The organism is Amycolatopsis silviterrae, from assembly GCF_042684085.1.
GTDB lineage: Bacteria > Actinomycetota > Actinomycetes > Mycobacteriales > Pseudonocardiaceae > Amycolatopsis > Amycolatopsis silviterrae.
Genome location: NZ_JBHUKS010000042.1, coordinates 1 through 56,113 on the forward strand (window position 1 = coordinate 1; position 56,113 = coordinate 56,113).

Here is a 56,113-nt window from a genome sequence, read left to right on the forward strand (position 1 = left end):
CGGTCGGTGGCATTCCGAGTCAGACCGGCCCGGTGACCCCGCCCCCACATCCTCACAGTGGCGTTCGGTGCGTGGGTGCCCGGTCCGCCCCAATGTGGCATTGGGTGCGTCAGATGCACCCAATGTGGCGTTCGGTGCGTCACATGCACCCAATGCCACATTGGGGTCTCTTCCGTAGCGGGTGCAGTGTCGGCGGGCGTGCGGGGGTCCGCTCACTGGCCAAGGGTCGGGACGAACGTCCGTGAAGGGCACCTTGAGGGAATCTGATTCCCTCAAGGTGCCCTTCACGGACTTCCGCCGGAGCAGGGCCGGAGGTCACGCGTCCAGCAGGGCGGCCAGCTTCTTCGGTGCCACGTGCCGATAAGCCTCGCGCACGATCTGATCCACCTCGGTCCAGTCAACATCCACGTCAAGCCGCACCCCGAGCCACCCGTGCACCCCGACGTAGGGCGGCCGGAAGAACCGTTCCGGTTCGGTGCGCACCAGTTCCTCCTGCACGCCGGGCGGCGCGGGGCACCAGAACGCGAGCTTGTCGTCGTGGTGGCGGTCGGCGAACATCACGAACGTCTTGCGCCCGCGGACGAACCAGGTCGGTTCGCCGTGGCTGAGCCGTTCGGTCGCTTCAGGCAGGGCGAGACAGAGGGCGCGCAGCTTGTCGAGCGGAGCCATCGGCTCAGTATCCGCGAGTCAGAACACCGTGGCCAGCACGCCGATCCAGGCCAGCACCAGCCCGCCGCCCGCGCCGTACACCGCCCAGCGCAGGATCGGCACCTTCCGGCCCAGCCACAGCGACGGCGCGACACCGCCGGTGACCACCAGCGACGCGATCAGTGCCAGCAACGTACTCGTCTCGCGGGCGAGCGTCCCGGCCAGCGCGAGCATCGCCACGACCACCACCGCAGCCGCGAAGGCCGACACCGTCAGCCCGGTGAGCCAGGGCGTCGGCTCCTCCGGAGTCCGGGTCCGCGCGGGCTGATCGGGCCGCGGCGGTGGCTCGACCACCGTCTCCACTCCGGTCACCGGGTCGATGAAGCGCACCTCCGTGCCCATCACGGTGGCCAGCCGCGCGGCGAGCTGACGGCCGCGCTGCGACACGACTGAACCGGCGACGTCCGCGTCCGAGTCGGACCGCGCCACCGCCGACGCCACGCGCGCCCATTCGTGCAGGGCCTGCGCCAGGTCGGCACCGATCGCGAGCCGGCGCGGGTCGACCTCTCGCGCGTGCTCGCCGCCCGGACCGGCGAGCACCGCCTGCTCGCCGCGGATCCGCAGCTCCATGGTGCCCCTCCCCGCAAGAAACGTGCCGGGGGTCACTCTAGTGGGGCGGCCCCCGCCGAGACTTCGTGGAACGCGATCGCCGCGGCCGTGGCGACGTTCAGCGAGTCGACCCCGGACACCATCTCCACGCGGACCGCGACGTCCGCGGTCTCGATCGCCTCGTCGGTCAGCCCGGGGCCCTCCGCGCCGAGCAGCAACGCGATCGGGCCCGGCACCTTGTCGCGCAATCCGCGCAGCGGCACGGAATCCTCGCGCGGCGTGAGCGCGGCCACGGTGAAACCCCGCGCCCGCAGCACATCCAGGCCGCCAGGCCAGCTGTCGAAGGTCGCGAACGGGACGCGCAGCACGTGTCCCATCGAAACGCGCACACTGCGCCGGTAAAGCGGATCCGAACACCCCGGACCGAGCAATACCCCGCCGACGCCGAGCGCGGCCGCGTTGCGGAACAGCGCGCCGAGGTTTTCATGATCGCCGACGCCTTCGAGCACCGCCAAAACCTGTGCGCTGTCCACGATTTGAGAGACCGTCGGCGGTTCCGGGCGGTCCGCGACCGCGAGCACGCCGCGGTTGAGATGGAACCCGACGACGTCGGCCATTGTTTCCGCCGACGTCACGTACGCGGGCACGTCGACGCTTGCGAGTTCGTCTTCCAATTCCCGCAGCCGTCGCTCCACGCCGAGCAGCGCTCGCACTGGATAGCGCGAAGCAAGCAGCCGTCCGACCACGACAGTTCCTTCCGCGATCACGAGCCCGCGCCCGCCGGGGCGGTCCGGGCGACGGTCCGCTGTGGACAGATCGCGGAAATCGTCGAGACCCGGATGCGCCCGGTCCTCGGTGAAGATCAGTTGAGCCACATCGGACAGTCTCGCACCCGCCCGAACCCGTGCCGATTAGACCGAACGCCGAGCGCCATTTACTGCAAACGGCGTAGTTACGCGCAGGGTCAACCCTCGGTGACGGAGAGCACCAGTTTGGCCGCTAGCCCATGGCACCGCGCTGTGCGACGGTGGTCTGCCTGGCACCTAGCCGCCAAGACCACTGCGGACAGCAGCCAAGGAGCGCGTCGAACAATGGGAACGGATCTCTCGGCTCACCCCGGCCGGCTCGATCGCGGACGGTACCGCCGAAAGGTTCAGCGGTGCCTGGACACGCTGGCACGAATGCTCACCGACGGGAGTTTTTCCTTTCCCCGCAAGAACATCGGCCTCGAAGTCGAGCTGAATCTGGTGGACGGGCAGCTGCGCCCGTCGATGACCAACTCGGTCGTGCTCGAGGCGATCGACGACTCCTCGTTCACCACCGAACTCGGCCAGCACAACCTGGAACTCAACGTTCCGCCGCGCCCGCTCGCCGGGAATTCCGCGCTGCAGCTGGAAGAAGATCTCAACTCCTACCTCGCGAAAGCCGAGGCGAGCGCGCTCGACACCGGCTCGTCGGTGGCGATGATCGGCATTCTGCCGACGCTGGGCTCGGAGCACTTCGACCAGAAGTGGCTTTCCCACAAAACGCGGTATTCGTCGCTGAACGACGAGATCTTCGCCGCGCGCGGCGAGCGGATCGCGCTCGCCATGGACGGCCCGGCATTGCCCGGAGCCCAGCCGGAACGGCTGCGGCACTACGCGGAGTCCATTCTCCCGGAGGCCGCTTGTACTTCGGTCCAATTACATCTGCAGGTGGCCCCCGAGGAATTCGCCGCGCACTGGAATGCCGCGCAGTGCCTGGCCGGCGTGCAGATCGCGCTCGCCGCGAACTCGCCTTTCCTGCTGGGCAAGGCGCTGTGGCACGAAACCCGGATCCCGTTGTTCCAGCAGGCCACCGACACCCGGCCGGAGGAGCTGAAAAACCAGGGCGTCCGGCCGAGGGTGTGGTTCGGCGAACGATGGATCACGTCGATCTTCGACCTCTTCGAGGAAAACGTCCGCTATTTCCCCGGCCTCCTGCCGGAAACCGATCTTGAAGACCCGATCGAGGCGCTCGAATCCGGGCAGGCGCCAAAACTTTCCGAACTGCGGCTGCACAACGGAACAATTTGGCGATGGAACCGTCCGGTGTACGACGTCGTGGACGGCCTGCCGCACCTGCGGGTGGAAAACCGCGTGCTGCCCGCCGGTCCGACGGTCGCCGACATCGTGGCCAACGCGGCGTTTTTCTACGGCGCGCAACGGGCACTGGCCGAGCAGGAGCGGCCGGTCTGGTCGCAGATGTCGTTCCAGGCCGCGGAAGAAAATCTGTACGAGGGTGCGCGCAAGGGCTTCGACGCGCAGCTGTACTGGCCCGGCATCGGCTGGATCCCGCCGGACGAGCTGGCGTTGCGCGTGCTGCTGCCGCTGGCGCACGAAGGCCTGCGCCGCTCGGACGTGTCCGATGAAGCCCGGGTGCGTTACCTCGGCATCATCGAACGCCGGTGCCTGGCCCGCCGCAGCGGCGCAGCGTGGCAGCGGGACTACGTGCTGCGCGCGCACGAACGCGGTGCCGACCGCGAAACAGCGCTCAACTGGATGCTGCGGCGGTACCTGGAGCTGTCGGCGGCGGGCGAGCCGGTGCACACCTGGTCGCTCGACGACTGAACCGCTGCGCGCGCGGTCCCCTACAGTGTTTCGCACGGGAAGGGGGTGGCGCGCGTGCCCAAGGTGCTGGGCGGTTCGCTCGAAGCTCACCGCCGCGAGGTGCGTTCACGAGTGTTCGAGGTCGTCCGCGCGCAGCTGTACGAGCGCGGGTTCGACGCGATCACGCTCGCCGGTGTCGCCGCGGAGGCCGGGCTCGGCCGCACCGCGATGTACAACCACTTCCCGGACAAGGAAAGCCTGCTGGTCGCGTTCGTGGAGGACGAGGCCGCGCGCTACGTAGAGCGGCTGTGCGCGGCGGTCGACGCCGAACCGGACCCCATCGCCCAGCTGGCCACCTTCGTCCGGCTGCAGTTGCGCGTGCTGGCCGAACACCACCTCCCGCCGGGCACCGCGCTGGAGTCCGCGCTCGCGCCCGCGGCGTATCAGCGGATCAGCGCACACGCCGACCCGATCATCGAACAGCTCCGCGCGGTCCTGCTCGCCGGAGTCGACGCGGGCAGCTGGCCTGCCCAGGACCTCGATGTGGTGGTCCCGATGATCACCGCCGCGCTCGGCAGCCGGCAGGTCATCGACGTGCCCGCTGACCAGCTGGAAGACGCGATCGAAGCCGCCGTGCGCTTCGTCCGGCGGGCGGTCGGTTCGAGGGAAAACCGCTGATTTTAGGGTAGCCTAAGTCGCATTCGTGGCCTACAGTCTTTCTGACAGCTTGTCAGATAGACGATGTCGGGAGGCCTCTGATGACGGTGACCGCGGACCTCGAAGCCAGCCCGTTCTCCGGACAACTGCGCGCGTCCACCAGGACGGTGCACGAGAAGGCCAACCACTCCACGTACATGAACGCGCTGCTCGGCGGCGAGCTGACGCTGGACGGCTACACCGCGCTGGCGACCCAGTACTACTTCATCTACCAGGCGATCGAGCGGGCAGGCGACGCGATGGCCGACGACCCGGTAGGCGGCCAGTTCGTGTTCGAGGAACTGCGCCGGTTGCCGGCACTGGAACGCGACCTCGCCCGTCTGGTCGGGCCCGGCTGGCGCACCGAGATCGCCCCGCTCGCCGCCACCGAGGCCTACACCGCGCGGATCGCCGAGGCGGCGCGCTGGTCCGGCGGGTTCGTGGCGCACCACTACACGCGCTACCTCGGCGACATCGCCGGCGGCCAGATCATCCGGCGGCTGCTGGAGAAGAAGTTCGACCTCGCCGAGGCGGGCACGCTCTTCTACCGCTTCGACGAGATCGGCAGCGCCCCCGCGTTCCGGGACCGCTACCGCGCGAAGCTGGACGAGGCGCCGTGGAGCGAGGACGACCGCGCCCGGGTGATCGACGAATCGGTGGTCGCCTTCGAGCACAACGTGGCGGTGTTCGACGAACTGGCCCGCGACCTCGCGCGGTACCGCGATCCGGCGGCGTGAGCCGGGTCACGACGGGGTTGACCTCCACCTAGGTTGAAGTACGAGGCTCGGTTTCAGAAGGCTCCCGCACGGGAAGCCGCAAGCGAAACCGCGCGTCGACCAGAAGGAGGGCCCCATGGCCCGGTACGAGCTGCCCGAACTCGATTACGACTACGGTGCTCTCGCGCCGTCCATTTCGGGTGAGATCAACGAGCTGCACCACAGCAAGCACCACGCGGCGTACGTGAAGGGCGCGAACGACACGCTGGACAAGATCGCCGCCGCGCGCGAGGCGGGCGATTTCGGCTCGATCGTGGGCCTGGAGACGACGCTGGCGTTCAACCTGGCGGGGCATGCCAACCACGTGGTGTGGTGGAAGATCCTGTCGCCGGAGGGCGGGGACAAGCCGACCGGGGAGCTGGCGGCGGCGATCGACGAGGCGTTCGGGTCGTTCGACAAGTTCAAGGCCCAGTTCACCGCGGTGTCGACGACGATCCAGGGCAACGGGTGGGGCGCGCTGTCGTGGGACCCGATCGGCAAGACGCTGATCACCCAGCAGCTGCGCGACCACCACAACAACCTGATCCTGCCGACCACGCCGATCCTGCTGGTCGACGTGTGGGAGCACGCGTTCTACCTGGACTACAAGAACGTGAAGCCGGACTACGTCAACGCCCTGTGGAACATCTTCAACTGGGCCGAGATCAGCAAGCGCTTCGACAACGCCGTCGCCGGCGGCAACGGCCTCCTGCTCGGCTGAGGCCCCCGGCAACTCTTCCCGGGGCCCGGCCAGGCGACGGCCGGGCCCCGTTTTTTCGCTTGACCTGGAGTGCACTGGAGGTGTGAGAGTGGAACCCATGGACGTCGACGCCTACCTCGCTCGCCTGGACCTGCCGGTGCCCCCGGCGGCCGACCTGGCCGCGCTGCGCCTGCTGCAGGAGCGGCACCTGATGCACGTCCCGTTCGAGAACCTGAGCGTGCACCTCGGGGAACCCATCGAACTCACCGAAGAAGCACTCTTCGACAAGATCGTGCGCCGCCGTCGCGGCGGCTTCTGCTACGAACTGAACGGCCTTTTCGCCGCCCTGCTGCGAGAGCTGGGCTTCGCCGCGACGCTGCACCCGGCGCGGGTCTTCAACGACGACGGCGTGCCCGGCCCGCCGCTGGACCACGCCGCCGTCCTCGTCCGGATCGGCGACGAGCAATACCTGTCCGACGTCGGCTTCGGCAGGTTCAGCCAGCAACCGCTGGCACTGTCCGCGGTCGAGCCCCAGCGCGACCCAGACGGCGAGTACCTCCTCCTGGACGCCCCGTACGGCGATGTGGACGTCTTGCGCGACGGCAAGCCCGAGTACCGCTTGGAGCGCCGCCCACGGCAACTGTCGGACTTCGCGCCGATGGCGTGGTGGCAGTCGACGTCGCCGCGCTCGCACTTCACGCAGAGCCTGACCTGCTCGCGCCCGACCGCGCAGGGCCGAGTGACGCTGTCCGGCGACCGGCTGATCGAAACGGTCGACGGCGTGCGCCACGAGGTGCTGCTGCCGAACGACGAGGCCGTGCGGATGGCGTATCACGTGTACTTCGGCATCCGGCTGCGTCGCCTGCCGGTGCGTCCGGGCGAGCATCCCCTCGGAGCCGCTGGGGGTGCGTTGACGACCTCGTGAGTGTTTATGCCGGTTAGAACCGGCGTTGCCACTCACGACCCACCAGCTGAACCCCCTTGCTCTATCCGGGCCCGCCCCTGACCATGAACAGAGCCCCGCATCCCGGGGTTCCCAGGTTGCGGGGCTCTGTCCGTTCCCGAACTGACTGCCGCTCCCACCACGAAGCGGACATGTATGAGGTTAGCCTAACCTCACCAGCGGAAGCAAGACCGTCCCAGCGGAGACCTCAGTCTCACCCGCTCGAGTGACAACTTTGGGCGGTCGCCGTCCTGCCTGACTGACATTTTCGCAGGTCAGACCCGTTCCCGGGGCAGGATCCGCAGCCCGTTGCCGAGCCGCCGGGGCAGTCGCACGCCCCCGCGCCGGATCAGCACGACCGCGCACACCACCGCCGCGATCGCCGAAATCGCGCCGCCGATGTAGAACGGCGACCGGCCGCCGAACGCGTCGGCCATCCAGCCGGTCATCGGCCCGCCGATCGGGTTGCCGCCGATCAGCACCAGCACGTAGATGCCCATCACGCGGCCGCGCATCTCCGGCGACACCGACGTCTGCACCAGCGCGTTCGCCGTGTTCAGGAAGGTGATCGTGGCGAACCCGAGCGGGATCAGCCCGATCCCGAACGCCAGGTACGTCGGCATGAACGCGGTGATGAACTCGAACGCCCCGAGCAGCGCCGCCGACACCAGCATCAGCCGCACTCGCGGACGGCTCTTCACTCCGCGCCGAGCCGAAGCGAGCGCACCGGTGAAGGTGCCGACCGCGACGAGCGTCGACAGCAGCCCGTACCCGTCGGCCTGGGTGTGGAAGACGTTCGCGGCGACGATCGGCAGCGACGTGAAGTAGGTGATGCCGAACGTGCTGACGAAGAACATCAGCACCATGACGGTCACCAGGTCCGGCCGCCCGCGCACGTAGCGCAGGCCTTCCATCAGCTGGCCCTTCGCGCGCGGGATCGCCGGCCCGCGGAACAGCTTCGCCGGGTTCATCAGCGCGACCCCGGTGATCACCGCGATCGTGCTCGCCGCGTTCGCGATGAACAGCCAGCCGGTGCCGACCCAGGTGATCGCAAACCCGGCGATGGCCGGTCCGACGATGCGGGCCATGTTGAAGATCGAGGAGTTCAGCGCGACCGCGTTCGCCACCTGGTCGCGGCCGACCATCTCGGCGACGAACGACTGCCGCGTCGGCACCTCGATCGCCGAGGTCGTCCCGAGCATCACGCACAGCAGGTACACGTGCCACAGCTGGGCGACGCCGGTCAGGTCGAGCACGCCGAGGAGCACGGCCTGCAGACAGTTCGCCGCCTGGATGAGCATCAGCAGCTTGCGCTTGTCGACGCGGTCGGCGAGCACGCCCGCCCACAGCGACAGCAGCACCGTCGGGATGAACTGCAGCGCGACCGCGACGCCGAGCGCCACCGGGTCGTTGCCGGACAGCGTGAACACCAGCCAGTCCTGTGCGATGCGCTGCATCCAGGTGCCGATGTTCGAGATCACCTGGCCGCTGAAGAACAGCCGGTAGTTCCGCACGCGCAACGACGAGAACATCGTGCGGCGAGGCTTGGAATCAGTGGTATCGCTGGCTTCTTCGTCAGAAGACGTTTTCCCGGCGGTCTCGGAAGCGGGGCCGGGTGGAGCGGAACTGGACGGCGGCGGTGCCGTGTCCCGGGTAGCAGTGGATTGGGCCGGACATCCTGTTTCGCTACCCGTGGTGGTCACCTGTGCTAGTTCCCCGCCATCCTGTCGATGATCTCCGCGGCTCGGGAGAGCACTTCCAGCTCTTCCTCGCCGAGTTCGGCCAGTTGCCGGTCCAGCCACGCCTCCCGCACCGAGATGGCCTTGCGCACGAACGTGAGCCCGTCGTCGGACAGCTCGACGATGGCCTGGCGGCCGTCGGTCGGGTGCGGCCTGCGCTCGACGAACCCCATCTCCTCGAGCGCGGCGATGACCCTCGTCATCGAGGGCGGCTGGACGCCTTCCTTCGCGGCGAGCTGACCGGGGGTCAGCGGACCGCACTTGTGCAGGGTGGACAACGCCGCGATCTGCGTGAGCGACACGTCGTCCGCCACCCGCTGTGCCCGGAGCCTGCGGTTGAGCCGCACCACCGCGAGACGCAAGCGGCTCGCCAGTGATCGCTCGTGCGGGTCGCCGGACATATAGTTAGCATACCTCACGACCTGCGCTCGATGTTTACGCCGGTCAGGCGAGCGCGGCTTCGATCGGCCCGACCGCGAAGTACGCGATGAACGCCACCGCGATCGCCCACATCAGCGGGTGCACCTTCCTGGCCTTGCCGGTGACCGCCTGGATCACGACGTAGCTCACGAACCCGGCGCCGATGCCGTTGGCGATCGAGTAGGTGAACGGCATGACCACGATGGTCAGGAACGCCGGCAGCGCGATCTTGAAGTCGGTGAAGTCGATGTCGCGGACCTGCGCCATCATCAGCGCGCCGACCACGACCAGCGCCGGCGCGGCGGCCTCGACCGGAACCACCTGGTACAGCGGGGTCAGGAACATCGCGGCGATGAACAGCAGGCCGGTCACGACGTTCGCCAGCCCGGTCCGCGCGCCCTCCGCGATCCCGGACGCGGACTCCACGAACACCGTGTTCGAGCTGGCCGAGCCGAACCCGCCCGCGGCGCCCGCGAGGCCCTCGACGAACAGCGCCTTGCCGACGTTCGGCAGCTGGCCGTCCTTGTCCACCAGCCCGGCTTCCTTGCCGAGCCCGGTCATCGTGCCCATGGCGTCGAAGAAGTCCGCGAGCACGAGGGTGAAGACGAGCAGCACCACGGTGATGATCGGCAGCCGGGTCCACGCGCCGAAGGACACGTCGCCGACCAGCGACAGATCGGGGATGCCGACGATCTTCTCCGGCAGCGCCGGGTAGCCGAGGTTCCAGCCCTTCGGGTCGGTGCCGTTCGACTGTCCGGCCTTCACGATCGCCTCGACCACGATCGCGAGCACGGTCGAACCGAGCACCCCGATCAGGATCGCGCCCTTGACGCGCTTGGCCACGAGAACCGCGGTGAGCAGCAGCCCGGCGACGAACACCGCGGTCGGCCACGAGGCGATGGAGCCGCCAATGCCGAGCCCGACCGGCACCGTCGTGTGCGCGTCGTCCGGCAGCCGGCGCACGAATCCGGCGTCGACCAGGCCGATCAGGCAGATGAACAGCCCGATGCCGACCGCGATCGCCGATTTCAGCGCGGGCGGCACGGCGCGGAACACCGCGGTGCGGAACCCGGTGAGCACGAGCAGGACGATGATCACGCCCTCGATGACCACCAGCCCCATCGCCTCCGGCCAGCTCATCTGCGGCGCGATGGTGACTGCGAGCAGGCTGTTGATGCCGAGCCCGGTGGCGATGCCGAACGGGTAGTTCGCGACGAGGCCCATCAGGATCGTCAGCACGCCGGCGACCAGCGCGGTCACCGCCGCGACCTGCGGGACCGGGAGGATGTGGCCGAGCACGTCCTTGTGCGCGGACGGGGTGTCGGCCGCGAAACTGCCGATGATCAGCGGGTTCAGGACCACGATGTAGGCCATCGTCACGAACGTGACCACGCCGCCGCGGATCTCCCGCCCGGTGCTCGACCCGCGTTCGCTGATCCGGAAGAAGCGGTCGAGAACCGATCCCGCCCGTGCGCGCTGCTCCGCCATTTCCCCGCCTGTCTCGCTGTTCGCCCGGGGTAAGCTCTGCGTCGTGGAAGAACCGACCAGCGCCCCGGCTGCCTTGCGGCACACGCCGGATCTGCCGAAGCGGCTCACCGACCTGACGCCGGTGGTGATCGTAGGTACTGCGCTCTGGCTTGTCGCGCTCGTGGTGCTGTTCTTCACGAGCGGGGGCGTGTGGGTGCAGACGTGTCTCGCCGGGATTGTGCTCGGGGGGATCGGGTTCGGGATTATTTTTTGGCAGCGGGCGGCGGCTCGGCGCGGGTCGAAGTCGGCGCAGCGGCTCTAGGGGGTCGTGAGTGCTAATCACGGTTCTAACCGGGATCAGCACTCACGAGGTCAGTTCAGCAGGGTGCGCGGCGCGGGGTCTTCCAGCAACGCGGTGATGCGGTAGCGCTCGCCCCAGTGGTCGCTCGCCCACGCGAAGGCGCGAGCCAGCCCTTCGGACGTGTCCGCCGCGTGCAGCCGATCGTCGGACCACCACGGCACCTCGGCCGTCTCGCCGTCGACCGTCACGGTGAGCGGGTCGTGCAGCAGCACCCCGCCGTCCGGCAGTGCGATGCCGAGCTGATCCGCCGCGAGCGCGAGGGCGGGCAGGTCGGCCCACGCGACGTACTCGCCGGTGCTGTCGACCTCGGCGGTGAGGCTGCTGGCGAGCGGGACGTCGAGGAGTTCCGCCAGCCGCTCCGGTTCGGCCGGGGCGACCAGGATTTTCGCCGGGTGCAGCGCTGCCGCGACCCACGGCACGTCCAGCACCACGGCTTCCTCGACCACGGAACCGTCCGCCGCACGGACGCGCGCGGGCGCGTCGACGTCCGCGATCGTGATGGGCGCGGCCACCAGCGCCGTGTGTGCACGGGCCACCAGCCCGGGCGTCGGAGTCCGTTGTGGATCGCCGAGCCGTTCGAGCAGATCGGTGACGTCCTCCGCGGTCTCCAGGTCCAGCCCGGTCCGCACGCCGGCCGCGCGAAGCAGATCGTCGGTCAGGTCGAGGTCGGGCACCGGGTCGTACAGCCCCGCCAGCGCGGTCGCCGAAGCAAGCCGCCACGAGCCGGGAGCTTCCCCGGCCAGCAACGCGTACCGCGCGAGCCACCAGCCAGCGTGGCCGTCCGGGCTGTGCAACGCCTGCCACGTTTCCGGACGCGCCGCGATCAGCCGGAGCGCGTCCGGCCAAGCGTCGTCGGCGACGAGGTCAAGGTCCCGGATGGACACCACCGTCGTCGGCGGCTGCTCGAACGAATCCCACCACTGCTCTTCATCCGGCAGATGGTGATCGGGTTCGTGCGGTTCCTCGTCCAGCACGACCGCGAACGAGTCGAGCACCTTCGCCGCGACCAGGGTCCCGGTCGACCAGTCCTCCGCGAATTCCTCGTCCAGCACGGAAAGCGCGCCGCCGGGCTCGAACACCTCGGGGTCGATCACTTCCAGCAACGGCGACGTCGGCAGCACCAGCTCGTCCGCGCGCCGCCAGCCGTCCTCCGCGGGCAGCGCCAGCGCGCCAATCCACTCCGGAGCCTGGTCGCCGCAATCCGCGACCAGCCGGAGCACCGCACCCGCGAGGTTCATTCCGTCCAAACCGGACTGAACGTCGGCGACGCTGTGCTCCACCGCGTACTGCACCTGCTCCGCTTCGAGCAGCTGCCGCGCGTCCGCGTGCTTGGCCCCCAGCAGTTCCAGCAATTCGTGCGCCGCGGCCGGGTGCACCAGCCGGAGCCCCGGAACGTCCACATCGGACAGCAGCTCCCGGAGTTCGCTGCTGCCGTCGACGAGCAGCGCGCCCTTGACGCCCGGCAACGTCCGCCCGTCCGACAGCGGGACCGGCAGCCCGTCCAGCTGGTTCACGCTGAGCGCATGGCTTTCGACCGCGATCGCGAGCGCCGCGTACAGCTTCCGCCACCAGTCGGGCTCACGGTCAATGCCAGTCAGGACTTCAAGAACGTCACCGATGCCGAGAATATGCGCCGACACCGGTTTGAGCAGTCGCGGATTAGCCTGCACCAGCCCCGGAATGACGTCGGTGAGCAACGGAGCCAGCCCGTCGATGTCGAGCACCCGGGCTTGCTGTCCCGAGACTTCCTGACCGTCCACAGTGGCCAACCACGGTTCGTGCGCGAGCGCGGCGTACACCAGCTCTTTCAGCTGAGAATCCACAGTAGACAGCGGGAATCCGGCTGCGGGCACCAGCGACGCCCGATGCTCTGCCGCCACCGCGCGCACCAGGCCGACGTACTCACTCGCCGCCCCCTCCAGCGCACGGGTGAGTTCCGGCCCGGGAAGCACCCTTCGGCGAGACGGCTCCAGCGGCACCTCCGCGATCAACCTCGCCGGCAGTGAAAGCCCCTCGTCGGTCGGCGTCGGCGCGTGCAGCAGGTCGTCCTCAAGCGGCTGCGGAACACCTTCCGTGTCAACCGGAACCGCCCAGACCCCGTGCTTCAGCCAGCGCCGTTGTCCATCGGGCGAAGTGATCTCGACGATCTCGTCGCCGGACCGAGTCCACTTGCGACCGTCCACTTCGGCCTCGGCCAGCCAGGGCAGAGCCAGCAAGAGATCCTCGATCTCGTTCGCCAGCCCGTCGAGCAGCCCGTCCTCGGCTTCCCGAAGCGGCAACCGTACTTCGGTAGCGAACCCGTCGGCAGGCTGCTCCGCAATGGGAAACGGCAGGCGCAGCACGGGAACGTCCCCGTCCCGCCCGGATTCCTCCCGTGTGCGCTGCGCGGAGAACGCGACCCCACCGGAAGTGGAAACCACACGCGGCTCGTCGGTAACCGTGAGGACAGCCGCGAACCCGACTCCGAACCGGCCGACCGTCCCCTCCTTGGCCGACGCCCGCAACGACGCCAGCGATTCGACACCTCGGGTGTCTAACGGCGCGCCAGTGTTCGCGAACCGCAGCTCACCGTCCACAACGGACACCCGGATCCGCCCCGGCTCGCCCGCGATCTGCGCGGCGTCGGCGGCGTTCTGCGCGAGTTCGACGAACAGCCGATCGCGATACGCGCCGACGCGAAGGTCGCGCTCAGAGTTGGTGTCCTCAGTGAAGCGGGTGGGTGAATCGCGCCAGGCGCTCAGCACCGCTGCCCGCAGCCGGACTGTCCCGAAAGGATCAGCCGCTCCCCCAGCGACCTCGTTCACCGGAGGACATCGCTCCCGTCGGAGTCACCAGACGCGGTTTCCGGCTTGGCCGACTCGACGACCACCTCGGCGGCAGTACCCGCGGCCGAAGCCTCGACGACCTCCGCGGCCTCGCCTGCCGACTCCTCAGCCGCAACCGGCTCAGCAGTCTCCGCCGCGACCGGCTCGGCGGCGTTGTCCGCCGTCGGCTCCTCGGCAACCGGCTCGACTGCCTCCGGAGCCTCCGCCGGTGCCCCGGCAGCTTCCGCAGTTTCTTCAGCGACAGCGTTTGCTGGCTCTTCGGCAGCCTGCTCGGCCTCGGCGGGCTCGGCCACCGCGGTCTCCACCGCGTCAGCAGCAGTTTCCTCAACAGCCGCAACCGGCTCAGCCGCTTCCGAAACCTCCGAAGCCTCCGCAGCAACCTCCACGGCAGCTTCCTCGACAGCCACTTCCGCAGCTGCCTCCGGCTCGACCGTCGGCACCTCGGCGGTTTCCTCCGCCGCAGCCGTCGCCGCTTCCTCGACCACCGCCGGGTCCGCCGCCGCACTCGGCTCGGGAGCGGGCTCCGGGGCCGGAGTGAAGTCGATCAGCGAATCGTCGTAAACCAGCTCCGCCACCGGCACCGAGGAAGTCACCTCGACCCGGACCTCCGAATGCGCTCCGCACCCGTAAGCCACGTCAACGACGTGCCCGTCCGCGGGCGCGATGTCGTTCGTGCAGGCACCGAAGGCACCGCGCAGCGAACCCGCCAGCGGCACGAAGAAACCGCACGTTCCGCAGGTCGCGGGCGCGCTCCGGGCCATGTCCGACCGCGGGCCGAACTCGCCGCCGTGCCAGCGCGCGGCCGCGTCGAGCCTGCCGTAGCGGGAGAGGACCTGGACCCGGCCGAGGCCGACCTCGTGGGCCGCTTCCTCGACTGCCGGGTCGTCCGACTGGAGGTACGCGGGCGAGAGGCGCGGGTCGTCCTTGTCCGCCGGGAACAGGTCGCCGACGCCGAGGTCTCCGGCGCGCACCCGCTGCTCCCACGGCACCCACGCGGGCGCGACCAGGGCCTGCGGGCCCGGCTGCAGCACCAGCTCGCTCACCGTGACCGACTCGTCCGGTCCGGCCACCGCGACGGTGACCGACCAGCGCCAGCCTCGGTAGCCGGGCACCGACGCTTCGAAGAGGTGGCTCGCCGAGACGGCGTCCTCGCGCTCCACCCCGACGTGCTCGCCGACCTGTTCAGCGGGAGCTTCCGCCAGCACGGCCTCCCGCGCGACGGCCACGGCGTCCGCGAGCTTCCGGTGGAGAGAGCCGTCGTCCAGCGTCAACAGCAGCGTCATACCCCCAATTGTGCCGCACGCATCCGCGCCGCCCGTGCCAGGCTGTTCCTCGTGCGAACCCAGATCGTCTGGCCCCTGGTGGCCGCGGCCCTGCTAGGCGGGTGCGCGGGCACCCAAGCGCCGCCCGCCCAGCCCGAACGGCTCACCGTTCAGGTGCTCGGAACCCTGCCGCACGACGCGACTGCCTTCACCGAAGGTCTCGAGTACTCCGGCACCACGCTGTACGAGAGCCGCGGCCTCGAAGGACAGTCGGCGCTCACCGCGGGTCCGGCCGGCGGCACGCCAGCCAAACAGGTGACGGTGCCGTCGCCGCTGTTCGCCGAGGGCATCACGGTGCTCGGGCCGAAGCTGTGGCAGCTGACCTGGCGCGACGGAATCGCCATCGAGCGCGACTCCCAGACGCTCGCCGAACTGCGGCGCGTTCACTACGAGGGCGAAGGCTGGGGGCTGTGTCACCAGGCCAACGGACGGCTAGTCATGAGCAATGGGTCGTCGAAGCTCACCTTCCGTGACCCGCAAACGTTTGCGGTCACCGGATCCGTCGAGGTCGGCCAGGATCAGCTGAACGAACTGGAGTGCGTCGGCGACACCGTCTACGCGAACGTGTGGCAAACCGGCACCATTCTGCGCATCGACGCCAATACCGGACGGATCACCGCGAAGATCGACGCCAGCGGCCTCCGCACCCCGTCCCGGCCTGGCGAGGACGTGCTGAACGGCATCGCGGCTATCCCCGGCACGGACGAATTCCTCCTGACCGGGAAGCTGTGGCCGTCGTCGTTCCGCGTGAAGTTCGTCCCGGAAAATCAGCGAACTGGCACGTGAGCGGGCGGCACGGGACCCCCATGAGGCAGGATTGAACCGTGGCACTCTTCAGCTCGCGCTCCGGTTCCGACAGCCCCCTCGGCGGGCAGTCGGGCAAAGGCCGTGGGCGGAAGAAGCGCCGCTGGACTCCCGAGCCGAACGCGGCGCAGGCCCGGTCGTGGCGCGACGCCCCGCCGACCCGGGTTGATCAGGCTGTTGACCAGCGCGTTCGCCAGGCTCCGCCGGAGTACATGCCGGAGCCGCCGCGCGCCCGGCCGGAGCGCATCCCGCCCGAGCCGCCGCGGACCGAGCACGTCGATCAGCGTCGCGGTCACGTCGGACGCAGCGCGTTTTACGACGACGCGCCGCCATTCCCGCCCAATGCCGACGAAGCGCCCACCGGTGCTGTCCCGATGGGACACCGGCCGCCGCCACCGCCGCCGCGCGGTGCCCGGCCGTACCCGCCGCGCGAGCACCGCGCCGAGCCGGTGCACCCCCGGCCGTACGACGACCGTCCCGGCAGCGCCGGCTACGAGCACTACGACACCGGCGGCTACGCGGGCGAGCCGCGTGTCGACGAGCAGGAAGACGCGCTGCACACCACCGCCGTCCCTGGTGCGGGGTCGGTGCCGAAGCTGCCGAAGAAGCTCACCGTCACGCGGGTCGCCGCGCTGCGCAGCCGTCAGCTGAGCGGGCAGGCGATCGGCGCGTTCCAGCGCGCTACCAAGGCAGACGGCGCGGACAAGTCCGGTCTCACCTCGCTGATGTACGCGGTGATGCTGAACTACGCCAGCGACGCCGCGATGGCGATCGCGCTGGCCAACACGTTGTTCTTCGCGGCGACCAGCGGCGAGAGCAAGGGCAAAGTCGCGCTGTACCTGCTGATCACGATCGCGCCGTTCGCGCTCGTCGCTCCGGTGATCGGCCCGGCGCTGGACCGGATCCAGCGCGGCAGGCGGCTCGCGATGTGCGTCGCGTCGATCGGGCAGGGCCTGATGGCGGTCGTGATGGCGCTGCACTTCGACGACTGGCTGCTGTACCCGGCGGCGCTCGGGATGATGGTGTTGTCGAAGTCGTTCACCGTGCTGAAGGCGGCGGTCACGCCGCGCGTGGTGCCGCCGGAGATCACGTTGTCGAAGACCAACGCGCGGATCACCGTGTTCGGCCTCATCGCGGGCGGCGCGTTCGGCGCGCTGGCCAGCGGGGTGAGCAGCCTCAGCAACTCCTCGGGCGCGCTGTGGTTCACCGCCGCGATCTGCGTGGCCGCGGCCGTGCAGTCGATGCGGATCCCGGCGTGGGTCGAGGTGACCGAGGGCGAGGTCCCGACGTCGCTGTCCGCACGGCCGGAGCCGAAGCAGAAACGGCAGCGGCAGCCGATGGGCCGGCACATCGTCGTTGCCTTGTGGGGCAACGGTTCCGTCCGCATACTCACCGGGTTCCTGATGATGTTCGCGGCCTTCGCGGTGAAGGCGCAGACCGAGCACGCCGGGCACAGTCCGTTCGTGCAGCTGCTGTTGCTGGGCATCATCGGCGCGGCGGCCGGCGTGGGCGGATTCGTCGGCAACGCGCTGGGTTCGCGGCTGCACTTCGGTTCGGCGGACCAGGTGATCGTGGCGTGTGTGGCGGCGTGTGTCGTGACGACGCTGGTCGCGACGCTGCTGCCCGGCCTCGCCACGGCGGCGATCGTGGGTCTCATCGGCGCGACGGCCAGTGCGCTGGCGAAGATCAGCCTCGACGCGGTGATCCAGGAGGATCTGCCGGAACAGTCGCGCGCGTCGGCGTTCGGGCGTTCGGAGACGGTGCTGCAGCTGTCGTGGTGCTTCGGCGGTGCGGTCGGTTTGCTGCTGCCGCCGACGTACTGGATCGGGTTCCTGGTCGTCACGGTGCTGCTCGCGGTCGGGCTGACGCAGACGTTCCTGGTGCAGCGCGGCGGATCGCTGCTGCCCGGACTCGGCGGCAACCGCCCGCTGCGCCCGGAGCCGACCGGCAGCTTCCCCGCTCCGGGGGCCGGCCGGGGCCGCCGGTAATCTCGGGACATGCGACGTTCCCGGGTGATGGCCGTGCTCGCGGCCGGTGGTTTCGCGGTGGCCGGCTGTTCCGCGCCGGGCCCGGCCGAGGTGACTTTCTACGCCGACGGGCACACGATCACCGCCGCGCCGATCGGCAACTGCGACATCAAATCGGGCGTCTGCGCGGCCAACCCCGGCGCGACGGGCAAGCTCAAGGTGCGGCCGGGCCGCTCGGTGCAGATCTCGGTGCCGAAGGAAATCGCCGAGACGCCGTGGAAGGTCACCGTGCAGTACGTGAACAGCAAGGGCGAGCCGCAGCCGCTCAAGGAGGACATCATCACCTCCCGCGACCGCTACGCCTACACCGCGACCCCGCCCGCCAAGGACGATCAGATCGTGGTGGTCGAGATCGCGCAGGCGTCAGTGATCAGCCGCACTGGAGACCCGAACGACGCGGAAGCGGTCACGACGGCGCTGTGGTCTCTGCAGGTCCAGCCCGCCTGACCCGCTGACTGCCATGAGGGCCACCTTCACGGCAGCCAGCGTCCAATGCCGGGGTTGGCGGGAGCGGGTTTGGTCGTCCGTGAGGGGAACCCTGACGGACTCTGATTCCCTCAGGGTTCCCCTCACGGACCTTTCAGCTGTCGATCAGGGGTCGAGGTCGCGCGCGACGGCGCGCATGATCTCCGCGATCTGCTTGGTGTTCTTGCGATCCGGGTACCGGTTGCGCCGCAGGTCCGGCTGGACCTTCAGCTCAAGCAGCTTGATCATGTCCTCGACGAGGCCGTGCAGCTCCTCCGCGGGACGACGGCGCGCTTCGGCGACCGACGGCGGCGGGTCCAGCAGCCGGACCGAGAGCGCCTGCGGCCCGCGCCGGCCGTCGGCGACGCCGAACTCGAGCCGCTGCCCGGCCTTCAGGCCCTCGACGCCGTGGGGCAGGGCGGCCTTGCGGATGTAGACGTCGGCACCGCCGTCTTGCGTGACGAAGCCGAACCCCTTCTCCGCGTCGTACCACTTGACCTTGCCGGTCGGCACTTCCCTCACCAGTCCTTCTGCTGTGCAGGTCACGACGAACGCGCCCCGAGCGATCTCGAGGCGCGCGTCCGGCAAGCGTATCTCGACACAGGCGCTGGGGAGAAGCGGATACTCCCGTTACTCTCACCGCATGGAGAACGCAGCGAAGCAGACCGGCAAACCGATCCTCATGCGGCTCGGCATCGGCCTGTTCGCCATCGGCATGCTCGCGGTGGCGACGGTCTTCGTGATGTTCGCCGCCGGACTCGAAAACCTGCCGGTGTGGCTCAGCGCGGCCGCCGGGGTGATCACTCCGCTCGGCCTGCTGCTCGGGCTGATCGCGCTGATCAAGGAAGCGCGCGCCGGAAAGCACGGCTGACCAGCGATTCAGCCCGCTCGGGCTGCCGCTGGCTGAACTATCCGCGCGGCCCGCTCCGCCTAGGCTGGCCAGCGATATGGCCGGCTCGACCCGCTCCGCCTGGGCTGGCCTGCGGCTCGACCGGCTCGACCCGTGCAGCCCGAACCACCGCGCCGCCTCACCTGCTTGCGACTCGACCACTCGGCCCACCCTTGGCCGGAGCACCCCGCTCCGCCTCAGTTGACCGGCGACACGACCGGCCCGACCAGCGCAGCCCGAGCCACCCGCGCACCTCGCTCTGCTTCAGCTGACCGGCGACTCGACCGGCTCGGCCAACGCAGCCCGAACCACCCTCACCGGCTCAACAGACCCGCGACCCGATCGGCGCAGCCCGAGCCCGCCCACGCCGCCTCAGCTCGCCTGCGACACGACCGGCCCGGCCAACGCAGCCCAAGCCACCCACGCGGCCTCAGCTAAGTCAGCGACGGCACCCGCTTCACTCCGCCCCAGCTCAGACCACCGTCCCCACGAAGGTCCGCGCGAACCACTCCGGGAACTCGATCAGCGAGTCGAACACCACGTCCGCACCCTCCTCAGCCAGCTCCTCCCGGGTGCACGGCCCAGTCGCCACGCCCACCGAAACCGCACCAGCCGCTCGCGCGCCCCGCACGTCCCCGCGGTGGTCGCCGACATACGCCCGCGCCTCATGCTCCAGCAGGGCCGCGCCCTTCTGCGTGGACCACAGTTCGCCCACCAGGTCGTCGACCTCCAACCCGAGCGCGTCAACGTGCATCTGCGCGTTCGGCCCGTACTTCCCGGTGACCACGAGCGTCCGCCCGCCCGCCGCCCGGACCGCGTGCAGTGCCTCGGCCGCACCGGGCAGCGCGACCGTGCTCGGCACGACCACCTCCGGGTACAGCTCGCGGAACTGCCAGATCAGCTCGGGGATCCGGTCCTCGGGCGCGCCGAAATCGCGCAGCGCCTGGTCGAGCGGCGGCCCGAGATTGGCGGCGAACGCCTCTCCGTCGAACGGCAGCCCGGACTTCTTGCCCAGCGCGTTCATCGCCGCGACCATGCCCGGCCGCGGGTCGATCAATGTCATGTCGAGGTCGAACCCCACCGTGATGCCCACGTCCCACACGGTAGCCGTCCGCACCGACAATTCCGGGGCCCAGCTGTACACGTGCACCATCCAGGTAAAGCTTCTTGACACAGATTCATCCTGTGTCAAGCTGGCGATGTGACCAGCTTCACCGATCGGACCAAGGCGACGCTGCGCGAGGCGCTGCTGGACGCGGCCGCGGACCTGCTCCCCGACCGCGGCCATCAGGGTCTCCGGATGGCCGATGTGGCCAGCAAAGCCGGGGTCAGCAGGCAGACGGTCTACAACGAGTTCGGCAGCAAGGCGGCGCTCACCCAGGCCGTCGCGCTGCGCGTCGCGGCGGAATTTCTCGACGGCATCCGGTGCCGGTTCGAGGACGCGGAGAGTTTGCTCACGGGCATCCGCGGCGCGGTCGTCTACACGATCGAACACGCCAGGGAGAACCGGCTGATCGCGGCCGCGCTCGGCACCGAGGCCGGCGAGGATCTGCTTCCCCTGCTGACCTCGCGCGGCGAGCCGATCCTCACCGCGGCGGCCGATCTCGCGGCGCAGCAGTACCTGGCGCTCGAACCCCGGCTCACGCCGGAGACCGCCGCGCTGCTCGCCGAAACGGTGGTCCGGCTGTCGCTGAGCCATCTGGTGCTGCCGACGCATTCCGCACCCGAGGCCGCGGACTCGATCCTCGCGGTGCTCGCCCCCGCCATCGACCAATTCGTCCACAATGGAGTGAAACGAGAGGGCCAGTCATGACCGAGACGCTTCCGGAGCTGCGCAGCGGATTCTCGTCCCTGCGCAAGGGCGGGCTGAACTGGGACTCGTTCCCGTTGCGGCTGTTCGTCAAGGGCAACAAGAAGTTCTGGAACCCGGCGGATCTCGACTTCAGCCGGGAACGCGAGGGCTGGGAAAGCCTGACGCCCGAACAGCAACGCTCCACCACCTACCTCGTGGCGCAGTTCATCGCGGGCGAGGAGGCGGTGACCGAGGACATCCAGCCGTTCATGCGCGCGATGTCGTCGACCGGCCGGTTCGGCGACGAGATGTACCTGACGCAGTTCTGTTTCGAGGAGGCCAAGCACGTCGAGGTCTTCCGGCGCTGGATGGACGCCGTCGGGCTGAACGACGACCTGCATTCGTACGTCTCGGAAAACCCTTACTACCGCAAGCTTTTCTACGAGGAGCTGCCGCAGTCGCTGCGCGCGCTGGAGGACGATCCCAGTCCGCTCAACCAGATCCGCGCGAGCGTGACGTACAACCACGTGATCGAAGGAAGTCTCGCGCTCACCGGGTACTACTCGTGGCAGCTGATCTGCACGCAGAACCAGATCCTGCCGGGAATGCAGGAATTGGTGCGCCGCATCGGCGACGACGAGCGCAGGCACATGGCGTGGGGCACGTTCACCTGTCGCAGGCACGTCGCCGCCGACGACGCGATGTGGGACGCCGTGCAGGAACGGATGGGCGAACTGCTGCCGCACGCGCTCGGCATGATCCAGTGGGTGCAGGACCAATTCGAGGAAGTCCCGTTCGACAACGACCCCGAGGAATTGATCCAGTACGCCGCCGACCGCGCCCAGCGTCGCCTCGGTGCCATCGAATCCGCCCGGGGCACGCCGGTCGAGCAGATCGACCTCGACTACTCGCCCGAACAGCTTGAGGACACTTTCGGCGAGGAGGACGAAAAGGCCCTCGCAGAAGCCGCCGCGGCCGCTTCTGCCTGACGTAGACCGGCGGCCGTCCACATCGGACGGCCGCCGCTTTACTTCACGCGTGCTTCTGCGCAGCCGCCTGCTCCAGCCCGAGCAACGTCACCGACTGCTGGCGCATTTCGACCTTGCGCACCTTTCCGGTCACCGTCATCGGGAATTCCTCGACCACATGGATGTAGCGCGGGATCTTGTAATGCGCCAGCTTGCCCTGGCAGAACTCGCGCACCGCTTCGGCGGTCAGCGGCTCCACGCCCTCGCGCATCCGGATCCAGGCCATCAATTCCTCGCCGTACTTGACGTCCGGCACGCCGATCACCTGCGCGTCCAGCACATCCGGGTGGGTGTAGAGGAATTCTTCGATCTCGCGCGGGTAGATGTTCTCGCCGCCGCGGATCACCATGTCCTTGATCCGGCCGGTGATGTTGAGATATCCCTCGTCGTCCATGATCGCGAGGTCGCCGGTGTGCATCCAGCGCGCGGCGTCGATCGCCTCGGCGGTCTTTTCCGGTTCCTCCCAATAGCCGAGCATCACCGAATAGCCGCGGGTGCACAATTCGCCCGGGGTGCCGCGCGGGACGGTCAGGCCGGTGTCCGGATCGACCACTTTGGACTCCAGGTGCGGCCCGACCCTGCCGACCGTGGACACCCGGCGCTCCACCGAATCGTCGGCGCGGGTCTGCGTGGACACCGGCGACGTCTCGGTCATGCCGTAGCAAATGGACACCTCGGTCATCCCCATCCGGTCGATGACCTGCTTCATCACCTCGACCGGGCAAGGCGAACCGGCCATGATGCCGGTGCGCAGCGAGCCGAGGTCGAACGTCTCGAAGTCCGGATGGTTCAGTTCGGCGATGAACATCGTGGGCACGCCGTAGAGCGACGTGCAGCGTTCGGCGGCGACCGCGGCGAGCGTGGCCTTCGGGTCGAACGCCGGGGCCGGGATGACCATGCACGCACCGTGGCTGGTGCACGCGAGATTGCCCATCACCATGCCGAAGCAGTGGTAGAAGGGCACCGGGATGCACACCCGGTCTTCCTCGGTGTAATTGCACAGCTCGCCGACGAAATAGCCGTTGTTGAGGATGTTGTGATGGCTGAGCGTCGCGCCCTTGGGGAACCCGGTGGTGCCGGATGTGTATTGGATGTTGATCGGATCGTCCGCGGAAAGCCCGGCCTGCAATTGGGCGAGCCGCGCCGGGTCGCCGCCGCGGCCGGATTCCATCAGGTCCGTCCACGAGGAGGTGCCGAGCAGCACGACCGCCTCGACGCCGGGACAATTCGGCCGGACTTCCTCGATCATCGCGGCGTAATCGGACGTCTTGAACTTGTCCGCGGCCACGAGCATCCGGATGCCTGCCTGGTTGAGCACGTACTGCAATTCGTGCGAACGGTAGGCCGGGTTGATGTTGACCAGGATCGCGCCGATTTTCGCCGTCGCGTATTGAAGGAACGTCCATTCCGCCCGGTTCGGCGACCAGATGCCGACGCGGTCGCCCTTGCCGATGCCGGACGCGAGCAGCCCGTGCGCGAGGGTGTCGACCTCGGCGGCGAGTTCGCGATAGGTCCAGCGGGCACCTGCCTCGCGGTCGACGAGCGCGTCCCGGTCGCCGAACGCGGCCACCGTGCGGTCGAAATTGTCCCCGATCGTGTCGCCGAGCAGGGGGACGCTGGAGGTCCCGGAGGCGTAACTCGGCAGTGCAGGCGCGTCAGGCATGGGTGCCTCCCGTGGCGGTCTTCTTCGACGAAGATGAGTCTAAGCTCGGTTTCGGACCTTTCCGCCACCCTCGTTATGGGGTGGGCTCGCACGAGCGGCTGATGGTCGTGCGCGTTCCGCTACCCTCGGTGCGGGTTGTATCGCGCACGAGGGGACTGGGACGTTGCCAGAGGAATTCTCCCTGGGCTGGACCGAGACCGACGTGGCCGTGCGGCGCACCGGACTGCCCGCGTCGTGGCATCCGTTCGAGATCCGCAGCGCGGGCGCGACGATGACCGAGCACAACCGGCTGGCCGAGGAAGCCTGGACCGCGCTGCGCGGCCGGGGCCTCGCCGACGCGGAGAAACTCGACCGTGACGTCGAAGCGACTCTGCGCGCCTGGACGCGGCCGGATGTGCTGATCATCGTGCGCGCGGCCGAACTGCCGTCCGGGACCGTGCTGTACCGCGCGTGCATCGGCGAGGGGCTCGGCGTGTTCTCCGAACAGGCCGACGACGGGCTGCGCTTCCGCCAGGTCCGGCCCGAGCGGCTGGTGGACCTGGTGCTGAGCATGTTCCCGCCGTATCCGGCGCTGCCGGTGTCCCCGGTGGCGATCACCCAGGCACCGCCGCCGAAACGCGACGCCGAGGCTCCCGCGCCCTCCCGCCGGGACCTCGACGCGCTGGCGGGGTACTCGCAGTGGCCGTTGCACCGGCACGGAACCGTGGAACTCTCTATGCGGCCAGGACAAGGCACGCTGCGCCCGGTCTCGACGGCGACGTTCGTGGACACCGACGGCGGGCGGTACCTGACGTTCTCGGAACCGCTTTCCGACGGCGGGTTCCGGCTGCACTTCACCCCGTCTACCGGAGCACACCTGCGGAAATGGCTGCTGGAGACGATCGAAGAGGGCGTGCGCTGAGAATTCAGGGCTAATCCCCGATGCCCTCGCCCGCTCCGCCGGGCAGGATCGGCCTCATGGATTTCCATCTAGTCGACGCCTTCACCGACCAGGCCTTCGCCGGCAATCCGGCGGGCGTCGTCGTGCTCGACCGGCCCGCTGACGCGAGATGGATGCAGCAAGTCGCGGCCGAGATGAAGCACTCCGAGACCGCCTTCGTCGTCAACTCCGGCGAGGGCGCGAAGTCGCTCCGCTGGTTCACCCCGACCGACGAGGTCTCGCTCTGCGGGCACGCCACCATCGCGGTCACGCATGTGCTTGGCGGACACCAGGTTTACGACACCCTCAGCGGCCAGCTCACCTGCACCAAGGCCGACGGCTGGATCGACATGGACTTCCCCGCCGACCCGCCCGTCGAGACCGACGAGAACCTCTCGCACATCCTCGACGCGCCCGTGAAGTTCGCCGGACGGACCCGCGAGAACCTCTTCGCGGTGCTCGACAGCGTCGAAGCCGTCCAGAACGCCCAGCCAGACCTCGCCGCCCTCCTCGACACCTGGACCGGACGGCTCATCATCACCGCACGCGGCGACGATTTCGTCAGCCGGTTCTTCGGGCCCGGCGTAGGCGTCGACGAGGATCCCGTCACCGGATCCGCCCACTGCTCGCTGGCCCCGTACTGGGCTGCGCAGCTGGGCGAAACCACGCTCGTCGGACAGCAAATCTCGGCAAGAGGAGGCACCGTGCGCACCGAAATCCGCGACGACCGCGTGCTGCTGCGCGGACAGGCCGTCACCGTGGCGAGCGGGGAGCTGTACGTCTGATGCGACTGATCCTGAACGTGATCTGGCTCGTCCTCGCCGGTTTCTGGATGGCGCTGGGCTACCTGCTGGCCGGAGTCATCTGCTGCGTCCTGATCGTCACGATCCCGTTCGGCATCGCGTCGTTCCGGATCGCGAACTACGCGCTGTGGCCGTTCGGCCGGACCGTCGTCGACCGGCGTGAGGCCGGGGTCGGTTCGTTCGTGGGCAACGTGATCTGGTTCCTGGTCGCCGGGCTGTGGCTCAGCATCGGCCATCTCGTCACCGGGGTGCTGCAGTGCATCACGATCATCGGCATTCCGCTGGGGCTGGCGAACTTCAAGATGATCCCGATCTCGCTGATGCCGCTTGGCAAGGAGATCGTGGACGCCTGAGGGGGACTTGCGGGCTGAGCCCCCACGCCCGGAACCCAAGCTGGGTGGCCCCACGCCTGCTGGATCATTGACGCCCGCATGGCCTATCCGAAGGTCCGTGAAGGGAACCCTGAGGGAATCAGAGTCTGTGAAGGTTCCCCTCACGGACGGCCAAACCCCGCGCCCGCCGCATCGGCCCGCCTACCGACAAATATTTTTGTCTTGACAAGCCGAACCATCGGTCGCAAGCTATGCCGCATGACGAACGCACGCAAGCTGATCCTGGGTTTCTACGTCTCACTGGACGGCAAGAGCGCCGACGCCGACAACGGCATCCGGGACATCATGATGACGACCGACGACCCCGAGCAGGAGAGATACTTCGTCGACCGGCTATGGGAGGCTGATGCCTTCCTCATGGGCCGCAACACTTACGAGGCCATGGCAGGCTTCTGGCCCACCTCCGACCACCCCTCGGCCAAGGCGATGAACGAGATCCCGAAGGTCGTCTTCTCCAAGACCCTCGCCACCGCCGACTGGCCCGAGACCCGGATCGCCAGCGGCGACCTCGCCGAAGAGATAGCCAAGCTCAAGGCCGAACCCGGCAAGGACCTCGTCGCCGCGGGCGGTACCGCGTTCCTGCACTCGCTGATCAAGCTCGGCGTCGTCGACGAGTACCGGCTCTGGGTGCTCCCCGCCGTCACCGGCAAGGGCGCGGCACTCTTCCCGGAGCTGGACGAGGCCCGGCGGCTGCGGCTGGTGAAAAGCACCGCCTTCCCGTCCGGGATCCTCGAACTGCGTTACGCCCCGGCGGACTAATCCTCCGGCTCGAACGGCAGCTTCACCACGAGGCACGGCCCGCCGACGAACAGCCCGCCGTCGATGCCCAGCGCCTTGCCGCCGGCGTAGAGGTACGGGCCTTCGATCTGCGTCGGGTGGATGCCCAGCTGGTCGGCGATCACGCTGTGCCCGTGGACGATCCGTGAGCCGCCCAGTGCGTCCAGCAGCCGGTCGGCGTTTTCCTCGCCGTCCGGGCCGCGGAAGGCGTACCGGGTGGTCATCCGGCGCCACACGTCCCACCAGGCCTCGATGTTGCTGCCGGACAGGATGTCGTGCGCGGTGGCGTTGATCCCGTCGAGGTCCTCGCCCCAGTCGAGGTACTCGAGGGTGTCCGAGTGCAGCAGCAGGTGGTCTTCGTCGACCGCGACCAGCGGGCGTTCGGTGAGCCACTCGATGTGCTCGGGGGTGAGCCGGTCCTGGTCCGACAGCAGGCCGCCGTTGATCTCCCAGCTGCGCGCGAAACTGCGCGGGCCGAAGTCGGACGGCACCGGGCGGTCGCCGAAGTGGTACATCCCCAGCAGCAGGATCTCGTGGTTGCCGAGCAGCATCTGCACCGATCCGCCCGCCTCGGCCGCCTGCTCCTGCAGGTCGCGCACGAGGTCGATGACGCCGACGCCGTCCGGGCCGCGGTCGGTGAAGTCGCCGAGGAACCACAGCCGGTCGGCGACGCCGGCCCAGTTGCCGTCGCTGTCGACCAAGCCCTCGGCGCGCAGTGCGTCAACCAGGGCGTCCCGGTGCCCGTGGACGTCGCCCACCACATAGACGCTCATTGTTCGACGATATGCCCTGTTCCCGGGCGGTGGGCGGTCAGCCTTCGCCGAACGGGTCGAGCGTTCGCCCGATCAGGTCGGCGATCGAGCCGAGCACCTTCGTCGGCCGGTACGGGTAGTTCTCCACCGATTCCTCGTTCGAGATGCCGGTGAGCACCAGGATGGTCTGCAGCCCGGCCTCGATCCCGGAGTGCACGTCGGTGTCCATCCGGTCGCCGATCATGAGCGTCGACTCCGAATGCGCGCCCAGCCGGCGCAGCGCCGAGCGCATCATCAGCGGGTTCGGCTTGCCGACGTAATAGGGCGAGCGGCCGGTGGCCTTCTCGATCAGCGCCGCGACCGAGCCGGTGGCGGGCATCGAGCCCTCAATGCTCGGGCCGGTGGCGTCCGGGTTGGTCGCGATGAACTTCGCGCCGCCCTCGATCAGCCGGATCGCGCGCGTGATCGCGCTGAAACTGTACGTGCGGGTCTCGCCGAGCACGACGTAATCCGGATCGCGTTCGGTCAGCACGTAGCCGACCTCGTGCAGCGCGGTGGTGAGCCCGGCCTCGCCGATCACGAACGCCGAGCCGTTCGGCCGCTGCGAGGCGAGGAACTTCGCGGTGGCCAGCGCCGAGGTCCAGATGGACTCCTCGGGGATGTCCAGACCAGTGCGCAGCAGCCGCGCGCGCAGGTCCCGCGGGGTGTAGATGGAGTTATTGGTGAGCACTAAAAAGTCGATCTCGTTGGCCCGCAGTTCGGCGAGGAACTCGTCCGCCCCCGGGACGAGATGCTCCTCCTTGACCAGCACGCCGTCCATGTCGGAGAGATACGTCCACCGGCCTTCGCTCATGCGCGAAAACCTATCACGCGCGCGAGGCACCTGCGGCATACGACGAAAACGGCTACAGTGGAAATTGCCGGTAACGCGAGGGGAGTCGCGCTTCCGGTTACCGAGGGGGCTCGGGGGAATCTGTTTAGTAAGCACCGGTGTAATCGCCGTTGCGTAATTCTTCGCGCCCCTTGCATTGAAGGGGGATAACCTGATGACCGAAATCGTCGACCGCCCGTCCACCGCGGGCCCGATCGCCGATCCCACCTGGGGACTTACCAAGTTCCTCGACCCGTTGCCGGTTCCGCCGGTGCTGCGGCCGCCGTGGTGGGGGCAAGACATGATCACCATTCCGATGGTGGCGAAGCAGCAGCAGCTGCACTCGCAATTGCCGCCGACTCCATTGTGGACCTATGCGGGACAATTCCCGGGGCCGACAATCGAAGTGCGCAGCGGTAAACAGCTACGAATTTCGTGGTCGAACGAAATAGAGGGCCCGTTCCCGCTGGTCGCCGTTCAGGGCCCGGCGGACGACAACCCGGCCAGCAGGCCCGGCCGCGAACTCCACAAGGACGGCTACAAGATCGTCGACGGCGTAGCGGACCTGCCCGCCTGGACCGTCGTGCACCTCCACGGCGCCCGCACCAACGCGGGCAACGACGGCTGGGCGCACAACGCGGGTCTCAGCGGGACTTCGCAGCTCACCGAGTACCAGAACCGGCAGCAGGCGATGCCGCTCTGGTACCACGACCACGCCATGGCGATCACCCGCTTCAACGTCCACACGGGCCTGGCGGGCATGTACCTGATCCGTGACGAGGAGGAGGACTCGCTCGGCCTGCCGCGCGGCGACCGGGAGATCCCGCTGATCATCGCCGACCGCAACCTCGACACCGGTCCGGACGGCCGCTTCACCGGACAGCTGCTGTACAAGTTCCCGTACGTGCCGAACGGGCCGATGCTCCCGTTCACCGGCCCGTTCACGCTGGTCAACGGCATGATCTGGCCGCACCTCGACGTGTCCGCGCGGTGGTACCGCTTCCGGCTGCTCAACGCCTCCAACGCGCGGTTCTACACGCTGAACCTCGTCGACGAGAACAACGTGCCGCATAACGAGGCGGTCCGCCTGATCGGCACCGACGGCGGCCTGCTGCCCGCTCCCGCGGAGCTGCCGTCCGGCGGGCTGGCCGTCGCGCCCGCCGAACGGTTCGACCTGCTGATCGACTTCAGCCGGTTCCGGGGGAAGAAACTCAAGCTGCGCAACGCCGATCCGCGGCTGGGCGGGGTCGAACCGGACGTCATGGAGTTCCGGGTGGACGGCCGTCCGAAGCACGATTCCTTCGAGCTGCCCGAAAAGCTCTCGACGTCCTACGTCCGGATCAAGCACGGTTCGACGCTGCCCAAGGACCATGACCACGTCTGGGTCGCGCTGCTGCTCAACGCCAGCGGGCACCCGGAGATGTGGGACCTCGAACAGGTCGAGCACGACCCCGGCGGCAAGGGGATCATCCAGGTCAAGGACCCGGCGGGCGGGCTGAAGACGTTCAAGATGATCGGCCGGATCTTCGACGACACCACCGGCATCTTCATCAACCACGACAAATGGGCGGTGTGGAACATCCTGCACGTCGGCGGGCCCCCGCACCCGTTCCACATTCACCTGACCGAGTTCCAGGCGCTCTTCCGGCGCAAGTTCACCTCGACCTTCGACTCGGCGACCGAACGCACCACCGCGCCGATCGACGGCTTCACCGACGTTCCGCTGGAGAAGTACGAGGAAGGCTGGAAGGACACGATCATCGTGAACCCCGGCCAGTGGGTGAGCGTCGCCGGGCAGTTCAGCGGTGGCACCGGCCAGTTCATGTACCACTGCCACATCCTCGACCACGAGGACGAGGGCATGATGCGGCCGTTCGTCGTGCACCCGCCGGAGGTGGCGAAGTTCCACGTCCACCCCGGCGGCCACCACCACGAGGGCTGACCAGGGGGGACGAGCGCCCCAATGCCACATTGGGTGCATCTGACGCACCCAATGTGGCGTTCGGTGCGTCCCACGCACCCAATGCCACATTGGGGCGGCACGGGCCCGGGTCAGCAGGGGCGCTCGGGTCAGGAGGCCGCGGCCGGGTGTACCGCCACGGTCGCGGCCTTCACCGACAGCGTCACCGCCGAACCGGGCTCCAGCTCCAGTTCGGCGACGGCCGCCGGGGTGAGGTCGGCGGTCAGGCCGTGCGCCCATCCGGCGCCGGAAGCCCGCACGCGGATCACCGGCCCGTGCGGTTCCAGCGCGGCGACAACGGCGTCGGTCGTGTTGCGCGGGCTGCCCCGGTGGTCGCCGTCGTGCGGATAGACGGCGACGGCGTTCGGCTCGAACACCGCGACCGCCGCCTCGTCCAGCACCGTGTCCGGGGTCAGCAAGCCCGCCACCACTTCGCCGGACGGCACGCGCAATCCGTCCGGCACCGCCACTCCGGACACCAGGTTCAACCCGGCGATCCGCGCGGTGAACGCCGTCCGCGGCGCCGCGAGCACCTCACGGGTCGCGCCGCGTTCGACGATCCGGCCGCCGGCCATCACCGCGACGTGGTCGGCCAAGGCCAAGGCGTCCAACGGATCGTGCGTGACCAGTACGGTGGTCGGGCCGTCGCGCAGCACTCGGCGCAGCAGGCCGCGGATCGCCGGGGCCGAGTCCACATCGAGCGCGGCGAACGGTTCGTCCAGCAGCAGCAAATCCGGCGCGGACGCCAGCGCTCGCGCGATCGCCACCCGTTGCTGCTGCCCGCCGGACAGCTGGCTCGGCCGCCGATGAGCGAACTCCGCCGCATCCACCTCGGCCAGCCATCGCGAGGCGATCTCCCGGGCTTCAGCCCGGCTGGCACCCGTCGAGCGCGGCGAGAAGGCGACATTGTCCATTGCGGACAGATGCGGGAACAGCAACGCGTCCTGGGACAGCAGGCCGATCCGCCGTGCGTGCGGCGGCAAGTCGACGCCGTTCCCGGCCAGCCGCCGGTCGGCGAGCGTCAGGTCGGCCGAGGACACCGGCAGCAGACCGGCGAGGCTGCCGAGCACCGTGGACTTGCCGGAGCCGTTCGGGCCGAGCAGCGCGAGCACGGTGCCGCCGGGCACGGTGAACTCGACGTCGAGCGAGAACTCGCCGCGGGTCAGCGCGAGCCGTGCGGAGAGCGTCACCGCAGCCCGCCTTCCCACGACCGCGGCCGCGCGACCGCGATGACCAGGATCGCGACCACGATGAGCAGCAACGCGAGCGCGACCGCGCTGTCGATGTCCACTTCGGCCTGCGTGTAGACCTCGAGCGGCAGCGTCCGGGTCACGCCTTCCAGACTGCCCGCGAACGTGATGGTCGCGCCGAACTCCCCCAGCGCGCGAGCGAAGCTCAGCACCACGCCGGAGCCCAGCGCGGGAAGCAGCAACGGCAGCGTCACCCGGCGGAACACCGTCCACGGGCGCGCGCCGAGCGTCGAGGCGACCTGTTCGTAGCGGTCGCCGGAGCCGCGCAGCGCGCCCTCCAGGCTGACGACGAGGAACGGCATCGCCACGAACGTCTGCGCGATCACCACCGCAGCCGTCGTGAACGGCACCTGCTCACCGGTCAGCCAGTTGATCAAGATGCCGAGAAAACCCTTGCGGCCCAGCAGGTACAGCAGGGCAAGGCCGCCGACCACCGGGGGCAGCACGAGCGGCAGCAGCACGATCGAGCGCAGCATCCGCACGCCCGGCACCCGGGAGCGGGCCAGCACGATCGCCAGCGGAACGCCGAGCAGCACACAGGCCACTGTGGACAGTGCGGCGGTCACCAGGGACAGCCGGAGCGCGTTCAGAGACGAGGGCGTCACCAGCAGTGACGGCAGCCGGGACAGGTCGGACCGGACGAGAAGGCCGACGACCGGCAGCACCACGAGCGCGAGCGCGGCGACGGCGGGGAACCAGAGGATCAGGGGCACCCGGGCGTGCGGCGGCCGGGTCTCGGCCGCCGCGCCCGAGCGCGCCCTACTTGCCAGGGCCAAACCCGATCTTGGCCAGTTCGGCCTTGCCTTCGGTGCCGAGGATGAAGTCGCTGAACTGCTTCGCCAGCGCCGCCTGCGGAGCGTTCTTCACCAGCGCGATCGGGTACTGGTTCACCGCGCCCGAGGACTCCGCGAAGTCGACCTTATCCACTTTGCCCGCCGCCGACGTCGCGTCGGTGACGTACACCAGGCCGGCGTCGGCGTCGCCCGACTGGACCTTGGCCAGCACCTGCTTGACGTTCGTCTCCTCGCTCACCGGCTTGAGCGCCGTGCCGGTGCCCTGCTCGATCTTCTTCGTGGCCGCGCCGCACGGCACCTGCTCCGCGCACACCACCACGTTCAGGCCGGGCTTGGTCAGGTCGGCGAAGGTCTTGATGCCCTTCGGATTCCCCTTCGCCACGGCGATCGCGAGCTTGTTGGTGGCGAACACCGCCGGCTGGCCGTCGATCACGCCGTCCTGCACGGCCTTGTCCATGTTCTTCTGGTCGGCCGAGGCGAACACGTCGGCTTTGGCCCCGTTGTCCAGCTTCTGCACGAGCGACGAGGAGCCCTCGTAGTCGAAGGTGACCTTGACGCCCGGGTGCGCGGCCTCGAACTGCTTGCCCAGCACGTTGAACGACTCGGTGAGCGACGCGGCGGCGAAGACGGTCAGCGTGCCGCCGCCAGGGGCGGGCGCGGACGCGGAACCCGCACCCGGGTTAGCGCTGGGCTGGTCGCTGGAGCTGCAGGCACCGGCGAACAGCGCGATCGCCGCGGTTCCGGCGACGGCGATGGCGAGCTTCTTCATCTGGATCCTTCCGGGGTTTCCACCACGACGGTGGTCGCCTTGACCACGGCGACCGCGAGCACGCCCGGGCGCAGCCCGAGTTCGCGGACCGCCTCGGTGCTCATGAGTGACACCACTCGGTGCGCCCCGCACTGCAGTTCGACCTGCGCCATCACCTTGTCGGCGACGACCTCGGTGACCAGCCCGACGAAGCGGTTGCGGGCGGAGCGGCCGACCGCCGACGGATCGTCCGGCTCGCTGGCTTGCGCCCTGGCGAACCCGGCGAGCTGCGCGCCGTCGACGACCTTGCGGCCCGCGGCGTCGTCGGTCGCGGTCAATTGACCCGCGCGTACCCACCGGCGAACGGTGTCGTCGCTTACGCCGAGCAGCCGAGCGGCCTCGGACAACCGAAATTGCGGCATGCCCGGAACATTATCCCCGCAGATGCGGAAAAGCTATGCGGGGTGCGCGTTTTCGCGTAACGCTTCGAGCATTGCGAACTGATAACGCCCGATGACTTTCCGTTCTGCGGAAGTGAACTCCGCGAGCACCCCGGCGAGCCCCTCGGCGGCCCGTCCGGAGATCGCGCCGAGCCGTTCGCGACCGGCCGCGGTGATCGTCACGAGCACCTTCCGGCGATCGGCCCGGTCGCGTTCGCGGAGCACCAGACCGGACTTCTCCAGCCGGTCGAGCACACCGGTCACCGCACCCGTCGACAGGCCGGTGAGCTGCCCGATCCGGCCCGGGGTAAGGGAATCCGCGGTTTGCCCGGCGAGTTCGAGCGCCTGCAGTTCGGTCGCCGAGAGCCCCTCGCGGGCGGCGTCGCGCGCGTGCCGGAGGACGGTGTGCGTGCGCAGTTGCGCCGCCAGCGCCACGAAGTGAGTCAGCTCACTATTCGTCTCTCCGGTGCTCACCGAGTGCCTCCACATCGGAACCGAGGGTGGTTTCCACGTTTTGCGCAAGACTGCCTTTCCTGCTCGCGCAAGCTATCCTGAACACAATGACGGCAGTACATCTCGGGTTTCCTCGCGTCCCCAGCAACCGAGGCCCGTCCGGCACGCCCCGGCCCGAGCACCCCGGTCTCGTCGATTCCTTCGGCCGCGTCGCGACTGACCTGCGGGTCTCCCTCACTGACCGGTGCAATCTCCGCTGCACGTACTGCATGCCCGCCGAGGGCCTCGACTGGATGCCCAGCGACCAGGTGCTCACCGACGACGAGCTGGTCCGGCTCATGCGGATCGCGGTGGAAATGCTCGGCGTCACCGACATCCGGCTCACCGGCGGCGAACCGCTGCTGCGCCCGGGACTGGAGAACATCGTCGAGCGGATCACCGCGCTCGACCCGCGTCCCCGGGTCTCCATGACCACCAACGGGATCGGGCTGGCCAAGCGCGCCCCCGGCCTCGTCTCGGCCGGCCTCGACCGGATCAACGTGTCGCTGGACACCATCGACCGCGAGCGCTTCGCCGAGCTGACCCGCCGCGACCGGCTGCCGCACGTGCTGGCCGGCCTCGCCGCCGCCCGCGACGCCGGGCTGTCGCCGGTGAAGATCAACTCGGTGCTGATGCGCGGATACAACGAGCACGAGGCGGTGCCGCTGCTGCGGTTCTGCCTGGAAGAGGGCTACCACCTGCGGTTCATCGAGCAGATGCCGCTGGACGCGCAGCACGGCTGGAACCGCCGCGACATGATCACCGCCGAGGAAATCCTCGCGATGCTCGGCGAGGCCTTCACGCTCAGCCCGTTCCCGGCCCCGCGCGGCGGTGCGCCCGCCGAGCGCTGGCTGGTCGACGGCGGACCGGGCGACGTCGGCGTGATCGCGTCGGTAACCAGGCCGTTCTGCTCCGCCTGCGAGCGCACCCGGCTGACCGCCGACGGAGCCGTCCGCTCCTGTCTCTTCTCGAACGACGAGACGGACCTGCGTTCCCTCGTGCGCGCGGGCGCGCGCGATAAAGAGGTGGCGGACGCGTGGCGCGACACGATGTGGCGCAAGCTCGCGGGCCACGAGATCAACGAGGCCGGCTTCGCGCAGCCGATCCGGCCGATGAGCGCGATCGGCGGTTAAGCCATGACCTCTTCTTCTGTGCCCGCTTCCCCGGTGACAGTCGTCGTCCGGTACTTCGCCTCGGCGCGGGCCGCGGCGGGCACCGAAGAGGAGAAGGTGGAGCTGACGGCGGGCGCGACCGTGGCCGATGCCGTCCAGGCGCTGCGCGAGCTGCACCCCGGGCAACTTTCCCGCGTTCTCGACGCGGCGAGCTTCCTGGTCAACGAGGTGGCGGTACGCGATCGCGGCCGCGCGCTCAGTGACGGCTCCCACCTGGACGTCCTCCCGCCGTTCGCCGGCGGATGACCCGCCGGAAACCCCTCGTTCGCCCGGCTGAGCGCGCCGCTGTCCGGCGCAGCCGCCGCTTCCGGCCGATTGGTCCGGACCACGGCGAATGGCGGCACTGGCGCGCTGAGCGGTCATTACTCTTTATCCCTACTCTCCGAAGTGTTTCGCTCACGGCGTATTTGCGCAGCTCAAAGAACCACTCCGCGGGCAGTGGCCAGCAGTTGACGAGTGGTTTAGGGTGCCCCGCCTTATGTGCTGCGAATGGACCCTTGACGCGTTATCGACGTGACCCAAGCCTCACGATCCGTCAAATATCTCGGCAAGAAAACGGCCAGATAACGACGCGCTGACCAGCGCAAACAAGCGGATCGAGACAGGTTGCGTGCCGTTACTGTGACGTAGGTCACAGCCCGAATGATTTCCGATCACGCTCGGAATTACGTACCGTCGCTTTTCGGTTGGCCCCGACCGACCAAGCAACACCGGGAATCCGTAGCGCCCAGCTCTGTCCAACGGATCCCCGGACCCATACCCCGAGCGAAAGCATTTCCGGACAGAGACGAGGGGACGAAGACGGCGCGTCGTGCGACGTCCGCGTCAGCCGCCCGGCAACGGGCGGACGGGCTCCCAACCCGACCCGCAGCATCGTGCTCGTAGGCGCAGGAATCGAGAAGTTTTCAGATGTCTTACCGAGGCAAGCACCGCAAGATGTCCGCCGCCACCCGCACCATCGCCCGTGTCGCAGTCGCGGGTATCGCGGTCGGCGCCCCCCTCGCGATCGCCGCGACCCCCGCGTCGGCGACCAACTGGGACGCCATCGCGCAGTGCGAGAGCGGCGGCAACTGGAGCACCAACACCGGAAACGGCTACTACGGTGGCCTCCAGTTCACCCAGAGCACTTGGAAGGCCTACGGCGGCACCGGCAGCCCGCAGGGCGCGTCGCGTGAGCAGCAGATCGCCGTCGCCGAGCGCGTCATGCAGGGCCAGGGCCCCGGCGCGTGGCCGGTGTGCAGCAAGAAGGCCGGCAGCTCGGCCTCCTCGCACAAGGCGACCCCGAAGAAGAGCACGACCAAGTCGGCTCCGAAGCAGAAGAGCGTCACTCCGAAGAAGGTCACCAAGCCGGTTGCCGCGCTGGTCGCGAACTCCAACCCGAACGGTGACTACACCGTCAAGGCCGGCGACACGCTCTCGAAGATCGCCAAGGAGCACGGCGTCCAGGGCGGCTACCAGAAGCTGCAGGACCTGAACAAGCAGTACGTGTCGAACGCGAACTTCATCGTGGTCGGCCAGAAGCTCGCCACCAAGTGAACCCTGGCCTCCTCGTGAGGCTGGTTCCGGCGCAGCCGCTGCTGTGACAGAACGCCCGAAGGGCCCCACCGCGTCAAATCCCCTGGCGGTGGGGCCCTTCGTCGTGTCCAGGCTCGTGCGTGCCTAGGCCGGTTCTCACCGGCCTACGCACGCACGAGGCGGGTCAGGGCCGGGCGCGACTCCTGGCGAAGCGGCGGCAGCGGACGTGGTCGTCCGTGAGGGCCACCTTCACAGACCCTGATTCCCTCAGGGTTCCCCTCACAGACCTTCGGATATGGCCATGCGGGATCAGGGGGGTCAGGGCGAGTTGACCCATTCGTCGGTGCCGTCGGTGAAGTGCTGGTGCTTCCACACCGGAAGCCGCGCCTTCACCTCGTCCACCAGCTCCGCGCACGCGGTGAACGCCTGGCCACGGTGCTCGGCGGCGACCGCGCAGGCGAGCGCGACGTCGCCGATGGCCAGCGCGCCGACGCGATGGCTCACCGCCACCGCCCGCACGCCCTTCCAGCGCCCCGCCAGGTCGTTGACCACCTCGGCGAGCACGTCTCGGGCCGTCGGGTGGCCTTCGTAGGTCAGATCGCGCACGCCCTTGCCGCCGTCGTGGTCGCGGACCACGCCGGAGAACGTGACCACGGCGCCCGCCGCGTCGTCCTCCACCAGCTGCGCGTGTTCCTCGACCGAGAGCGGCTGATCGCTCACGTCGGCGCGCAGGATCCGGACCGCCGGGCCGGACGGCGCCGCCTCGCGCGGGTGGTCTCCACCGGCGAGCTGGTCCACCGCGTGGTCGAGGATGTCCGTCAGCACCCGCAGACCGTCCTTCACGCCGCCGCTCGACCCCGGCAGGTTCACCACCAGGGTCCGGCCCGCGACTCCGGACACGCCGCGCGACAGCACCGCGGTGGGCACCTTCGGCAGCCCGGCCGCGCGGATCGCGTCCGCGACGCCGGGCAGCTCGTAGTCCAGCACCGCGCGGGTGACGTCCGGGGTCCGGTCGGTCGGCGAGATGCCGGTGCCGCCGGTCGTCAGGATCACCTGCACGCCGTCGGCCACCGCGGCCCGCAGCGCGACGCCCACCGGATCGCCGTCCTCGACCACGACCGGCGGCGGCACGTCGTAGCCGCGGTCGGCCAGCCAGGCGACGAGCACCGGGCCGGTCTTGTCCTCGTAGACGCCTCGCGCGGCGCGATTCGACGCGACGATGACGCGCGCGGTCTTGGTCATGGCCGCTCCCAGGTCCCGGTCTTGCCGCCGTCCTTGCGCAGCAGCCGGACGTTGTCGAGCGTCGCGGCCGGGTCGACGGCCTTGATCATGTCGTGCAGCGTCAGCCCGGCGACCGCGACGGCGGTAAGCGCTTCCATCTCGACGCCGGTGACGTCCTTGGTCTTGGCCGTCGCGCGGATGCGCACCGCGGCACCGTCCAGTTCGAACTCCACCTTGACCCCGGACAGCGCGATCTGGTGGCACAACGGGATCAGCTCGGGCACGCGTTTGGCGCCCATGATCCCGGCGATCCGCGCGGTCGCCAGCGCGTCGCCCTTGGGGAGGCCGTTGGCCGAAAGCAGGCCGACGACCTCCGCCGTGGTGTGGACGGTCCCGCCGGCCAGCGCGGTGCGCGCGGACGCCGTCTTGCCGGAAACGTCGACCATCCGGGCAGCGCCGGACTCGTCGACATGGCTGAGTTCACTCACGCAGGCGAGGCTACTGCGCAACTTCGCCCAAAGTCCGTGAGGGGAACCCTGAGGGAATCTGATTCCCTCAGGGTTCCCCTCACGGACGGTCAGCTGGCGCGTTCGGCGCGGACGGCGTTGCGCACCGCTTCCGCGACCGCCGGGGCCACCGCGTTGTCGAACACGCTCGGCACGATGAACGACGCGTTGAGCTTGCCGTTGTCCACCACGTCGGCGATCGCGTCGGCGGCGGCCAGCAGCATGTTGTCGTCGATGTTGTGCGCGGCGGCGTCGAGGAGGCCGCGGAAGACGCCGGGGAAGGCAAGGACGTTGTTGATCTGGTTCGGGAAGTCGCTGCGGCCGGTGGCGACGACCGCGGCGTGCTTCTGCGCCTCCAGCGGGTCGATCTCCGGGTCCGGGTTCGCCAGCGCGAAGACGACCGCGTCGTCGTTCATCGTGGCGACCTGCTCGGCGCCGAACAGGTTCGGGGCGGAAACGCCGATGAAGACGTCCGCGCCGGCCAGCGCGTCGTGCAGGGTGCCGGACTTGCGGTCCTTGTTGGTGTGCTCGGCGATCCAGGTCAGGTTGTCGTCGAGGTTGCCGCGCTCGGGGTAGACGACGCCGTCGATGTCGGCGGCCACGATGTCGCCAGGGTTCTTGCGCAGCAGCAGGCGGATGATCGCCGAACCGGCCGCGCCGACGCCGCTGACCACGATCTTGCAGTCCTCGATGTTCTTGCCGACCACCCGCAGCGCGTTGCGCAGCGCGGCGACCACGACGATCGCGGTGCCGTGCTGGTCGTCGTGGAAGACCGGGATGTCCAACTGCTCGCGCAGCCGCTTCTCGATCTCGAAGCAGCGCGGCGCGGCGATGTCTTCCAGGTTGATGCCCGCGTACACCGGCGCGAGCGCCTTCGCGATCATGATGATCTCTTCGGTGTCCTGGGTGTCCAGGCAGACCGGCCACGCGTCGACGCCGGCGAACTTCTTGAACAGCGCCGCCTTGCCCTCCATCACCGGCAGCGCGGCGGCCGGGCCGATGTTGCCGAGGCCGAGCACCGCGGAACCGTCGGTGAGCACCGCGACGGTGTTGCGCTTGATGGTCAGCCGGCGCGCGTCCTCGGGGTTCGCGGCGATCGCCTGGCACACGCGCGCGACGCCCGGCGTGTACGCGCGGGAGAGGTCGTCACGGTTGCGCAGCGCGACCTTGGGGCTGACCTCGATCTTGCCGCCGAGGTGGATCAGGAACGTCCGGTCCGAGACCTTGCGCACGCGCACGCCCGGCAGCGAATCGAGCGCCTGGGTGATGTCCTGCGCGTGGTTTTCCGACAGCGCGTTGGCGCTGATGTCGATCACGATGGTGTCCGGGTGCGATTCGACGACGTCGAACGCCGTCAGCACGCCGCCGACGCGGCCGACCGCGGTGGTGAGATCACCCGCGGCCGTGGACGAGGCCGGGGCCTCGACCCGGACGGTGATCGAATACCCGGGACCGGGAACCGGCATGACACGTACTCCCCGCTGGTGGAGTGGTTCGGACGGGTCGAATCTAGTCCGGTGACCCGCGCCACCACACCCCAACCGGGTGACTGACCAGTAACTTCAGGTTCGGGGGCGCCGCTTCGGCCGCGCTCCCGAACCCGGTCCGCAGGTCAGCGGTTGATCTCGGTCTCCGGGTGCACGTACGGCACCTGCTCGAGCGGGAAGGCCAGGTCGCCGAACGGCGAAAGCGCCCCCTGCCGGTCCGAGGACAGCTCGGTGACCGGGTGCTCGCCCGGTTCGCCCGGCCACGTCGGGTCGATGCCCTTGCTCTGCTTGTCGCCCTTCGCCACTGCTTCCTCCGAGGCCCTCGTCCGGCAAACTCGACCACAGTCTGCCCGAACGCGTCTCGTGCGCGCGCACCCGCCCGGTATCCTGGGTGTCTATGCCCGCGACCTCTCTGGCGGACTGGCTGCGTGCGGAGTCCGACGACGCACTCGCCGAGCTGCTGCGCACCCGTCGCGATCTGTCGACGCCTCCGCCGTCCGACACCACCGTGCTCGCCACCCGCGCCGGCACGCCGGGGTCGGTCGCCCGCGCCTGCGAAGACCTCGACACCTTCACGCTCGCCGTGCTCGACGCGCTGCTGGTCGCCGGTGCCGACGTGGAGCCGACGCCGGTGTCCGCGGTCACCGCGCTGGTCGGCCGCGACGTCGGCGAGCCGCTCGCCCGGCTGCGCACGCGGGCGCTTGTGTGGGGCACCGACGACGAGCTGCGGCTCCCGCCCGCGGCCCGCGACGCGCTCGGGCCGTTCCCGGCCGGGCTCGGCGCGCCCTCGCCCGCGCTGGCGGCCACCGACATCCCCGCGCGGCTGGCGGAGGTCGGCGACGACGAACGGGCCGTGCTCACCGCGCTGGCCGCCGGGCCGCCGATCGGCCGGACCCGCGACGCGAGCTTCGACGTCGGGCTGTCCGACGCGGCCACGCCGGTGCAGAAGCTCCTCGCGCGCGGCCTGCTGCTGCGCCGCGACGATCAGACCGTCGAGCTTCCCCGCGAACTCGGCCTGCTGCTGCGCGGCGGCCTCGCGTTCGAACCGGACACACTCGTCGAGCCGCAGCTGCCCGTCAATCCACATCGGACGGACACTGTGGACGAAACCGCGGCCGGCGAGGCGATGGAGTTGTTGCGGCAGACGGAATCCCTGCTGCGAATGTGGTCGGAGTCGCCGCCGCAGGTGCTCAAGGCGGGCGGGCTCGGAGTGCGCGAGCTGAAGAAGATCGCCAAGGATCTCGAAGTCGACGAGACCCGCGCGACGCTGCTGGCCGAGCTGGTCGTCGGCGCGGGACTCGTTGCGGACAGCGAAAACACCGCTCCGGAGTACGTGCCCACCATGCTCACCGACAGCTGGCTCGCGTCGCCGTCGGTGCAGCGGTGGATGACGCTCGCGCAAGCGTGGCTGGAACTGCCGCGGCTGCCCGGTCTCGCCGGTGGCCGGGACGCGAAAGACAAGCCGATCGCGCCGCTGTCCGAAGAGCTGCGACGGCCGCTCGCGCCGGTTTCGCGGCATCGTGTGCTTTCCGCGCTGGCCAAGCTGAATCCGGGCGCGGGCGTGAAAAGTGTGGACGAGCTGGTGGCCGTGCTGGCTTGGCGCGCGCCTCGGCGGGGCGGGCGGCTGCGCGACGAAACCGTCCGCTGGACGATGGCCGAGGCGACCGCACTGGGCCTCGTCGGCCTCGGCGCGCTCACCACCGCCACCCGCTTGTTGCTGGAGGACGACCGCCCCGGCGCGGTCGAGGCGATGCACGACGCGCTGCCCGCGCCGGTCGACCACGTCCTGGTGCAAGCCGACCTGACGGTGGTCGCGCCCGGCCCGCTGGAGCCAGAGCTGGCGGCGGACATGGCAGCGGTCGCGGACGTCGAATCCGCTGGCCACGCAACGGTTTACCGGGTCACCGAGCCGTCGGTGCGGCGCGCGCTCGACACCGGACGGACCGCGGACGAACTGCACGCGATGTTCCGCGACAAGTCGGCGACCCCGGTGCCGCAAGGCCTCACCTACCTGATCGACGACGTCGCCCGCCGCCACGGCCGGCTGCGCGGCGGCACCGCGGGATCGTTCCTGCGCTGCGACGACGAGGCGCTGCTCGCCGAGGTACTCGCGAACCCGGTCGCCACGGAGTACGACCTGCGGCTGATCGCGCCGACGGTGCTGATCAGCTCCGCCCCGCTGGCCGAAGTGCTGGAAGCCTTGCGCGGTGCGGGTTTCGCCCCCGCCGCGGAGGGCCCGGACGGCCGGGTGGTCGACCTGCGCCCCACCGGACGCCGCCTGCCCGCCCGCACCCGCGCGGCCCGCGCCCGGCCGGGCGAACAAGCGGTGCTGACCGACGAACAGACGACGCGGATCGTGTCGAACCTCCGCGCCGGAGACCAAGCTTCGGCCCGCCGCCGCGGCTCGACGGTGCGCGCGCCGGGCGGCGGCGGAGCCGATACGACGGCGACGCTGGATCTGCTGTCGCAGGCGACGCTGGAACAGCGCGAGGTGTGGATCGGTTTCGTCGACTCACGCGGGACGGCGAGCCAGCGCGTGGTGCGTCCGCTGCGGGTTGGCGGTGGAGTGCTGGAAGGCGCGAACCACGAGCGGTATCCGTTGCACCGCATTACTTCCGCGGCGTTGGTGGAGGACTGATTCGCGGGTCCGAAGCGGCATCCTGCGCGACCGAGCGGCGGTGAGAGTGTCGAGCGCCCCAATGTGGCATTGGGTGCGTCAGATGCACCCAATGTGGCGTTCGGTGCGTTGAGCGCACCCAAAGTGGCATTGGGGCGCTTCGGGCTGAGGCGGAGCGGCTCGGCTCGGGCAGCGGGGCGAAACCGGGTCCCGTCAGAGGTTGCGCAGCCCCTGCAGCACCCGCTCCATGAACTCCCTCGACGAGCGATCCCCGAGCACCAGATCGGTCTGGTGCAGCATGACGAGACCGATGTCGGCCATGTCGCCCACCAGCACCTTCACCACGCCGAGCGGCAGGTGCAGATGCGCGGCGATCTCGGCGACCGACCGGGTGTCCAGGCACAGATCGCAGATCCGCCGGTGCTCGATCGAGCGCACCCCGCGGTACCGGCGGCCCTCGTCGCTGGTGGAGACCAGTGCTTCGAGCGCGAGGTTGTGGTCTGAGCGGGTCCGGCCGCGGGTGCGCGCGTACGGGCGCACCCGCGATTTCGTCGGCTGGGCGGGCGGTTCCGGCTGCGCGGGTTCCTCAGTGGACCAGAACCGGTCCAGTTCGGACACTCCGGAGGCCGGGCCGGGGTCGGGGTACGGGTACCGGTCGGCGGGCGCGGGTTCTTCGACCAGCGCGTGCCGGCTTCGGGTGGCTTGTTCGACGTGTTCCCGTTGGTACGCCGAGCCTTCCGGCACCACGCGGTCGTCCGGGCCGGGCGAACCGGCGTACTCGTCGAACGAGTACGGGTCGTGCGCCGCGGGCTTGCGGGGCGGCGGCTCCTCCCAGCGGGCAGGCTGGGGTTCCTCCCAGTAACCGGACTCGCCGTCCTCGACCCACTCGTAGCCGTCGTCCCAGCTCTCCTCCTCGACCGGAGCGACCGGAGCGGCTGGAGGGGGCGGCGGCGGGGCGACCGGGCGCGGGGCGACCGCCTGCGGCACCGGACGCGGCGCGGGCGCCGGGCGAGCGGCGGGAGCCGGACGGGGGGCGGGCGCCGGGCGAGGCGCGGGCTCCGGACGTCGAGCGGCGGGCGGCGGAGCCGGCGCGGGCCGCGGCTGCCGATGGGGCAGCCGCATGCTCAGCGAACTCATGTCGTACCGGCTCGGCGAGTCGAACGACTCCCGCTCAGTGCCTTTGTGGAGGGCGTCCCAGGCGCCCGTGTCCTGGTCTCCGAAACCCGAGATCTTCATCGGCTACCCCAGCACCCCGCCGCCTTGCAGCTGCGCGCGCAGCTCCGGCGTGATCTGCTCGCCGACCCGCTCCACCAGCAGGGTCATCTCGTACGCCACCGTCCCGATGTCGCACGTCGGCGCGGCGAGCACGGCGAGGCAAGACCCGTCGGAGACCGACATCAGGAACAGGTACCCGCGCTCCATCTCGACCACGGTCTGGTTCACGCCGCCCGCCTCGAAGCACCGCGCCGCGCCCTGAGTAAGGCTGATCAGCCCGGACGCCACCGCCGAGAGCTGCTCGGCGCGCTCCTGCGGCAAACCCTCCGAGGGCGCCAGCATCAGTCCGTCGGCCGACACCAGCACCGCGTGCGCCGCACCCGGGACCCGGCGCACGAAATCCGAGATCAGCCAGCTGAACGTGCCCTGGTCCGCTGGCCGGTCGGAATCGGTCACTGCCCCTCCAAGCTGTCGAACGCTGCCGGACGCCCGTTCACCGTCCTCCGGTCATCCTCGCCCGGCCGCGGTGAAGTCGTCGTTCCAGCGTATTCACGCACCCGGTCGTGTCGAGCGTGTGCCCGGGCACGGTACGTGTCTGCCGGATGTAACGTCGCGCGAACGCATGCACAACCACGCATTCGCGGGTCACTCGGTGGTGGCGGCGGCCACCGTGCGCAGCGGGATGTCCGTGCAGGTCACCGCCGGTCCGACGCCCCGATCAGGGGCACTCGGCCTCGAGGGCGAGCGGGCAGGACTACTCAGCCTGCGCCACTCGGAGGCACCACTCCCCGAAGCGGGTGAAGCGCGCGGAGTTCACTCCAACGGCCGCACCCGGGCCGGGGCGGAACGGGAATCTGGGAGTCGGCGGACGCCTCCTTCACAGACGGCAGCGGGGACCGGAGGCGGGACTAGCCCGCCCGCAACGCCGTGTCGTGCGCGATCGCGTGCTGCACGACCGAGATCAGCACCTGCTTCGCCGACTCCCGCTCCCGCGCGTCGCACGCCATGATCGGCACCGACGGCGAGATGGTGAGCGCGTGCCGCACGTCCTCGATCTGGTGGTGCAGCAACCGGTCGAAGCAGTTGATCGCCACGACGTAGGGCAGCTTCCGGTTCTCGAAGAAGTCGATCGACGGGAACGCGTCGGCCAGCCGGCGCGTGTCGACGAGAACAACCGCGCCGATCGCGCCCACCGCGAGGTCGTCCCACATGAACCAGAACCGGTGCTGGCCCGGCGTGCCGAACACGTACAGCACCAGGTCGGAGTCGAGCGAGATCCGGCCGAAGTCCATGGCCACCGTGGTGGTCGACTTGTTCGGCGTCGCCGACACGTCGTCGTGGCCCACGCTGGCCTCGGTCATCATGGCCTCGGTGGTCAGCGGGTCGATCTCGGAGATCGCCCCGACCATAGTCGTCTTGCCCGAACCGAACCCACCCGCGACCACGATCTTGGCCGACGAGGTCGGACCCGTATGCGGTGTGTTCGCGTCGGAGTCAAATTCTCCGAAGCCCACTGAGCACCCTTTCCATGAACTCGATACTGGGGCGGTCGCCCGAATTCGTACTGCTGCTCGTGTGCACGAGCACCAGGCCGAGGCCCGCCACGTCACCAATCAGCACTCGCACCACGCCGAGCGGCAGCCGCAGCAGCGCGGCCACCTCGGCGACCGACCGGGTGTCGAGGCACAGGTCGCAGATCGACCGGTGCTCCGGAACCCGGACGCGGTCAAGCACCCGGCCCTGCTCGCTCGTCGACACCAGGGCCTCGATGGCGAGGTCGTAGGTCGGTTTCGTGCGTCCTCGGGTACGGAAGTAAGGCCGGACCAGCCCGGAGGTCTCGACCTCGGCGGGCTCGTCCACGTACTCTCCCGCCGCCTGCGCGGGCAGCGCGGCGGCCAGGCCGTTCGACGGGAAGCTCGAGGGTCCCGGCGACCCGTCGCGTTCGGCGCTGAACGCGGCGAACTCGGCCGAGTCGTACAGCGGTCCGCTCGCCCCGCCGAACAGCTCCGAACCGGGCCCGCCGAGCAGCCGCTCGCGGTACCCGGGCACCGCGGTGATGCCCGGCTGCTGCCCGGCGTTGGAATCGGTCAGCCAGTTCGGCGGTTCGCGCACCGGCTCGGAATCCGCGGCTTGGACGTCCCTGGAACGCCATTCGCGGTCGACCCGGTCCCGGAAGGACTTCCAGTCCTCCCGGCTCTGGTCCCGATCGCCCCAGCCTCCGGTGTGCTCGTCACCGAGCCGGCCGTCGCCGCGCAAGCGCCCGTCGTCCACGGTTTACTCCTGTAGTCCTAGGTCCGCCTAGCGACGGACCGCAGCGCCCTGCAGTTGTGCCCGCATCTCCGGTGTCAGCTGCTGGCCGACCCGTTCGACCAGCAGCGTCATCTCGTACACCACCAAGCCGATGTCGCTCTCCGGCGAGCCGAGCACCGCGAGGCACGATCCGTCGGACACCGACATCAGGAAGAGAAATCCATTCGCCATCTCGACCACGGTCTGTGCGACCGGGCCGCCTTCGAACACCTTGGCCGCGCCGCGCGCGAGGCTGGTCAGCCCCGAGGCGACGGCCGCAAGCTGGTCCGCCCGGTCCTTCGGCAGCCCGCGCGAAGACGCGAGCAGCAGACCGTCGGCCGAGACGACCACCGCGTGCGCCGCACCGGGCACCCGGTGGACGAAGTCCGTGATCAGCCATGCGAAGCTGCTCGCCGCGCTGCCGCCGGCCTGCCTGCCGTTCGGCTGCACCGAGCCGCCTCCCGGCTGCACTCCCGCCCGTGTCACTCTCGCTCCTCACTGCTGTCGCTCACATACCCGGCCCCGGTGACGCGAACCCCGTCGTCGTCTAGCCGGGCTTCCGGCGGCCGCTCCTTCAGCGCGTGCCTGCCGGACTTGTACCCACGCTGGAAGCTTGCCATCCGGCTGCGGGCGGCCGTCGCCGAGCGGGCCATCGCACCCGATCCGGGCATTCCCGCGGTCGCGTCGGTGAACGAGTTCTGCGCCTGCGCCGGTTCCGGCGCGTTGCCGATCGAGCCGGGGACCAGGTACGCGTTGGGCACGCGCTTGGGCAACCCGGCGGACGTGACCTCCTCGTTCTTGGATTCGAGCAGCGACTGCGCCGCCTGCCAGCCCTCGTCGGAGACGCTGTGCCAGCTGTCGTCGCCCGGTTCGTCGGAACCGGGGTAGAGCGGCGTCGCCTCGACCGCGGCCGCGGGCTGCTCTGGCTCGGCCCGGGTCTCCTCCGGTTCGGCCGGAGCCGGGGCCTCGGCGGTTTCCGGCTCCGGCGCGGAAGATTCGGCGGCGCCAGTACCGCTGGCACCGTTCTCGTTGTCCTCGCCCTCGCTGAACCAGCGCGACAGCACCGACTGGTAGATCGGCAGCCGCCGGGTGGGCACGTCGTCCTCGAGCGCGGCGGAGCCGTCCGACTCGGCGGGCGGCTGCTCGGCGGGCGTCTCCGGCGCGACGTACTTCGGTTCCCGCTTCGGCAGCACCAGCGGCGGGAATTCGGTCTGCGCCAGGCTCGCGCCCTCGCCGTAGGACTCACGGGTGAGCGGGGCGAGGTCCTCCGCGGTCGGCCACGCCGGGGCTTCCGCGGCGGGCGTCGCCGGGCTGAGGAACGGACCGGCCGCCCGGTTGCCCGCCACCAGGTCGTCGAGGCTGATCGGCTGGTCGAGCGGGACCAGGCCGCCGTTCTCCGACCCGCCGCCGGTCGAGCCCATCGCCTCGGTCAGCTCGGCGGCCGCGGGCGGCGGGGCGAGCGGAAGCGGGTTCGGCGGCTCGGGTTCGCGGTTCAGCGGCGGGAGGCTCGGGTGCGAGACCTCGTTGCGGTTCGGCGGCGGCGGGGTGTTCCGCATCGTCGGCGCGACGGTCCGGACCTGGGTGAGCAGCTCGACCGGGACCACCACGCGGGCGATCACGCCGCCTTCGATGTCCTCGTTCTCGCGCAGCCGCACCTCGATGCCGTGCCGCTGAGCCAGCCGCGCGACCACGTACAGACCCATTCGCCGGGTCACCGACACGTCCAGGTCCGGCGGGTCGGCGAGGCGCTCGTTGACCTCGGCGAGGCGCTCCTCGGTCATCCCGACGCCGTGGTCGGTGACCTGGATCGCCAGCGCCTTCTTGCGCGTGATGACCGCGCGGACAGTGATCTTGGTTTCCGGTTCGGAGAAGTACGTCGCGTTGTCGAGCAGTTCCGCGAGCACGTGCACGAGGTCGTGGATCGCGAGGCCCTGCACCGCGACCTCGGGCACGATGCCGATCTCGATCCGGGCGTACTGCTCGATCTCCGACACCGCCGCGCCGATCACGTCGGCGGCCGGCACCGGCTTCGGCACCGACTTCGCCAGGCCCGCGCCCGAAAGCACCAGCAGTGATTCGCCGTTCCGGCGCAACCGGGTGGCCAGGTGGTCGAGCTCGAACAGGCTCGCGAGATGGTCCGGGTCCTGCTCGTCGGCCTCGAGCCGGTCGATCACGCCGAGCTGGCGTTCCACCAGCCGCTGCGACCGCCGGGAGAGGTTCACGAAGATGCCGTTGACGTTCTCGCGCAGCAGTGCCTGTTCGGCGGCCATCTTGACCGCCTGCTCGTGCACCACGTCGAACGAGCGCGCCACTTCGCCGATCTCGTCGCGGGTGAGGACCGGCACCGGGTCGACCGCCTTCTTCGAGGCGTTGACCGGGTCCGGGTCGTCGAGGATGGCCTGCACGGTTTCCGGCAGCCGGGTGTAGGCGACGTCCAGCGCGGTCTTCCGCAGCACCCGCAGCGGGCGCAGCATGAGCCGGGCGATGACGAGCATCAGCATCAGCGCGGCGACCAGCGCGGCGAGGACGATGACCCCGCCGACCCACGCCGACCGCACCGCGTTGCTGGCCAGTTCGTCGGCCTGCGCGCGCAGCTGGGTCAGCAGGTTGACCTCGACCGCGCGCAGCTTGTCGGCGGCGACGGTGGAGTCCTGACCGAGCCGGGTGCCGTCGAGGTCCAGCGGCTTGCCCTGCTGGGCGAACGAGAACGCTTGTGTCTGCAAACGCCGACGCTCGTCGACCTCGGGGCCGGAGTAGGTGTCGTTGTAGAGCTGGACCTGGTCGCCGGTCGCGTTGGCGAGGAACGCGGTGATCGACGCGTCGCCGCTCGCCTCCGACGCGCGGGTCTCGTCGATCAGGTTGCCCGGGAAGTTGTCCCGGAACGCGGCGATCTGCAGCGCGGAGTCGCCGCGGAGGATGTACTCCTTCGCCTCGCTGATCGCCTGCGCGCTCGTGCCGAGCCGGAGCAGGTCGCGGTCGGTGGTCGCGGTGGCGACCTCGCGGCCGAGCCGGATCAGCGAGTCGAGCACGGAAGAGTAGGTGTCGAGCACCGCGCGGTCGGAGTAAGCCGACGTGGTCATCGCCGCGCGCAGCGGGCGCAGCGCGTCGAGGCGCTGGAGGCCGCGCGCGTAGCGGTCGCTGGTGGCCTGGTTGTCGTTTTCGAGGTTGACCGCGGCGTTGCGCAGGTCGTCCACGTCCCGGTCGACCTTCGCCATCTGCGCGTCGAGGCCGGTCTGGCGCAGCGGGTCGGCCGAGGCGATCCGGATCACCGCCAGCGCGCGCTCGCGCTGCAGGTCGTGCACCACCGCGGTGACCTTCTCGGCGAAGGCGACCTGGTTGGCGGTGTGGTTGAGGTCGACCGCCGAGCGCACGTCGTCGACCACGCGCAGGACACCGAGCACCAGTGCGGTGATCGTGGGGATGAGGAGAATGAGCGCGAGCTTGGACCGCAGCCGCCAGTTGCCGAGCGCGAGCCAGGACCGCTGCTGCGCGGTCCCCGCGTTGTCCTGACCGGAGGCCTCCCCCGCCCCCGAGGTGTCTTCGTTCGGCACCGCCGCACCACCGTCTGGGCCCGAGGAGCCCGTCGATTCCGGACCTGCCGTGCTCGTGGCCACTACGCGCACGCTCCCGGCTGGTCATCCGCCACCTGAGTGGTCTGGACCGCGGCCCGGACTGTTACACCCTTTCGAGTGAAAAGATCGACTTCCCGGTGCGGTTGCCCGTCGCCTCGGACACGGAATCGGTTCAGGTCTGGCATGACGTTCGGTCCCCGCACGTGGTCGATCTCTTGGTCCGTTCGGCCGAGGCCACCCTTCACCGGCTTGCCGCCGGCGTGCGCGGAGAGCCTTTTCGCATGTCCTGCTCTCACTACATCGGTGGTCCACACCTCACACTGCAGGAGCAGAGGGTAGCGAAAGCCTGGATGATTTGTAACCCTCCAGAAGTTGCCCGGAGAGCACCCAGGCAGCGGATCAAGGCCCATCGGGCACCCACGGGTCGTTCACATACCCGGGCATACCAGCGGATTCGATCACCTGATCGAGTGACCAGTACCACTTCTGAATCGTATATGAACACCCATTGTGAGTGATCGTGCTGGTTCTCTACAGTAGCCGCGTGACTCCGGACAATGAGCCACCTTCCCCCCGCGTCCATGCCAGACGCGGGCCCATTTGCTAGGAGCGACCTTGTTTGATGAAGCGGTGAGCCGGCGCAATTACGGCAGGCGGGGGTTCCTGTCGTTCGCGATGGCGGGCGGTGTCGCGCTGACGGCCAGCAGCTGCGGCCTGCTGGGCGGATCGGAGGATTCGGGCGGCTCGAAGGGCGGCTCGGGGGTCGAGAAGGCCAAGATCAAGGTCTCGATCATGCCGACGATCGACGTGGTGCCCTTCCACCTCGCCGTCCAAAACGGCTACTTCAAGAACGAGGGGCTCGAGGTCGAAGCCGTCGACGCGGCCAGCGGTGACGCGTCGCTGCAGAAGCTGCAGGCGGGCGAGGTCGACATCGCCTACGCGAGCTACACGCCGTTCTTCATCGCCAAGAGCAAGGGCGCCGCGGACATCAAGCTGGTCGCGGACGCCTCTTCGGCGGGTCCGAAGAGCACCGAGGTCGTGGCGATGCCGACCAGCAGCATCAAGACCGTACGCGACCTGGCGGGCAAGAAGATCGGGATCACCGCCACCAACACGATTTGCGACACCCTGACCAAGTCGGTCATGCGCGACAACGGCGTGAACTTCAACGACGTGAAGTGGGTTTCGCTGCGGTTCCCGGACATCGGCCCCGCGGTCAAGCGCGGTGACATCGACGCGGGCTTCCTCACCGAGCCGTTCATCACGCAGTCGGCGAAGGTCAACGGGACGGTCGAGGTCGTCGACACCGCTTCCGGCGGCACCAAGGACTTCCCGACCGCGGGCTACGGCTCGCTCGGCAAGTTCACCGACGCCAACCCGAAGACCGTCGCCGCGTTCCAGCGCGCGATGCTGCGCGCCACCAAGGACGCGGCCGACCGTTCCAAGATCGAGCCGCTGATGATCCAGTTCTCGAAGGTGGACGAGGCGACCGCGAAGATCACGAACCTGCTGACCTTCCAGTCCACTTTGGACGCCCGGCGCATCCAGCGGGTGCCCGACCTGCTGCAGCAGTTCGGTTCCATCCAGTCGAAGATCGACGTGCAGTCGATGATCGTCCCGCAGGCGAACGCGTCCTGACGTGCGCCTCGTCCGGAACCTGACCGGCCTGCTCGGCTTCCTCCTGATCTGGGAGGCCGTCGTGCGGGCCGGTCTGATCGACCAGAACGACCTGCCCCCGCCGACCGTCGTGTTCGCCAGGATCGGCGAACTGTTCGGCGACGTCGAATTCGTCCGCGACGTGGTCGCCTCGGTGCTCGCGTGGATGATCGCGCTGCTCATCTCGATCGCCATCGCGGTGCCCGCCGGCCTGCTGCTCGGCAGCGTCCGCTGGCTGCGCGACGCGACCAAGGCGATCGTCGAATTCCTGCGGCCGATCCCTTCGGTGGCCCTGATTCCGCTGGTGCTGATCGTCGTCGGCGGCGGTCCGGAAGCGAAGATCACGCTGGCCGTGTACGCGGCGGTGTGGCCGATTCTCTTCAACACCATCTACGCGCTGGCTGAGATCGACCCGCTGCTGCTGGAAACCGCGCGCACCTACGGAACTCCGCGCGCGCGAGTGCTGACCTCGGTCGCGCTGCCGCACGCCGCGCCGTTCGTGTTCACCGGGATCCGGCTGTCCGCGGCGATTTCGCTGATCCTGGTGATCAGCACGGAATTCCTGGCCGGCGCGAAACTCGGCATCGGGCAGTTCGTGCTCGAAGCCAGTTCCGGGCCGGGCCGGATGGACCTGGTGCTCGCCGGAACGGTCGTCGCCGGGATCCTCGGCTACCTCGTGAACGAGGGACTGGAACGACTGGGCAACCGGCTGTTCCGCTGGAGCAGCGCTGTCGAAGGAGCCGCCGCGTGAGTGTGGTCGAAAAGCCCTCCACCGTCACGCGCCGGGTGAGCCGCGGTCTCAGCGGATTCGCCCGCAAGTGGCTGCTGTTCGCGATTCTGGTGGTGCTGTGGGAGATCGCGACTCAGCTGAGCGAAAGCGTGTTCTTCCCGCCGCCGTCGAAGATCGCCGCCGCGGCCGCGAAGCTGTGGTTCTCCGGCCCGGCCTCGCAGCTGTTCCTCGGCGACCCGGTGTTCGACCACATCCTGCCGAGCCTCGGCAGGCTGCTCGGCGGCTGGCTGCTGGCGGTGGTGATCGGCGTCGCGCTCGGCACCGTGCTCGGCCGCTCGCGCACCGGGATGGACTACGTGGGACCGCTGTTCGCGTTCTTCCGCGCGATCCCGCCGCCCGCGCTGGTGCCGGTGTTCATCATCCTGTTCGGCATCGGGCCGGGCATGCAGACCGCGACGATCATCTTCAGTTCGCTGTGGCCGGTGCTGATGAACACCGTGGACGGCGTCCGCTCGGTCGACAAGGTCAAGGTCGAGACGGCGCGCGCGTTCCGCACGCCGAAGCGGTACTGGATCGGGCTGGTCGTGCTGCCCTCGGCGCTGCCGAAGATCTTCGCCGGGCTCCGGGTGTCGCTGTCGATCTCGCTGATCCTGATGGCGATCTCCGAGCTGGTGGGCGCGCTCAACGGCATCGGCTACGCGCTGCTCGCCGCGCAGCGCTCGTACGACTTCGACCAGATGTGGGCGTGGATCGTGCTGCTGGGCATCCTCGGGTACGGGTTCAACGCCGCGCTGCTCGGCATCGAACGCCGGGTGCTCGGCTGGCAGCCCGGCCGCAACTAGGAAGGTTTTCCCGTTATGTCGACCATGCTCGAGGTCTCCGGCCTCAGCCACCGCTACGGCAGCGGCGAGTCCGCGCACGTGGCGGTCAACGAACTGTCGTTCACGGTCGAGGCCGGGCAGCTGGCGTGCATCGTCGGCCCGTCCGGCTGCGGCAAGTCCACTTTGCTGCGCGCGATCGCCGGCCTGATCCCGCCGACCGCGGGCACGGTGAGCCTGCACGGCGACCGCGTCACTTCGGTGCCGGACGATCTCGCCGTGGTGTTCCAGGACTACAGCCGTTCCCTGTTCCCGTGGCTGTCGGTCGCGAAGAACGTGGAATTCCCGCTGCGCTGGAGCAAACTCGACAAGGCGACCCGGCGCGCCCGGGCCGCCGAGGCGCTCGCCGCGGTCGGGCTTTCGGCCGCCGAGAACAAGTACCCATGGCAGCTGTCCGGCGGCATGCAGCAGCGGGTGTCGATCGCCCGCGCGCTGGCGAGCCGTCCGGCGCTGCTGCTGATGGACGAGCCGTTCGCGTCGGTGGATGCGCAGACGCGGTTCGAGCTGGAGGACCTGCTGCGCCGCGTCCAGGTCGAACAGGGCACGACGGTTTTGCTGGTGACGCACGACATCGACGAGAGCGTGTACCTCGGCGACCGGGTGCTGGTGCTGTCGAAGTCGCCGGCCCGGATCGTCGCGGATCTGAAGGTGGACCTGCCCGCGCAACGGGACCAGATCACGACGCGCGAATCGGCGGAATTCGTTTCGCTGCGCGGTGAAGTGGCCCGGCTGCTGCACGGTCCGGCAGTACAAGCGGCGGCGGATCTGGCGGAGCAGGAGGCGGCGGAGGCTGCTGCTTCCGAGGCTTCGGAGGCTGTCGTTTCAGAGAAGAAGTAGTCACAGCTTCGGAAACAGCACCGAGACGTCGGCGAGGGCGTCGAGGGTGTCGGAGTCTAGGTGTCCGGCAACGGTTTCCGTCTCCGCGACCACCATCGTCTTGCCGTCTACTTTGGACTGGAAGTGGTGGCCGGAGAATGTCACGTCGGCGAGGCGGAGCAGGGTGGCGGCGAGGGGTTTGATGTCCCCGCTGCCCTGCACCTCCTCGACCTTCTCGCACCCTTCGGCGTCGCTCTTCTTGGGAAACCCAACTCGGGCAACGGAAATCACCGCGGCATTACCGTGCCCGTCGCCGACGGCGAAGAGGTTCCGATCCAATGAGGTGCAACGGTGCTGCGCGAGGTACTCGCGGACGCGGTCAGTGGAGTTCAGCAGGCAGTCGATCTCGTGTTTCGCCGCCTGCTTGAGCTGCTTGAGCTTGAACCGGCTGAAGGTCTCGTCCTTGCGGCCTCGCTGCGCAGACTTCTTGGCCTCCGCTTTGCGCGTCTTGAGGCTCCGGCCGGGCAGAGAATCCGCTACGTCGCCAGCGAGGTTGCCAGGTAATGCCTCCGCGGCTCCGGATCCGACGCTCGCCGCACCGCCGACTCCGGCTGCCGTCCCACCTCCGACAGCGGCGACTATGGCCACCCCGGCCACGAATACCTTAGCCCCGCCGCCCTCGTTGATCGGGATTACTGTCCCGTCATCAAGCGTTCGGTATTTCTGTTTCGCCACTCGCTGTCCCTCCCCCGGACACCAAGACCGAAGCGGTCAAGATAGCCCGTGAACAGCGAAAACTCACCCGGTTCCGGCCGGGTTCACCCATTCAGCCCTTAGCGCGGGAGTTCGGTCCGGTCTCGTCCGGGCCGATCTCCGGCAGCGTCCGCACGCCGAGCACGTTGGCCCCGACCAGCTTCCGGGTCGCCAGGTTGCCCATCGGCATAAAGGTACTCGCCTGGACGTCCCTCCACATGCGCTCGAACGGCAGCGCCTTCGTGTACGACATGCCGCCCAGCGCGTCGACCAGCCGCTGCATCACCTGGACCGCGTTGTTGGCCGCTGTGTACTTCACCACCGCGCTGCGGGCCACGCCGTCCTGGATGTCCCCGGTGAACAGGCGTCGGCTCGTGACCTCCTCGGCCTGGCGGTAGATCAGCGCGCGGGAGCTTTCCAGCAGGATCTGGCATTCGCCGATCACGTCCTGCAGCACCGGGTCTTCCGCCTTGCCGCGCTGGATCAGCGTCTGCACGGTCCAGTCGAGCGCGCCGGCCGCGACTCCCGTGTAGACCGCCGAGAACGCGGGCATCGCCCAGGCCCACACGGTTTCCAGCACCCGCGAGTCGAGGTGTTTCACCGGCAGCGAGTGCACTACCGCCGCGTCCTCGACGAACACCTTGTCCAGTTCGACGTCGTTGCTCTGGGTGCCGCGCATGCCCATGGTGTTCCACGTCTGGTGAATCGAGACGCCCGGCTGGTCCAGCGCGATCTGGCACAGCAGCAGCCGCGGGCCGCCGTCGGCGTCCTCGTAGCGGGCGGTGGTCGAGCAGTGCGTGGCGACCGCCGAGTTCGTCGCGAAGCTCTTGCGGCCGGTCAGTTCGAAGCCGCCTTCGACGCGGACAGCGCGGGTCTTCGCGTCCGTCATGTCGTTGCGCAGGCCCGTTTCGCTGGTGATCGACGCCCAGACCAGTTCGCCGTCGACCGCTTTGCGCAGCAGTTCCGCCAGCCGGGGCGCCTTCGTGCGCCGCCACACGCTCGCCCACTGTCCCAGCGGCGACAGGTGCATCGTGAACGCCAGCGCGGTCGCGCCGTCACCCATCGCCAGCCGTTCCAGCACCGGAAGGATTTCCGGCAGCCCGGCGCCGGCTCCGCCCAGTTCTTCCGGCACCGACAGCCGGAGGAAACCCGCTTCCCGCAGGTCGTCGTAGTTCTGGTGCGGGAAGGTGTTGTCCCGGTCGTGCTCGGCCGCGCGCTCGGCGAACATGTCCGCGAGCTTGGCGGCGCGGTCGACGAGGGCCTGCTGCTTAGACGTCAGGAGAGGCTGCACCCGGCCATCAAAACAGCGTCCCGGATCTTGGTCAATCCGCCAAATACTCGTGCGTGCCTGCGCCGGTCAGCACCGGCACAGGCACGCACGAGAGCCGCACTCAGCCGATCAGTGTGGACAGTCCGGAGCCCTTGAACGAACCCCAGCCGGTCGTCTGGTCGTAGCCCTGGCCGGCGGAGAAGCCGGTGGTGCCGTTGAAGGTGTTGTTGCCGGTCGTGACGTCGTGGAAGCCGGAACCGTAGGAGGAACCGTTGCCGATGCCGTAGAACTTCGGGTTCAGGTTGCCGAGGCCGCCCTTGTGGACCTGGTTCTGCAGCGCGGCGAAGCCCGCCCACAGCGGAGCCGCGCCCGAGGTGCCCCACACGTTCCCGGTCTGTCCGCCGGAGATGATCGTGTACGCCGAACCCTGCGCGGCGTCCGCGGCGACGTCCGGGACCTTGCGCTTGGTCGTGCTCTGCTTCGACTGCCACGACGGCG

At 69.3% G+C, this 56,113-nt stretch carries 56 protein-coding genes (1 of these 56 cut by a window edge); 25 read left to right on the forward strand and 31 right to left on the reverse strand.

The genetic code is table 11. The features are described from left to right. Window positions 1-315: 315 nt before the first annotated feature. The 3 genes from ACFSVL_RS46060 to ACFSVL_RS46070 are packed head-to-tail and all read right to left on the reverse strand — an operon-like array spanning window position 316 to window position 2,132. Complete coding sequence (locus tag ACFSVL_RS46060) at window positions 316-669, reverse strand: MmcQ/YjbR family DNA-binding protein (RefSeq protein WP_378314431.1); 354 nt, start codon at window positions 667-669, stop codon at window positions 316-318. Between the two features lie 18 nt (window positions 670-687). Further along, window positions 688-1,278 (reverse strand): DUF2537 domain-containing protein, encoded by a 591-nt coding sequence (locus tag ACFSVL_RS46065; protein ID WP_378314433.1) that lies wholly within the window; start codon window positions 1,276-1,278, stop codon window positions 688-690. Window positions 1,279-1,310: 32 nt separating this feature from the next. After that, a complete protein-coding gene (locus ACFSVL_RS46070; RefSeq protein WP_378314434.1) occupies window positions 1,311-2,132 on the reverse strand; it encodes a TrmH family RNA methyltransferase in 822 nt (273 codons plus the stop codon). 216 nt (window positions 2,133-2,348) lie between these two features. Here ACFSVL_RS46070 and ACFSVL_RS46075 point away from each other — a divergent pair, with 216 nt between their 5' ends. The 5 genes from ACFSVL_RS46075 to ACFSVL_RS46095 all read left to right on the forward strand — a co-directional run bounded on the left by ACFSVL_RS46075 (window position 2,349) and on the right by ACFSVL_RS46095 (window position 6,900). Further along, on the forward strand, window positions 2,349-3,845 hold the full coding sequence (locus tag ACFSVL_RS46075; RefSeq protein ID WP_378314436.1) for a glutamate-cysteine ligase family protein: 1,497 nt from the start codon (window positions 2,349-2,351) through the stop codon (window positions 3,843-3,845). A 54-nt stretch (window positions 3,846-3,899) separates the two neighbouring features. Beyond that, window positions 3,900-4,502: a TetR/AcrR family transcriptional regulator gene (locus ACFSVL_RS46080; protein ID WP_378314438.1), complete on the forward strand. Its 603-nt coding sequence runs from the start codon at window positions 3,900-3,902 to the stop codon at window positions 4,500-4,502. Between the two features lie 80 nt (window positions 4,503-4,582). Beyond that, window positions 4,583-5,257, forward strand: coding sequence for a biliverdin-producing heme oxygenase (locus ACFSVL_RS46085; protein ID WP_378314440.1), 675 nt, complete (start codon window positions 4,583-4,585; stop codon window positions 5,255-5,257). A 115-nt stretch (window positions 5,258-5,372) separates the two neighbouring features. After that, window positions 5,373-5,996: a superoxide dismutase gene (locus ACFSVL_RS46090; RefSeq protein WP_378314442.1), complete on the forward strand. Its 624-nt coding sequence runs from the start codon at window positions 5,373-5,375 to the stop codon at window positions 5,994-5,996. A 97-nt stretch (window positions 5,997-6,093) separates the two neighbouring features. Then, window positions 6,094-6,900 (forward strand): arylamine N-acetyltransferase family protein, encoded by an 807-nt coding sequence (locus ACFSVL_RS46095; RefSeq protein ID WP_378314444.1) that lies wholly within the window; start codon window positions 6,094-6,096, stop codon window positions 6,898-6,900. Between the two features lie 293 nt (window positions 6,901-7,193). On the opposite strand, the gene ACFSVL_RS46100 is transcribed toward ACFSVL_RS46095, so the two are convergent. From ACFSVL_RS46100 to ACFSVL_RS46110, 3 genes are all read right to left on the reverse strand, one after another. After that, window positions 7,194-8,450 (reverse strand): MFS transporter, encoded by a 1,257-nt coding sequence (locus ACFSVL_RS46100; protein ID WP_378314446.1) that lies wholly within the window; start codon window positions 8,448-8,450, stop codon window positions 7,194-7,196. A gap of 176 nt (window positions 8,451-8,626) precedes the next feature. Continuing rightward, window positions 8,627-9,058, reverse strand: coding sequence for a MarR family winged helix-turn-helix transcriptional regulator (locus ACFSVL_RS46105; protein WP_037807762.1), 432 nt, complete (start codon window positions 9,056-9,058; stop codon window positions 8,627-8,629). Window positions 9,059-9,101: 43 nt separating this feature from the next. After that, window positions 9,102-10,565: an NCS2 family permease gene (locus ACFSVL_RS46110; protein ID WP_378314448.1), complete on the reverse strand. Its 1,464-nt coding sequence runs from the start codon at window positions 10,563-10,565 to the stop codon at window positions 9,102-9,104. 73 nt (window positions 10,566-10,638) lie between these two features. Between ACFSVL_RS46110 and ACFSVL_RS46115 the strand changes: the two genes are divergently transcribed. Next, window positions 10,639-10,866, forward strand: a complete 228-nt coding sequence (locus ACFSVL_RS46115) for a DUF2530 domain-containing protein (protein WP_378314593.1) — start codon at window positions 10,639-10,641, stop codon at window positions 10,864-10,866. Window positions 10,867-10,916: 50 nt separating this feature from the next. On the opposite strand, the gene ACFSVL_RS46120 is transcribed toward ACFSVL_RS46115, so the two are convergent. Next, window positions 10,917-13,709 (reverse strand): sacsin N-terminal ATP-binding-like domain-containing protein, encoded by a 2,793-nt coding sequence (locus tag ACFSVL_RS46120; protein ID WP_378314450.1) that lies wholly within the window; start codon window positions 13,707-13,709, stop codon window positions 10,917-10,919. Beyond that, the gene (locus ACFSVL_RS46125) at window positions 13,706-15,013 is read right to left on the reverse strand and encodes a DUF3027 domain-containing protein (RefSeq protein WP_378314451.1); all 1,308 of its coding nucleotides are present in this window, start codon (window positions 15,011-15,013) and stop codon (window positions 13,706-13,708) included. Before ACFSVL_RS46125 ends, ACFSVL_RS46120 begins: the two co-directional genes overlap by 4 nt. A 51-nt stretch (window positions 15,014-15,064) precedes the next feature. Between ACFSVL_RS46125 and ACFSVL_RS46130 the strand changes: the two genes are divergently transcribed. From ACFSVL_RS46130 to ACFSVL_RS46140, 3 genes are read left to right on the forward strand one after another with little or no spacing between them, the layout of a single operon-like run. Next, window positions 15,065-15,838: a glutaminyl-peptide cyclotransferase gene (locus ACFSVL_RS46130; protein WP_378314453.1), complete on the forward strand. Its 774-nt coding sequence runs from the start codon at window positions 15,065-15,067 to the stop codon at window positions 15,836-15,838. Window positions 15,839-15,876: 38 nt separating this feature from the next. Continuing rightward, on the forward strand, window positions 15,877-17,844 hold the full coding sequence (locus tag ACFSVL_RS46135) for an MFS transporter (RefSeq protein WP_378314455.1): 1,968 nt from the start codon (window positions 15,877-15,879) through the stop codon (window positions 17,842-17,844). A gap of 9 nt (window positions 17,845-17,853) precedes the next feature. Next, window positions 17,854-18,330, forward strand: a complete 477-nt coding sequence (locus ACFSVL_RS46140) for a DUF2771 family protein (protein ID WP_378314456.1) — start codon at window positions 17,854-17,856, stop codon at window positions 18,328-18,330. A gap of 144 nt (window positions 18,331-18,474) precedes the next feature. Here the strand turns inward: ACFSVL_RS46140 and ACFSVL_RS46145 are convergent, their stop codons facing one another. Beyond that, window positions 18,475-18,861 carry a cold-shock protein gene (locus ACFSVL_RS46145; RefSeq protein WP_037718500.1) on the reverse strand — a complete coding sequence of 129 codons (387 nt, stop codon included), beginning with the start codon at window positions 18,859-18,861 and terminating at the stop codon, window positions 18,475-18,477. A gap of 130 nt (window positions 18,862-18,991) precedes the next feature. Here ACFSVL_RS46145 and ACFSVL_RS46150 point away from each other — a divergent pair, with 130 nt between their 5' ends. After that, on the forward strand, window positions 18,992-19,219 hold the full coding sequence (locus ACFSVL_RS46150) for a hypothetical protein (protein ID WP_378314458.1): 228 nt from the start codon (window positions 18,992-18,994) through the stop codon (window positions 19,217-19,219). Window positions 19,220-19,709: 490 nt separating this feature from the next. On the opposite strand, the gene ACFSVL_RS46155 is transcribed toward ACFSVL_RS46150, so the two are convergent. Continuing rightward, window positions 19,710-20,330, reverse strand: a complete 621-nt coding sequence (locus ACFSVL_RS46155) for an HAD family hydrolase (protein WP_378314596.1) — start codon at window positions 20,328-20,330, stop codon at window positions 19,710-19,712. Between the two features lie 108 nt (window positions 20,331-20,438). On the opposite strand from ACFSVL_RS46155, the gene ACFSVL_RS46160 reads away from it, so the two are divergent. Continuing rightward, the gene (locus ACFSVL_RS46160; RefSeq protein ID WP_378314460.1) at window positions 20,439-21,050 is read left to right on the forward strand and encodes a TetR family transcriptional regulator; all 612 of its coding nucleotides are present in this window, start codon (window positions 20,439-20,441) and stop codon (window positions 21,048-21,050) included. Further along, the gene (locus ACFSVL_RS46165) at window positions 21,047-22,018 is read left to right on the forward strand and encodes a R2-like ligand-binding oxidase (protein ID WP_378314462.1); all 972 of its coding nucleotides are present in this window, start codon (window positions 21,047-21,049) and stop codon (window positions 22,016-22,018) included. Before ACFSVL_RS46160 ends, ACFSVL_RS46165 begins: the two co-directional genes overlap by 4 nt. A gap of 43 nt (window positions 22,019-22,061) precedes the next feature. On the opposite strand, the gene ACFSVL_RS46170 is transcribed toward ACFSVL_RS46165, so the two are convergent. Beyond that, on the reverse strand, window positions 22,062-23,720 hold the full coding sequence (locus ACFSVL_RS46170) for an AMP-binding protein (protein ID WP_378314464.1): 1,659 nt from the start codon (window positions 23,718-23,720) through the stop codon (window positions 22,062-22,064). A 163-nt stretch (window positions 23,721-23,883) separates the two neighbouring features. Between ACFSVL_RS46170 and ACFSVL_RS46175 the strand changes: the two genes are divergently transcribed. From ACFSVL_RS46175 to ACFSVL_RS46190, 4 genes are all read left to right on the forward strand, one after another. Then, window positions 23,884-24,621, forward strand: coding sequence for an ESX secretion-associated protein EspG (locus ACFSVL_RS46175; protein ID WP_378314465.1), 738 nt, complete (start codon window positions 23,884-23,886; stop codon window positions 24,619-24,621). 56 nt (window positions 24,622-24,677) lie between these two features. Beyond that, on the forward strand, window positions 24,678-25,424 hold the full coding sequence (locus ACFSVL_RS46180) for a PhzF family phenazine biosynthesis protein (protein WP_378314467.1): 747 nt from the start codon (window positions 24,678-24,680) through the stop codon (window positions 25,422-25,424). Continuing rightward, window positions 25,424-25,795, forward strand: coding sequence for a YccF domain-containing protein (locus ACFSVL_RS46185; protein WP_344264824.1), 372 nt, complete (start codon window positions 25,424-25,426; stop codon window positions 25,793-25,795). Before ACFSVL_RS46180 ends, ACFSVL_RS46185 begins: the two co-directional genes overlap by 1 nt. Window positions 25,796-26,032: 237 nt before the next feature. Continuing rightward, entirely contained in the window at window positions 26,033-26,593 is a 561-nt protein-coding gene (locus ACFSVL_RS46190) for a dihydrofolate reductase family protein (RefSeq protein WP_378314469.1), read from the forward strand. Here the strand turns inward: ACFSVL_RS46190 and ACFSVL_RS46195 are convergent. Together ACFSVL_RS46195 and ACFSVL_RS46200 are read right to left on the reverse strand one after the other, a co-directional pair. Beyond that, the gene (locus ACFSVL_RS46195; RefSeq protein ID WP_378314471.1) at window positions 26,590-27,384 is read right to left on the reverse strand and encodes a metallophosphoesterase; all 795 of its coding nucleotides are present in this window, start codon (window positions 27,382-27,384) and stop codon (window positions 26,590-26,592) included. The two genes, ACFSVL_RS46190 and ACFSVL_RS46195, sit on opposite strands and share 4 nt — an antisense overlap. Window positions 27,385-27,421: 37 nt before the next feature. Next, a complete protein-coding gene (locus ACFSVL_RS46200; RefSeq protein WP_378314473.1) occupies window positions 27,422-28,216 on the reverse strand; it encodes an HAD-IIA family hydrolase in 795 nt (264 codons plus the stop codon). Between the two features lie 193 nt (window positions 28,217-28,409). Between ACFSVL_RS46200 and ACFSVL_RS46205 the strand changes: the two genes are divergently transcribed. Continuing rightward, window positions 28,410-30,176 (forward strand): multicopper oxidase domain-containing protein, encoded by a 1,767-nt coding sequence (locus ACFSVL_RS46205; protein ID WP_378314475.1) that lies wholly within the window; start codon window positions 28,410-28,412, stop codon window positions 30,174-30,176. A gap of 128 nt (window positions 30,177-30,304) precedes the next feature. On the opposite strand, the gene ACFSVL_RS46210 is transcribed toward ACFSVL_RS46205, so the two are convergent. Genes ACFSVL_RS46210 through ACFSVL_RS46230 form a run of 5 tightly spaced genes read right to left on the reverse strand, consistent with a single transcriptional unit; the run spans window position 30,305 to window position 33,900 of the window. After that, complete coding sequence (locus tag ACFSVL_RS46210) at window positions 30,305-31,384, reverse strand: sulfate/molybdate ABC transporter ATP-binding protein (protein WP_378314477.1); 1,080 nt, start codon at window positions 31,382-31,384, stop codon at window positions 30,305-30,307. Beyond that, entirely contained in the window at window positions 31,381-32,148 is a 768-nt protein-coding gene (locus ACFSVL_RS46215) for an ABC transporter permease (protein WP_378314598.1), read from the reverse strand. Before ACFSVL_RS46215 ends, ACFSVL_RS46210 begins: the two co-directional genes overlap by 4 nt. Window positions 32,149-32,203: 55 nt before the next feature. Further along, window positions 32,204-33,007: a molybdate ABC transporter substrate-binding protein gene (modA, locus tag ACFSVL_RS46220; RefSeq protein WP_378314479.1), complete on the reverse strand. Its 804-nt coding sequence runs from the start codon at window positions 33,005-33,007 to the stop codon at window positions 32,204-32,206. Beyond that, on the reverse strand, window positions 33,004-33,408 hold the full coding sequence (locus tag ACFSVL_RS46225) for a TOBE domain-containing protein (RefSeq protein WP_009083933.1): 405 nt from the start codon (window positions 33,406-33,408) through the stop codon (window positions 33,004-33,006). Before ACFSVL_RS46225 ends, modA begins: the two co-directional genes overlap by 4 nt. A gap of 33 nt (window positions 33,409-33,441) precedes the next feature. Further along, window positions 33,442-33,900 (reverse strand): MarR family winged helix-turn-helix transcriptional regulator, encoded by a 459-nt coding sequence (locus ACFSVL_RS46230; RefSeq protein ID WP_378314481.1) that lies wholly within the window; start codon window positions 33,898-33,900, stop codon window positions 33,442-33,444. A gap of 86 nt (window positions 33,901-33,986) precedes the next feature. Between ACFSVL_RS46230 and moaA the strand changes: the two genes are divergently transcribed. The 3 genes from moaA to ACFSVL_RS46245 all read left to right on the forward strand — a co-directional run bounded on the left by moaA (window position 33,987) and on the right by ACFSVL_RS46245 (window position 36,626). After that, a complete protein-coding gene (gene moaA, locus ACFSVL_RS46235; protein ID WP_378314483.1) occupies window positions 33,987-35,051 on the forward strand; it encodes a GTP 3',8-cyclase MoaA in 1,065 nt (354 codons plus the stop codon). 3 nt (window positions 35,052-35,054) lie between these two features. Continuing rightward, the gene (locus ACFSVL_RS46240; protein ID WP_378314485.1) at window positions 35,055-35,336 is read left to right on the forward strand and encodes a MoaD/ThiS family protein; all 282 of its coding nucleotides are present in this window, start codon (window positions 35,055-35,057) and stop codon (window positions 35,334-35,336) included. Between the two features lie 663 nt (window positions 35,337-35,999). Further along, window positions 36,000-36,626 (forward strand): LysM peptidoglycan-binding domain-containing protein, encoded by a 627-nt coding sequence (locus tag ACFSVL_RS46245; protein WP_378314487.1) that lies wholly within the window; start codon window positions 36,000-36,002, stop codon window positions 36,624-36,626. Window positions 36,627-36,923: 297 nt separating this feature from the next. Here the strand turns inward: ACFSVL_RS46245 and ACFSVL_RS46250 are convergent, their stop codons facing one another. From ACFSVL_RS46250 to ACFSVL_RS46265, 4 genes are all read right to left on the reverse strand, one after another. After that, complete coding sequence (locus ACFSVL_RS46250) at window positions 36,924-37,847, reverse strand: molybdenum cofactor biosynthesis protein MoaE (protein ID WP_378314489.1); 924 nt, start codon at window positions 37,845-37,847, stop codon at window positions 36,924-36,926. Then, a complete protein-coding gene (gene moaC / locus ACFSVL_RS46255; protein ID WP_378314491.1) occupies window positions 37,844-38,314 on the reverse strand; it encodes a cyclic pyranopterin monophosphate synthase MoaC in 471 nt (156 codons plus the stop codon). The genes ACFSVL_RS46250 and moaC overlap by 4 nt, the downstream gene beginning before the upstream one ends. 89 nt (window positions 38,315-38,403) lie before the next feature. Then, window positions 38,404-39,798, reverse strand: a complete 1,395-nt coding sequence (locus ACFSVL_RS46260; protein WP_378314492.1) for an NAD-dependent malic enzyme — start codon at window positions 39,796-39,798, stop codon at window positions 38,404-38,406. A 146-nt stretch (window positions 39,799-39,944) separates the two neighbouring features. Next, window positions 39,945-40,124, reverse strand: a complete 180-nt coding sequence (locus tag ACFSVL_RS46265) for a hypothetical protein (RefSeq protein ID WP_037807827.1) — start codon at window positions 40,122-40,124, stop codon at window positions 39,945-39,947. Window positions 40,125-40,216: 92 nt separating this feature from the next. Here ACFSVL_RS46265 and ACFSVL_RS46270 point away from each other — a divergent pair, with 92 nt between their 5' ends. After that, complete coding sequence (locus ACFSVL_RS46270) at window positions 40,217-42,457, forward strand: helicase-associated domain-containing protein (RefSeq protein WP_378314495.1); 2,241 nt, start codon at window positions 40,217-40,219, stop codon at window positions 42,455-42,457. Window positions 42,458-42,649: 192 nt separating this feature from the next. Here ACFSVL_RS46270 and ACFSVL_RS46645 read toward each other — a convergent pair whose 3' ends face one another. From ACFSVL_RS46645 to ACFSVL_RS46300, 6 genes are all read right to left on the reverse strand, one after another. Then, window positions 42,650-43,183, reverse strand: coding sequence for a DUF742 domain-containing protein (locus ACFSVL_RS46645; protein WP_449224412.1), 534 nt, complete (start codon window positions 43,181-43,183; stop codon window positions 42,650-42,652). Between the two features lie 492 nt (window positions 43,184-43,675). Beyond that, window positions 43,676-44,107 carry a roadblock/LC7 domain-containing protein gene (locus ACFSVL_RS46280; protein WP_009083953.1) on the reverse strand — a complete coding sequence of 144 codons (432 nt, stop codon included), beginning with the start codon at window positions 44,105-44,107 and terminating at the stop codon, window positions 43,676-43,678. 452 nt (window positions 44,108-44,559) lie between these two features. Next, window positions 44,560-45,165 carry a GTP-binding protein gene (locus ACFSVL_RS46285; RefSeq protein WP_116204130.1) on the reverse strand — a complete coding sequence of 202 codons (606 nt, stop codon included), beginning with the start codon at window positions 45,163-45,165 and terminating at the stop codon, window positions 44,560-44,562. Beyond that, a complete protein-coding gene (locus ACFSVL_RS46290; RefSeq protein WP_378314499.1) occupies window positions 45,146-45,922 on the reverse strand; it encodes a DUF742 domain-containing protein in 777 nt (258 codons plus the stop codon). The genes ACFSVL_RS46285 and ACFSVL_RS46290 overlap by 20 nt, the downstream gene beginning before the upstream one ends. A gap of 27 nt (window positions 45,923-45,949) precedes the next feature. Further along, window positions 45,950-46,426, reverse strand: coding sequence for a roadblock/LC7 domain-containing protein (locus tag ACFSVL_RS46295; protein ID WP_369871052.1), 477 nt, complete (start codon window positions 46,424-46,426; stop codon window positions 45,950-45,952). Beyond that, window positions 46,423-49,491 (reverse strand): sensor histidine kinase, encoded by a 3,069-nt coding sequence (locus tag ACFSVL_RS46300; RefSeq protein WP_378314500.1) that lies wholly within the window; start codon window positions 49,489-49,491, stop codon window positions 46,423-46,425. The genes ACFSVL_RS46295 and ACFSVL_RS46300 overlap by 4 nt, the downstream gene beginning before the upstream one ends. A gap of 696 nt (window positions 49,492-50,187) precedes the next feature. Here ACFSVL_RS46300 and ACFSVL_RS46305 point away from each other — a divergent pair. From ACFSVL_RS46305 to ACFSVL_RS46320, 4 genes are read left to right on the forward strand one after another with little or no spacing between them, the layout of a single operon-like run. Beyond that, window positions 50,188-51,150 carry an ABC transporter substrate-binding protein gene (locus tag ACFSVL_RS46305; RefSeq protein ID WP_378314599.1) on the forward strand — a complete coding sequence of 321 codons (963 nt, stop codon included), beginning with the start codon at window positions 50,188-50,190 and terminating at the stop codon, window positions 51,148-51,150. Window position 51,151: 1 nt separating this feature from the next. Beyond that, entirely contained in the window at window positions 51,152-51,919 is a 768-nt protein-coding gene (locus ACFSVL_RS46310; protein ID WP_378314502.1) for an ABC transporter permease, read from the forward strand. Beyond that, complete coding sequence (locus ACFSVL_RS46315; RefSeq protein ID WP_378314504.1) at window positions 51,916-52,740, forward strand: ABC transporter permease; 825 nt, start codon at window positions 51,916-51,918, stop codon at window positions 52,738-52,740. The genes ACFSVL_RS46310 and ACFSVL_RS46315 overlap by 4 nt, the downstream gene beginning before the upstream one ends. Window positions 52,741-52,755: 15 nt before the next feature. Continuing rightward, window positions 52,756-53,613 carry an ABC transporter ATP-binding protein gene (locus tag ACFSVL_RS46320; RefSeq protein ID WP_378314506.1) on the forward strand — a complete coding sequence of 286 codons (858 nt, stop codon included), beginning with the start codon at window positions 52,756-52,758 and terminating at the stop codon, window positions 53,611-53,613. Here ACFSVL_RS46320 and ACFSVL_RS46325 read toward each other — a convergent pair whose 3' ends face one another. The 3 genes from ACFSVL_RS46325 to ACFSVL_RS46335 form a co-directional block, all read right to left on the reverse strand. Then, window positions 53,614-54,327 (reverse strand): hypothetical protein, encoded by a 714-nt coding sequence (locus ACFSVL_RS46325; protein ID WP_378314508.1) that lies wholly within the window; start codon window positions 54,325-54,327, stop codon window positions 53,614-53,616. A gap of 91 nt (window positions 54,328-54,418) precedes the next feature. Further along, entirely contained in the window at window positions 54,419-55,636 is a 1,218-nt protein-coding gene (locus ACFSVL_RS46330; RefSeq protein ID WP_378314510.1) for an acyl-CoA dehydrogenase family protein, read from the reverse strand. 100 nt (window positions 55,637-55,736) lie between these two features. Continuing rightward, window positions 55,737-56,113: the 3' end of a S53 family peptidase gene (locus ACFSVL_RS46335; protein WP_378314512.1), read on the reverse strand. It continues 1,264 nt past the right edge of the window; only the last 377 of its 1,641 coding nucleotides appear in the window; its start codon lies beyond the right edge, outside the window — the gene reads right to left on this strand; the stop codon is at window positions 55,737-55,739.

What these genes read in the sequence shown, in the direction of transcription:
- ACFSVL_RS46125 (WP_378314451.1), bottom strand. Translation starts at nt 15,013, where the DNA reads ATGACGCTGCTGTTGACGCTGGACGACGGCTCTCTCCACCGGAAGCTC.
- ACFSVL_RS46090 (WP_378314442.1), top strand. Translation starts at nt 5,373, where the DNA reads ATGGCCCGGTACGAGCTGCCCGAACTCGATTACGACTACGGTGCTCTC.
- ACFSVL_RS46105 (WP_037807762.1), bottom strand. Translation starts at nt 9,058, where the DNA reads ATGTCCGGCGACCCGCACGAGCGATCACTGGCGAGCCGCTTGCGTCTC.
- ACFSVL_RS46170 (WP_378314464.1), bottom strand. Translation starts at nt 23,720, where the DNA reads ATGCCTGACGCGCCTGCACTGCCGAGTTACGCCTCCGGGACCTCCAGC.
- ACFSVL_RS46240 (WP_378314485.1), top strand. Translation starts at nt 35,055, where the DNA reads ATGACCTCTTCTTCTGTGCCCGCTTCCCCGGTGACAGTCGTCGTCCGG.
- ACFSVL_RS46075 (WP_378314436.1), top strand. Translation starts at nt 2,349, where the DNA reads ATGGGAACGGATCTCTCGGCTCACCCCGGCCGGCTCGATCGCGGACGG.
- ACFSVL_RS46270 (WP_378314495.1), top strand. Translation starts at nt 40,217, where the DNA reads ATGCCCGCGACCTCTCTGGCGGACTGGCTGCGTGCGGAGTCCGACGAC.
- ACFSVL_RS46195 (WP_378314471.1), bottom strand. Translation starts at nt 27,384, where the DNA reads ATGAGCGTCTATGTGGTGGGCGACGTCCACGGGCACCGGGACGCCCTG.
- ACFSVL_RS46150 (WP_378314458.1), top strand. Translation starts at nt 18,992, where the DNA reads ATGGAGAACGCAGCGAAGCAGACCGGCAAACCGATCCTCATGCGGCTC.
- ACFSVL_RS46185 (WP_344264824.1), top strand. Translation starts at nt 25,424, where the DNA reads ATGCGACTGATCCTGAACGTGATCTGGCTCGTCCTCGCCGGTTTCTGG.
- modA (WP_378314479.1), bottom strand. Translation starts at nt 33,007, where the DNA reads ATGAAGAAGCTCGCCATCGCCGTCGCCGGAACCGCGGCGATCGCGCTG.
- ACFSVL_RS46110 (WP_378314448.1), bottom strand. Translation starts at nt 10,565, where the DNA reads ATGGCGGAGCAGCGCGCACGGGCGGGATCGGTTCTCGACCGCTTCTTC.
- ACFSVL_RS46205 (WP_378314475.1), top strand. Translation starts at nt 28,410, where the DNA reads ATGACCGAAATCGTCGACCGCCCGTCCACCGCGGGCCCGATCGCCGAT.
- ACFSVL_RS46095 (WP_378314444.1), top strand. Translation starts at nt 6,094, where the DNA reads ATGGACGTCGACGCCTACCTCGCTCGCCTGGACCTGCCGGTGCCCCCG.
- ACFSVL_RS46225 (WP_009083933.1), bottom strand. Translation starts at nt 33,408, where the DNA reads ATGCCGCAATTTCGGTTGTCCGAGGCCGCTCGGCTGCTCGGCGTAAGC.
- ACFSVL_RS46100 (WP_378314446.1), bottom strand. Translation starts at nt 8,450, where the DNA reads ATGTTCTCGTCGTTGCGCGTGCGGAACTACCGGCTGTTCTTCAGCGGC.
- ACFSVL_RS46305 (WP_378314599.1), top strand. Translation starts at nt 50,188, where the DNA reads ATGGCGGGCGGTGTCGCGCTGACGGCCAGCAGCTGCGGCCTGCTGGGC.
- ACFSVL_RS46245 (WP_378314487.1), top strand. Translation starts at nt 36,000, where the DNA reads ATGTCTTACCGAGGCAAGCACCGCAAGATGTCCGCCGCCACCCGCACC.
- ACFSVL_RS46060 (WP_378314431.1), bottom strand. Translation starts at nt 669, where the DNA reads ATGGCTCCGCTCGACAAGCTGCGCGCCCTCTGTCTCGCCCTGCCTGAA.
- ACFSVL_RS46260 (WP_378314492.1), bottom strand. Translation starts at nt 39,798, where the DNA reads ATGCCGGTTCCCGGTCCCGGGTATTCGATCACCGTCCGGGTCGAGGCC.
- moaA (WP_378314483.1), top strand. Translation starts at nt 33,987, where the DNA reads ATGACGGCAGTACATCTCGGGTTTCCTCGCGTCCCCAGCAACCGAGGC.
- ACFSVL_RS46065 (WP_378314433.1), bottom strand. Translation starts at nt 1,278, where the DNA reads ATGGAGCTGCGGATCCGCGGCGAGCAGGCGGTGCTCGCCGGTCCGGGC.
- ACFSVL_RS46190 (WP_378314469.1), top strand. Translation starts at nt 26,033, where the DNA reads ATGACGAACGCACGCAAGCTGATCCTGGGTTTCTACGTCTCACTGGAC.
- ACFSVL_RS46320 (WP_378314506.1), top strand. Translation starts at nt 52,756, where the DNA reads ATGTCGACCATGCTCGAGGTCTCCGGCCTCAGCCACCGCTACGGCAGC.
- ACFSVL_RS46200 (WP_378314473.1), bottom strand. Translation starts at nt 28,216, where the DNA reads ATGAGCGAAGGCCGGTGGACGTATCTCTCCGACATGGACGGCGTGCTG.
- ACFSVL_RS46250 (WP_378314489.1), bottom strand. Translation starts at nt 37,847, where the DNA reads ATGACCAAGACCGCGCGCGTCATCGTCGCGTCGAATCGCGCCGCGCGA.
- ACFSVL_RS46180 (WP_378314467.1), top strand. Translation starts at nt 24,678, where the DNA reads ATGGATTTCCATCTAGTCGACGCCTTCACCGACCAGGCCTTCGCCGGC.
- ACFSVL_RS46140 (WP_378314456.1), top strand. Translation starts at nt 17,854, where the DNA reads ATGCGACGTTCCCGGGTGATGGCCGTGCTCGCGGCCGGTGGTTTCGCG.
- ACFSVL_RS46085 (WP_378314440.1), top strand. Translation starts at nt 4,583, where the DNA reads ATGACGGTGACCGCGGACCTCGAAGCCAGCCCGTTCTCCGGACAACTG.
- ACFSVL_RS46165 (WP_378314462.1), top strand. Translation starts at nt 21,047, where the DNA reads ATGACCGAGACGCTTCCGGAGCTGCGCAGCGGATTCTCGTCCCTGCGC.